The organism is Cognatiluteimonas weifangensis (assembly GCF_003416885.1).
GTDB classification, from domain to species: domain Bacteria; phylum Pseudomonadota; class Gammaproteobacteria; order Xanthomonadales; family Xanthomonadaceae; genus Cognatiluteimonas; species Cognatiluteimonas weifangensis.
The window spans coordinates 1-55,829 of the sequence record NZ_QVPD01000012.1; the positions used below are offsets into that span (position 1 = coordinate 1).

General features: G+C 71.0%; 49 protein-coding genes and 1 pseudogene. 27 read left to right on the plus strand and 23 right to left on the minus strand.

Annotated features, from left to right (window positions below; translation table 11 throughout):
• The first annotated feature begins 606 nt into the window (after window positions 1-606).
• The 9 genes from D0Y53_RS10535 (at window position 607) to D0Y53_RS10575 (ending at window position 13,006) form a co-directional block, all read left to right on the plus strand.
• On the plus strand, window positions 607-2,787 hold the full coding sequence (locus D0Y53_RS10535) for a S46 family peptidase (RefSeq protein WP_117203263.1): 2,181 nt from the start codon (window positions 607-609) through the stop codon (window positions 2,785-2,787).
• Complete coding sequence (locus tag D0Y53_RS10540) at window positions 2,780-4,957, plus strand: S46 family peptidase (protein ID WP_117203265.1); 2,178 nt, start codon at window positions 2,780-2,782, stop codon at window positions 4,955-4,957. The genes D0Y53_RS10535 and D0Y53_RS10540 overlap by 8 nt, the downstream gene beginning before the upstream one ends.
• Before the next feature lie 245 nt (window positions 4,958-5,202).
• Window positions 5,203-6,768, plus strand: coding sequence for a phosphoglycerate dehydrogenase (gene serA, locus D0Y53_RS10545; protein ID WP_158550642.1), 1,566 nt, complete (start codon window positions 5,203-5,205; stop codon window positions 6,766-6,768).
• Complete coding sequence (locus D0Y53_RS10550; protein WP_117203269.1) at window positions 6,768-7,412, plus strand: histidine phosphatase family protein; 645 nt, start codon at window positions 6,768-6,770, stop codon at window positions 7,410-7,412. Before serA ends, D0Y53_RS10550 begins: the two co-directional genes overlap by 1 nt.
• Before the next feature lie 97 nt (window positions 7,413-7,509).
• Window positions 7,510-8,793 (plus strand): bifunctional tetrahydrofolate synthase/dihydrofolate synthase, encoded by a 1,284-nt coding sequence (gene folC, locus D0Y53_RS10555; protein WP_117203270.1) that lies wholly within the window; start codon window positions 7,510-7,512, stop codon window positions 8,791-8,793.
• 305 nt (window positions 8,794-9,098) lie between these two features.
• The gene (locus tag D0Y53_RS10560) at window positions 9,099-10,097 is read left to right on the plus strand and encodes an SPOR domain-containing protein (RefSeq protein WP_117203272.1); all 999 of its coding nucleotides are present in this window, start codon (window positions 9,099-9,101) and stop codon (window positions 10,095-10,097) included.
• Window positions 10,098-10,125: 28 nt separating this feature from the next.
• Window positions 10,126-10,677: a CvpA family protein gene (locus tag D0Y53_RS10565; protein WP_117203274.1), complete on the plus strand. Its 552-nt coding sequence runs from the start codon at window positions 10,126-10,128 to the stop codon at window positions 10,675-10,677.
• A gap of 18 nt (window positions 10,678-10,695) precedes the next feature.
• Window positions 10,696-12,165, plus strand: coding sequence for an amidophosphoribosyltransferase (purF, locus tag D0Y53_RS10570; protein WP_117203276.1), 1,470 nt, complete (start codon window positions 10,696-10,698; stop codon window positions 12,163-12,165).
• A gap of 28 nt (window positions 12,166-12,193) precedes the next feature.
• The gene (locus tag D0Y53_RS10575) at window positions 12,194-13,006 is read left to right on the plus strand and encodes a ferritin-like domain-containing protein (RefSeq protein ID WP_117203279.1); all 813 of its coding nucleotides are present in this window, start codon (window positions 12,194-12,196) and stop codon (window positions 13,004-13,006) included.
• 119 nt (window positions 13,007-13,125) lie between these two features.
• On the opposite strand, the gene lpxH is transcribed toward D0Y53_RS10575, so the two are convergent.
• A complete protein-coding gene (gene lpxH, locus D0Y53_RS10580; protein WP_117203281.1) occupies window positions 13,126-13,845 on the minus strand; it encodes a UDP-2,3-diacylglucosamine diphosphatase in 720 nt (239 codons plus the stop codon).
• A gap of 187 nt (window positions 13,846-14,032) precedes the next feature.
• Between lpxH and gltX the strand changes: the two genes are divergently transcribed.
• Window positions 14,033-15,433 (plus strand): glutamate--tRNA ligase, encoded by a 1,401-nt coding sequence (gene gltX, locus D0Y53_RS10585; protein ID WP_117203283.1) that lies wholly within the window; start codon window positions 14,033-14,035, stop codon window positions 15,431-15,433.
• A gap of 31 nt (window positions 15,434-15,464) precedes the next feature.
• The gene (locus D0Y53_RS10590) at window positions 15,465-15,965 is read left to right on the plus strand and encodes a transcriptional repressor (RefSeq protein WP_117203285.1); all 501 of its coding nucleotides are present in this window, start codon (window positions 15,465-15,467) and stop codon (window positions 15,963-15,965) included.
• Between the two features lies 1 nt (window position 15,966).
• On the opposite strand, the gene D0Y53_RS10595 is transcribed toward D0Y53_RS10590, so the two are convergent.
• Window positions 15,967-18,066 carry a TonB-dependent receptor domain-containing protein gene (locus D0Y53_RS10595; RefSeq protein WP_117203287.1) on the minus strand — a complete coding sequence of 700 codons (2,100 nt, stop codon included), beginning with the start codon at window positions 18,064-18,066 and terminating at the stop codon, window positions 15,967-15,969.
• A 72-nt stretch (window positions 18,067-18,138) separates the two neighbouring features.
• Between D0Y53_RS10595 and D0Y53_RS10600 the strand changes: the two genes are divergently transcribed.
• Window positions 18,139-18,552 carry a MerC domain-containing protein gene (locus D0Y53_RS10600; RefSeq protein ID WP_117203289.1) on the plus strand — a complete coding sequence of 138 codons (414 nt, stop codon included), beginning with the start codon at window positions 18,139-18,141 and terminating at the stop codon, window positions 18,550-18,552.
• A gap of 881 nt (window positions 18,553-19,433) precedes the next feature.
• Window positions 19,434-19,622, plus strand: a complete 189-nt coding sequence (locus D0Y53_RS10605; protein ID WP_117203291.1) for a 30S ribosomal protein THX — start codon at window positions 19,434-19,436, stop codon at window positions 19,620-19,622.
• A gap of 82 nt (window positions 19,623-19,704) precedes the next feature.
• On the opposite strand, the gene hutI is transcribed toward D0Y53_RS10605, so the two are convergent.
• Window positions 19,705-20,934 carry an imidazolonepropionase gene (gene hutI / locus D0Y53_RS10610; RefSeq protein WP_117203293.1) on the minus strand — a complete coding sequence of 410 codons (1,230 nt, stop codon included), beginning with the start codon at window positions 20,932-20,934 and terminating at the stop codon, window positions 19,705-19,707.
• Window positions 20,935-21,012: 78 nt separating this feature from the next.
• Here hutI and D0Y53_RS10615 point away from each other — a divergent pair, with 78 nt between their 5' ends.
• Window positions 21,013-22,395: a formimidoylglutamate deiminase gene (locus D0Y53_RS10615; RefSeq protein ID WP_117203295.1), complete on the plus strand. Its 1,383-nt coding sequence runs from the start codon at window positions 21,013-21,015 to the stop codon at window positions 22,393-22,395.
• 182 nt (window positions 22,396-22,577) lie between these two features.
• On the opposite strand, the gene D0Y53_RS10620 is transcribed toward D0Y53_RS10615, so the two are convergent.
• The 3 genes from D0Y53_RS10620 to D0Y53_RS10630 form a co-directional block, all read right to left on the minus strand.
• Window positions 22,578-23,387, minus strand: a complete 810-nt coding sequence (locus tag D0Y53_RS10620; RefSeq protein WP_117203297.1) for an isocitrate lyase/PEP mutase family protein — start codon at window positions 23,385-23,387, stop codon at window positions 22,578-22,580.
• A gap of 62 nt (window positions 23,388-23,449) precedes the next feature.
• Window positions 23,450-23,953: a methylated-DNA--[protein]-cysteine S-methyltransferase gene (locus tag D0Y53_RS10625; protein WP_117203299.1), complete on the minus strand. Its 504-nt coding sequence runs from the start codon at window positions 23,951-23,953 to the stop codon at window positions 23,450-23,452.
• 31 nt (window positions 23,954-23,984) lie between these two features.
• Window positions 23,985-24,866 (minus strand): class I SAM-dependent methyltransferase, encoded by an 882-nt coding sequence (locus tag D0Y53_RS10630; protein WP_199492047.1) that lies wholly within the window; start codon window positions 24,864-24,866, stop codon window positions 23,985-23,987.
• 81 nt (window positions 24,867-24,947) lie between these two features.
• Here D0Y53_RS10630 and hutU point away from each other — a divergent pair, with 81 nt between their 5' ends.
• The 3 genes from hutU (at window position 24,948) to D0Y53_RS13135 (ending at window position 29,381) form a co-directional block, all read left to right on the plus strand.
• The gene (gene hutU / locus D0Y53_RS10635) at window positions 24,948-26,627 is read left to right on the plus strand and encodes a urocanate hydratase (protein WP_117203300.1); all 1,680 of its coding nucleotides are present in this window, start codon (window positions 24,948-24,950) and stop codon (window positions 26,625-26,627) included.
• Between the two features lie 22 nt (window positions 26,628-26,649).
• Window positions 26,650-28,587, plus strand: coding sequence for a tetratricopeptide repeat protein (locus D0Y53_RS12725; RefSeq protein WP_147319059.1), 1,938 nt, complete (start codon window positions 26,650-26,652; stop codon window positions 28,585-28,587).
• Window positions 28,588-28,775: 188 nt separating this feature from the next.
• A complete protein-coding gene (locus D0Y53_RS13135) occupies window positions 28,776-29,381 on the plus strand; it encodes a DUF1294 domain-containing protein (RefSeq protein WP_158550643.1) in 606 nt (201 codons plus the stop codon).
• Between the two features lie 65 nt (window positions 29,382-29,446).
• Here D0Y53_RS13135 and D0Y53_RS10645 read toward each other — a convergent pair whose 3' ends face one another.
• Both D0Y53_RS10645 and lipA read right to left on the minus strand, forming a co-directional pair.
• A complete protein-coding gene (locus D0Y53_RS10645; RefSeq protein WP_117203305.1) occupies window positions 29,447-30,103 on the minus strand; it encodes an NAD-dependent epimerase/dehydratase family protein in 657 nt (218 codons plus the stop codon).
• A 96-nt stretch (window positions 30,104-30,199) separates the two neighbouring features.
• Complete coding sequence (gene lipA, locus D0Y53_RS10650) at window positions 30,200-31,252, minus strand: lipoyl synthase (RefSeq protein WP_117203306.1); 1,053 nt, start codon at window positions 31,250-31,252, stop codon at window positions 30,200-30,202.
• Window positions 31,253-31,388: 136 nt separating this feature from the next.
• Between lipA and D0Y53_RS10655 the strand changes: the two genes are divergently transcribed.
• The 3 genes from D0Y53_RS10655 to D0Y53_RS10660 all read left to right on the plus strand — a co-directional run bounded on the left by D0Y53_RS10655 (window position 31,389) and on the right by D0Y53_RS10660 (window position 33,225).
• Window positions 31,389-32,063, plus strand: a complete 675-nt coding sequence (locus D0Y53_RS10655) for a glutathione S-transferase family protein (protein WP_117203308.1) — start codon at window positions 31,389-31,391, stop codon at window positions 32,061-32,063.
• A gap of 215 nt (window positions 32,064-32,278) precedes the next feature.
• Window positions 32,279-32,503 carry a hypothetical protein gene (locus tag D0Y53_RS12730; protein ID WP_147319060.1) on the plus strand — a complete coding sequence of 75 codons (225 nt, stop codon included), beginning with the start codon at window positions 32,279-32,281 and terminating at the stop codon, window positions 32,501-32,503.
• Window positions 32,504-32,730: 227 nt separating this feature from the next.
• Window positions 32,731-33,225 (plus strand): hypothetical protein, encoded by a 495-nt coding sequence (locus D0Y53_RS10660; RefSeq protein WP_199492048.1) that lies wholly within the window; start codon window positions 32,731-32,733, stop codon window positions 33,223-33,225.
• Window positions 33,226-33,337: 112 nt separating this feature from the next.
• Here the strand turns inward: D0Y53_RS10660 and D0Y53_RS10665 are convergent, their stop codons facing one another.
• Window positions 33,338-33,823: an NUDIX hydrolase gene (locus D0Y53_RS10665; protein WP_117203311.1), complete on the minus strand. Its 486-nt coding sequence runs from the start codon at window positions 33,821-33,823 to the stop codon at window positions 33,338-33,340.
• A gap of 343 nt (window positions 33,824-34,166) precedes the next feature.
• Here D0Y53_RS10665 and tyrA point away from each other — a divergent pair, with 343 nt between their 5' ends.
• Both tyrA and D0Y53_RS10675 read left to right on the plus strand, forming a co-directional pair.
• Entirely contained in the window at window positions 34,167-35,297 is a 1,131-nt protein-coding gene (gene tyrA / locus D0Y53_RS10670) for a bifunctional chorismate mutase/prephenate dehydrogenase (RefSeq protein WP_117203312.1), read from the plus strand.
• A 225-nt stretch (window positions 35,298-35,522) separates the two neighbouring features.
• On the plus strand, window positions 35,523-35,903 hold the full coding sequence (locus D0Y53_RS10675) for a SpoIIAA family protein (RefSeq protein WP_158550645.1): 381 nt from the start codon (window positions 35,523-35,525) through the stop codon (window positions 35,901-35,903).
• Window positions 35,904-36,079: 176 nt separating this feature from the next.
• Here the strand turns inward: D0Y53_RS10675 and D0Y53_RS10680 are convergent, their stop codons facing one another.
• Window positions 36,080-36,550 (minus strand): fasciclin domain-containing protein, encoded by a 471-nt coding sequence (locus tag D0Y53_RS10680; protein WP_233511756.1) that lies wholly within the window; start codon window positions 36,548-36,550, stop codon window positions 36,080-36,082.
• A gap of 367 nt (window positions 36,551-36,917) precedes the next feature.
• Between D0Y53_RS10680 and D0Y53_RS10685 the strand changes: the two genes are divergently transcribed.
• From D0Y53_RS10685 to D0Y53_RS10690, 3 genes and pseudogenes are all read left to right on the plus strand, one after another.
• Window positions 36,918-37,175 carry a hypothetical protein gene (locus D0Y53_RS10685; RefSeq protein WP_117203314.1) on the plus strand — a complete coding sequence of 86 codons (258 nt, stop codon included), beginning with the start codon at window positions 36,918-36,920 and terminating at the stop codon, window positions 37,173-37,175.
• Between the two features lie 156 nt (window positions 37,176-37,331).
• Complete coding sequence (locus D0Y53_RS13200) at window positions 37,332-37,463, plus strand: hypothetical protein (RefSeq protein WP_267896060.1); 132 nt, start codon at window positions 37,332-37,334, stop codon at window positions 37,461-37,463.
• A gap of 225 nt (window positions 37,464-37,688) precedes the next feature.
• Window positions 37,689-38,855, plus strand: a pseudogene (locus tag D0Y53_RS10690) (COG3904 family protein); the annotation flags it as partial.
• Here D0Y53_RS10690 and D0Y53_RS10695 read toward each other — a convergent pair.
• From D0Y53_RS10695 to D0Y53_RS10735, 9 genes are all read right to left on the minus strand, one after another.
• Window positions 38,796-40,532, minus strand: a complete 1,737-nt coding sequence (locus D0Y53_RS10695; protein ID WP_117203315.1) for a DUF2207 domain-containing protein — start codon at window positions 40,530-40,532, stop codon at window positions 38,796-38,798. The pseudogene D0Y53_RS10690 and the gene D0Y53_RS10695 sit on opposite strands and share 60 nt — an antisense overlap.
• On the minus strand, window positions 40,529-41,089 hold the full coding sequence (locus D0Y53_RS10700; protein ID WP_117203316.1) for a LemA family protein: 561 nt from the start codon (window positions 41,087-41,089) through the stop codon (window positions 40,529-40,531). The genes D0Y53_RS10695 and D0Y53_RS10700 overlap by 4 nt, the downstream gene beginning before the upstream one ends.
• 385 nt (window positions 41,090-41,474) lie before the next feature.
• Entirely contained in the window at window positions 41,475-41,693 is a 219-nt protein-coding gene (locus D0Y53_RS10705) for an RNA-binding S4 domain-containing protein (protein WP_117203317.1), read from the minus strand.
• 54 nt (window positions 41,694-41,747) lie between these two features.
• Window positions 41,748-42,422, minus strand: a complete 675-nt coding sequence (msrA, locus tag D0Y53_RS10710; RefSeq protein WP_117203318.1) for a peptide-methionine (S)-S-oxide reductase MsrA — start codon at window positions 42,420-42,422, stop codon at window positions 41,748-41,750.
• Window positions 42,419-43,036: a peptide-methionine (R)-S-oxide reductase MsrB gene (gene msrB / locus D0Y53_RS10715; protein ID WP_117203319.1), complete on the minus strand. Its 618-nt coding sequence runs from the start codon at window positions 43,034-43,036 to the stop codon at window positions 42,419-42,421. The genes msrA and msrB overlap by 4 nt, the downstream gene beginning before the upstream one ends.
• 191 nt (window positions 43,037-43,227) lie before the next feature.
• Window positions 43,228-43,623 (minus strand): DoxX family protein, encoded by a 396-nt coding sequence (locus D0Y53_RS10720; protein ID WP_117203320.1) that lies wholly within the window; start codon window positions 43,621-43,623, stop codon window positions 43,228-43,230.
• Window positions 43,624-43,785: 162 nt separating this feature from the next.
• On the minus strand, window positions 43,786-44,577 hold the full coding sequence (locus D0Y53_RS12735) for a general secretion pathway protein GspB (RefSeq protein WP_147319061.1): 792 nt from the start codon (window positions 44,575-44,577) through the stop codon (window positions 43,786-43,788).
• Between the two features lie 3 nt (window positions 44,578-44,580).
• Window positions 44,581-46,239: an ExeA family protein gene (locus D0Y53_RS10730; RefSeq protein WP_158550646.1), complete on the minus strand. Its 1,659-nt coding sequence runs from the start codon at window positions 46,237-46,239 to the stop codon at window positions 44,581-44,583.
• 55 nt (window positions 46,240-46,294) lie between these two features.
• Window positions 46,295-47,257 carry a DMT family transporter gene (locus D0Y53_RS10735; RefSeq protein WP_117203323.1) on the minus strand — a complete coding sequence of 321 codons (963 nt, stop codon included), beginning with the start codon at window positions 47,255-47,257 and terminating at the stop codon, window positions 46,295-46,297.
• A gap of 38 nt (window positions 47,258-47,295) precedes the next feature.
• On the opposite strand from D0Y53_RS10735, the gene D0Y53_RS10740 reads away from it, so the two are divergent.
• The gene (locus D0Y53_RS10740) at window positions 47,296-47,655 is read left to right on the plus strand and encodes a TfoX/Sxy family protein (RefSeq protein ID WP_117203324.1); all 360 of its coding nucleotides are present in this window, start codon (window positions 47,296-47,298) and stop codon (window positions 47,653-47,655) included.
• A 51-nt stretch (window positions 47,656-47,706) separates the two neighbouring features.
• Here the strand turns inward: D0Y53_RS10740 and D0Y53_RS10745 are convergent, their stop codons facing one another.
• The 4 genes from D0Y53_RS10745 to D0Y53_RS10760 all read right to left on the minus strand — a co-directional run bounded on the left by D0Y53_RS10745 (window position 47,707) and on the right by D0Y53_RS10760 (window position 54,810).
• Window positions 47,707-48,537, minus strand: a complete 831-nt coding sequence (locus D0Y53_RS10745) for a DUF72 domain-containing protein (RefSeq protein ID WP_117203325.1) — start codon at window positions 48,535-48,537, stop codon at window positions 47,707-47,709.
• 93 nt (window positions 48,538-48,630) lie between these two features.
• A complete protein-coding gene (locus D0Y53_RS10750; RefSeq protein ID WP_117203326.1) occupies window positions 48,631-51,531 on the minus strand; it encodes a bifunctional diguanylate cyclase/phosphodiesterase in 2,901 nt (966 codons plus the stop codon).
• A 163-nt stretch (window positions 51,532-51,694) separates the two neighbouring features.
• Window positions 51,695-52,624 carry a hypothetical protein gene (locus D0Y53_RS10755; protein WP_233511758.1) on the minus strand — a complete coding sequence of 310 codons (930 nt, stop codon included), beginning with the start codon at window positions 52,622-52,624 and terminating at the stop codon, window positions 51,695-51,697.
• A gap of 5 nt (window positions 52,625-52,629) precedes the next feature.
• A complete protein-coding gene (locus D0Y53_RS10760) occupies window positions 52,630-54,810 on the minus strand; it encodes a M1 family metallopeptidase (RefSeq protein ID WP_117203328.1) in 2,181 nt (726 codons plus the stop codon).
• A 131-nt stretch (window positions 54,811-54,941) separates the two neighbouring features.
• Between D0Y53_RS10760 and D0Y53_RS10765 the strand changes: the two genes are divergently transcribed.
• Complete coding sequence (locus D0Y53_RS10765; RefSeq protein WP_117203329.1) at window positions 54,942-55,292, plus strand: GFA family protein; 351 nt, start codon at window positions 54,942-54,944, stop codon at window positions 55,290-55,292.
• Window positions 55,293-55,829 lie beyond the last annotated feature (537 nt).

The following is a 55,829-nucleotide window of genomic DNA, read 5'->3' on the forward strand; positions in this document are numbered from 1 at the left end:
GGGGTGCGGAGAGTGGACCATGGAGGGTCCACGACCCGACTTAAAGACAGGAGGTCGTCAGGAGGGCGCAGCACCCCCAGTCCGCCGGGCGGCGACTCCGTCCGAAGCCGGTCTCACAAGAGCAGCCACGACTTGCGTCGGGCCAGACATGGCCCACGACCCGACTTAAAGACAGGAGGTCGTCAGGAGGGCGCCGCAGTACCCCCAGCCCGCCGGGCGGCGACTCCGTCCGAAGCCGATCTCACGAACGCAAGCCACCGATGGTCCACGACTCGACTTGAAAACAGGAGGTCGTCAGGAGGGCGCAGCACCCCCAGCCTGCCGGGCGGCGACTCCCTCCGAAGCCGATCTCCAGAGGCAGACCCTGACGGCCCGTCAGGGCATGCATGGCCTGCGGCCCGATTGGAGGACAGGACGTCGTAAGGAGAGCGCACCACCCTCAGCCCGCCGGGCGACGCCTGCGTACGAAGCCGGTCCCCGGAGGTCGGGACGAACTCTTGTGCAAGGAAGTTGCGGGAAAACCGCGCCCATGACCCTCGGCAGTTGCCCATGCGACCCGGCTGTGGCTACTGTGCATGGTTTGTTTCCAGCCTTCGGGGTAATGCCATGCGCATCCGTTTCCTGGCCGCGGCGATCGCTGCGACCGCGTTCGCCACTGCGGCCCACGCCGACGAGGGCATGTGGCAACCCAGCCAGATGCCGCAGCTGGCCGCGCAGCTCAAGGCGCGCGGGCTGCAGCTGGATCCGGCGTCGCTGTCCGACCTCGCCGGCAAGCCGCTGGACGCGGTGATCAGCCTCGGCGGCTGCACCGCCAGCTTCGTCTCCCCGCAGGGCCTGGTGGTCACCAACCACCACTGCGGCTACGGCGCCATCCAGTACAACTCCACGCCCGAGCGCGACCTGCTGGCCACCGGTTTCGTCGCCGGCAGCTTCGCCGAGGAACTCCCGGCCGACCCCAACGCGCGCGTCTACGTCACCCAGGACATTCGCGACGTCACCGCGCAGATCAACGCAGGCCTGACCGCCGACATGGACGGCAAGGCCCGCTTCGACGCGATCGATGCGCGCAGCAAGGCGCTGGTGGCCGAGTGCGAACAGCCCGGCGGCCTGCGCTGCAACGTCTACAACTTCCACGGCGGCCTGCAGTTCTCGCTGATCCGGCAGCTGGAGATCAAGGACGTGCGCCTGGTGTACGCGCCGCCGGAAGCGATCGGCAAGTTCGGCGGCGACGTCGACAACTTCGAATGGCCGCGCCACACCGGCGACTGGAGCTTCCTGCGCGCCTACGTCGGCAGGGACGGCAAGCCGGCCGCGTATTCGAAGGACAACGTCCCGTACCAGCCCAGGAGCTGGCTGACGGTGTCGCAGGAACCGCTCCACGCTGGCGACTACGTGATGGTCACCGGCTACCCGGGGTCCACCAGCCGCTACCGCCTGGCCGACGAAGTGCAGCAGGCGATCCAGTGGCGCTATCCGACCCTGGTGCAGTACTTCAAGGATTACCTCGCCACCATCGAGCGCACCACCGCCGGCGACAAGGCCGCCGAGCTCAAGTACGCCTCGACCGTGGCCGGCATCAACAACGCGCTCAAGCTCTACCAGGGCCAGCTCGACGGCTTCGCCAAGATGCAGGACCCGGTCGGCATGAAGCGTGCGCAGGAAGCCGCGCTCAAGGCCTGGCTTGGCGAGCGTGGCGCGCAGGGGGCGGCGCAGGCCCGCGCGCTCGCCGCGCTGGAGCAGGAACTGGCGGCCGACAACCGGACCCGCGAGCGCGAGCAGTGGTTCGGCGCCGCGGTCGGCGGCGGCCTGACCGGCACCGCGGTGCGCCTGTACCGCAACGCGATCGAACAGGCCAAGCCCGATGCCGAGCGCGAAGCCGGTTACCAGGACCGCGACGCGCCGCGCATCGAAGGCGGCCTGCGCGCGCTCGACAAGCGCTACGACGCCCGGGTCGACCAGGCGCTGATGGCATTGCGCCTGCAGCGCTACGCCAGCCAGGTGCCCGCCGACCAGCGGGTGCCGGAACTCGACGCCTGGCTCGGCATCGGCGCCGGCGACCAGGCGATTGCGGATCTCGACGCCAGGCTCGATGCACTGTATGCCGGTTCCCAGCTGGGCAACGTCGATGCGCGCCTGCAGTGGCTGAAGGCCGACCAGGCCGCGATCGAGGCTTCGACCGACCCGGCGCTGCAGTTCGCGGTGCAGGTGATGCCGGCGTTGCTGCGTTTCGAACAGGACGGCAAGGCGCGCAGCGGCCGCATTTCCGCGCTGCGTCCGCAGTACATGCAGGCGATGATCGATTTCAACCAGGCGCAGGGCAAGCCGGTGTACCCGGACGCCAACAGCTCGCTGCGCATCACCTTCGGCACCGTGCGCGGGTATTCGCCGCGCGACGGTGTGGAGATGACGCCGTTCACCACCCTGGCCGGGATCGTCGCCAAGACCACCGGCGAGGAACCGTTCGTGTCGCCCAAGGCCGAGCTCGACGCGATCGCGCAGGGCCAGGGCAGCCAGTACCGGATGCCGGAACTCGGCGACGTGCCGGTCAACTTCCTCAGCGACGTCGACACCACCGGCGGCAACTCCGGTTCGCCGACGCTGAACGCGAAGGGAGAACTCGTCGGGCTGCTGTTCGACGGCAACTACGAGAGCCTCAGCGCCGACTGGATCTTCAATCCCGCGCTGACCCGCTCGATCCACGTCGACACCCGCTACATGCGCTGGGTGATGGACGAAGTCGACCACGCCGAGCGCCTGCTCGCGGAAATGGGGCTGTCGCATGACTGAGCAGAAGGCATTGTCGAAATCCTTGCGCGTGGCCGTGCTCGCGGCCGCCGCCAGCACCGGGTTCGCGGCGCAGGCCGACGAGGGCATGTGGATGCCGTCGCAGTTGCCGGGCATCGCCGGGCAGCTCAGGCAGGCCGGTTTCCAGGGCGATCCGGCGAGCCTGGCCGACCTCACCCGGCCGCCGATGAGCGCGGTGGTGTCGCTGGGCGGCTGCACCGCGAGCTTCGTTTCGCCCCGGGGCCTGGTGGTGACCAACCACCACTGCGCGATGGGCGCGATCCAGCTCAATTCCACCCCGCAGAACAACCTGATCGCCAACGGCTTCAACGCCGCCACCCAGGCGCAGGAAGTCTCGGCCGGGCCGGCGGCGCGGGTGTTCGTCACCACCGCCTTCGAGCGCATCACCGACCGCATCCTCGCCGATGCGCGCGGCAAGACCGGGCGTGCCTACTACGACGTCGTGGACGCGGCCAGCAAGGCCGTGGTCGCCGAGTGCGAGCAGGAGGCCGGCTACCGCTGCAGCGTCGCCAACATGTACTACGGCACCGACTTCTACCTGGTCAGGCAGCTGGAGCTGAAGGACATCCGGCTGGTGTACGCGCCGCCGGAAGCGATCGGCAATTACGGCGACGAGATCGACAACTTCATGTGGCCGCGGCATAGCGGCGACTTCGCCTTCTACCGTGCCTACGTCGGCAAGGACGGCAAGCCGGCCGCGTTCTCGGCCGACAATGTGCCGTACCAGCCGCCGGCGTACCTGACGGTATCCACCGATCCGGTCGCCGAAGGCGATTTCGCCATGCTCGCCGGCTATCCGGGCACCACCTACCGGCACCGCATGGCGATGGAATTCGCCGACCAGGTGCAGGCGGGACTGCCGTGGCGGGTGGACGTGCTCGGCGCGCTGATCGGCACGATCGAGAGCGCCAGCGCCGCCAGCCAGGACGCGCAGGTGCGCTATGCCTCGCAGCTGGCGGGCCTGAAGAACGGGCTCAAGCGCGCCCAGGGCGAACTCGACGGCCTGCGTCGCAGCGAGGCGGTACGGGTGCGGCGCGAAGACGAGGCCGCGATGCTGGCGTGGCTGGCGCGGCAACCCGACGCCGCCGCGACGCGCGCGGACATCGAAGCCGCGCAGGCGCTGATCGCGCAGTCGCACGCCAGCCGCGAGCGCGACCAGCTGTTCGGCCTGATGCGCTCGCAGACGCAGCTGCTCAAGAGCGCCTACCAGCTGCAGCGACTGGCGGCCGAACGCGGCAAGCCGGATCCGCAGCGCGAGCGCGGTTACCAGCAGCGCGACGAGGCGCTGATCGAAGGCGCGCTCAAGCAGGTGCAGCGTCGCTACGACCCAATGGTGGAGAAGGCGCTGCTGGCGGAACTGCTGCGCCGCTACCGCGCCTTGCCGGCCAACCAGCGCATCGCCGAGGTCGATGCGGTCTTCGGTCGCGACGCTGCCGCCACGCAGGCCGCACTCGACACGCTGTACGCGCAGACCCGGCTGGGCGAGGAGGCCGAACGCCTGCGCCTGCTGGCCGCGGCGCCGGCCGATGTCGCGGCCGCCGCCGACCCGCTGCTGCGCGCCGCCGCGCAACTGCTGCCGGCGGTGCTGCGCGAGGAGGACGCCGACAAGGCCCGCGGCGGCGACCTGCTGCGCCTGCGGCCGGCCTACATGCGCGCGCTGATCGGCTACCGCCAGTCGCAGGGCAGGGCGGTGTATCCGGACGCCAATTCCACACTGCGCGTGAGCTACGGCAAGGTCAGCGCCCTGGAGCCGCGCGACGGCGTGCATTACGTGCCGCTGACCACGGTGGCGGGCATCCTCGAGAAGCACACCGGGCAGGCGCCGTTCGACGCGCCCGCGCCGCTGCGCGAGGCGATCGCCAAGGGCGATTTCGGCAGCACCGCCGACCCGGTGCTGAAGACGCAGACGGTCGACTTCATGACCAACCTGGACACCACCGGCGGCAACTCCGGCTCGCCGGTGCTGGATGCGAGGGGTCGGCTGATCGGCCTGAACTTCGACAGCAACTGGGAAGCGGTCAGTGCCAGCTGGATGTACGACCCGCGCTACAAGCGCGCGATCCATGTCGACGTGCGCTACCTGCGCTGGCTGCTGGCCAAGGTCTATCCGGCGCCGCACCTGCTGCGGGAGATGAACCTGCCGGCGGAGTGAGCCGCTGCGGCGCGCCGCCGGGGCCGCGGGCGCGGCCGGGCGGCGCGCACCGCCCCCGGCGGGCGGGCCGGCGCGCCGCCGCTTGCGCCGGGGCCGGCGTCTGCTAGGCTGTCGCGATCGCGGATTCCCATGCCTGCCGGCCCCGTCTCCCGATGCGTGTTCCCCGTGCCGCAGCCGTTGCGGCCCGGATTTCCCGTCCGCCGGCGGCTTGCGTGTCCGTGGTCCCCACACCACAGGAGCATGCGATGAAAGTGCTGGCTTGCGATGGCATCCACGAGGACGGTCTGGCGTTGTTCCGCGACGCCGGCTGGGAGGTCGTGGTTTCCGAACCGTTGAAGGACCCGGCCGCGTTGTCGCGGGCGCTGGCGGGCGTGGATGCGCTGCTGGTGCGCTCGGCCACGCCGGTCGGCGCGCAGGCGCTGGAACACACCGCCGCGCTGCGGGTGATCGGGCGCGCCGGCGCCGGGGTCGACACCATCGACGTGGAGACCGCCACCGCGCGCGGCATCGCGGTGATGAACGCGCCCGACGGCAACACCCTGGCCGCCGCCGAGCACGCGCTGTCGCTGCTGTTCGCGCTCGCCCGGCACGTGCCCAGCGCCGATGCCGGGATGAAGGCCGGGCAGTGGCCCAAGGCCGGGCTCACCGGCTTCGAGCTGGAAGGCAAGAAACTCGGCGTGATCGGCCTCGGCCGGATCGGCGGCACGGTCGCGCGCAAGGCGCTGGCGCTGGGCATGGACGTGGCCGCCTACGACCCGTTCCTGCCGCCGTCGGCGGCCGCGCATGGCAGCGTGCCGCTGAAGCCGCTGGAGGAACTGCTGGCCTGGGCCGACGTGGTCACCCTGCACGTGCCGCGCACCAAGGACACCACGCACCTGCTCAACGCCGACACCCTGGCGCGGATGAAGCATGGCGCGTACCTGATCAACGCCGCGCGCGGCGGCCTGGTCGACGAGGCCGCGCTGCTCGCGGCGCTGGATTCCGGGCAGATCGCCGGCGCCGCGCTCGACACCTTCGCCACCGAGCCGCTGCCGGTCGACTCGCCCCTGCGTACCCACGCCAATCTGGTGCTGACGCCGCACCTGGGCGCGTCCACCGGCGAGGCGCAGCAGGCGGTGAGCACCATCCTGGCGCGCCAGGTGCTGGATTATTTCGCCACCGGCGCGGTCGCCGGCTGCGTCAACCTGCCGCCGCTGACCGCCGAGGCCGCGCGCGAGGTCGGGCCGTGGATGCCGCTGATGTCGGCGCTGGGCAAGCTGGCCGCACGGCTGGTGCCGGCGCCGGCCCGGCTGCACATCACCTACGCCGGGCGCAGCGAGGCGCTGGATTCGCGGCCGCTGACCCGGCTGCTGGTGGCGGCGCTGCTGGGCGGCGTTTCCACCCGCGTCACCCCGGTCAACGCGCTGCAGGAAGCCGCGGCGCGCGGCCTGGTGGTGGCCGAGACCGTCGGCGGCAACGGCAACGGCTTCGACCGCCTGCTGAAGCTGCGGATCGAGGACGAACACGGCGAGGCGCGCGAACTGGAAGCGACCCTGCACCGCGGCCCGCGGGTGGTGCGCCTGGACGGGGTGGAGATCGAGTTCGACCCGCAGGCGCATCTGCTGCTGATGCGCAACGTCGACCGCCCCGGGATCATCGGCCTGGTCGGTTCGCACCTGGGCGCGGCCGGGGTCAACATCGTCAACTTCTCGCTCGGCGCCAAGGGCGACGGCGAGGCGCTGGCCGCGATCACCGTCGACCGCCCGGTGCCCGAGGCGCAACTGGTCGCGCTGCGCGGCATCGCCGGGATGCTGTCGCTGGAGGCGCTGTGATGCGCATCCTGCTCGCCCGCCACGGCGAAACCGCCTGGAACGCCGAGGGCCGCTACCAGGGCCAGGAGGACATCCCGCTGTCGCCGGTCGGCGAGGCGCAGGCGCGGGCGCTGGGTGCGCGCCTGCGCGAAGTGCGCATCGACCGCGCCATCGCCTCGCCGCTGGGGCGCGCGCTGCGCACCGCGGAACTGGCGCTGGGCGAGGCGCGCGCGGCGATGCTGGCCACCGATCACGGCTTCATGGAAATCGCCCACGGCGACTGGGAAGGCCTGCTCGCCGGCGAGATCCACGCGCGCGACCCGGAGCGCGCGCGCGCCTGGCGCGAGGCGCCGCACGAGGTGCTGATGCCGCAGGGCGAATCGCTGCAGCACGTGCTCGACCGCGCCTGGCCGGCACTGCAGCGCGCCTGCGACGGCCTGGGCGACGACGACACCCTGCTGGTGGTCGCCCACGATGCGGTCAACCGCGTGCTGCTGTGCCGCGTGCTCGGCCTGCCGCTGGCGCACCTGTGGCGCTTCCGCCAGGCGCCGACCACGCTGAACCTGCTCGAGGGACCCGCGGTCGACCGCCTCGAGGTCGTCCGCCTCAACGACTGCAGCCACCACACCGCGCTGTTCGGCGAAGCCGTCCATCGCGCGCTGTGACCGACCTGCGGCTCGGCGCCGCGGGGCGTCGCCCGCGGTCCCGTCGTGTCGCCCGCAATCGCGCGAGGCGGGCGCCGACCCGCCCTACAATTGGCGCATGACGCGATCGCTCGCCCAATGGCTCGACTACATCGAGCGCCAGCATCCGCAATCGATCGCGCTCGGCCTGGAGCGCGTGCGCGCGGTCGCGCAGCGGATGGGCCTGCAGCATCCGGCGCGCCGGACGATCACCGTCGCCGGCACCAACGGCAAGGGCTCCACCGTCGCCTTCATCGAGGCGATCGCGCGCGCCGCCGGCTGGCGCGTGGGCGCCTACACCTCGCCGCACCTGCTCGCCTACAACGAGCGCGTGCGCATCGACGGTACGGTCGCCAGCGACGCCGAGCTGGTCGCCGGCTTCGACGCGGTGGAGGCGGCGCGCGTCCTTCGACAGGCTCAGGATGATCGGGATGTGCCGCTGACCTATTTCGAATACGGCACCCTGGCCGCGCTGTGGCTGTTCCAGCGCGCGCGGCTGGATCTGGCGGTGCTGGAGGTCGGCCTCGGCGGGCGCCTGGACGCGGTCAACCTGATCGATGCCGACGTCGCCGTGGTAACCACGGTGGACATCGACCACGTCGACTGGCTCGGCGCCGACCGCGAGGCGATCGGCAGGGAGAAGGTCGGCATCGCGCGGGCCTGGAAGCCGCTGGTGCTGGGCGAGGACGATCCGCCGTCGAGCGTGCTCGGCCATGCCTACGCGATCGGCGCGGCGACGATCCGCGCCAACTGCGATTTCTTCTTCGAGCCGGTCGATGCCGGGCACTGGCGCTGGCGCGATGTCGGCCGGTGCGACCTGCTGCCGCTGCCGCGGTTGGCGGGGCCGGCGCAGCTGCGCAACGCCGCCACCGCGATCGCGGCGCTGCGCGCGCTCGGCAAGCCACTGTCGCGCGCGGCCGTGGCCCGCGGTGTCGCCGAGGTGCAGCTGCCCGGGCGGCTGCAGCGCTTCGAGCGCGACGGCGTCGCCGTCGTGGTCGACGTCGGCCACAACCCGCAGGCCGCGCGCGAGCTGGCCGCCTGGCTGCGGCAGGCGCCGGCCGCGGGGCGCACGCATGCGGTGTATGCGGCGCTGGGCGACAAGGATGCCGCCGGTGTGGTCGCCGCGCTGGCCGACCGGATCGACCGCTGGTATCTGGCCGGGCTGGTCGAGGCCGGGCCGCGCGGGTTGGCGGTCGATGCGTTCGCGCAGCGCCTGGCCGGCACCGCGGCGGCGGCCGGCGAACGCCATGCCGACGTGGCCGCGGCGCTGCAGGCCGCGCTGGCGCAGGCGCGGGCGGGCGATCGCATCCTGGTGTTCGGGTCGTTCCACACCGTGACCGCGGCGCTGACGGCGCTGGGGTGAACCCGAACGAACTTCCCCTCGCGTCCCGAGTGTCGCGGGGCGAAGGAATGCCGCTTGACGGTCTGCGAAGTGGAGACTGGCGCCTGCAACCCGCAGGCGCAGCGCGGGCCGAATGTCTCGGGAATGATCACTCCCTGCGCAGTGCCTGAGAGCCCGTGTGCGCAGGGATTCGCGCGTGCGGCGTGCACGCGCGTTCAGCTGGCGCATGGCGACGCGTTGTCCAGCGTCGCGGGCGGGCTCGGTCCCGGCGCGGCCTGTCCCTGCACGGCTATAATCCGCGTGCCTCCCGCAGCCTGCGAGCGCCGATGGACCCCGGACTGAAACAGCGCCTCGTCGGCGCCGCCGTACTGGTCGCGCTGGCGGTGATCTTCCTGCCGATGCTGGTGCAGGGGCCGGCCCCGGACAGCGGCGTCGCCGACGTGCCGTTGTCCATGCCCGAGGCGCCGCCGGACCAGTACGAGACCCGCGACCTGCCGCTGGTGACACCGGCCGCCGCACCCGGCGACAGTGCGCTGGGCGTGCCGTCCGACCCGACCGCGGCCGATGCGGCCAGCACGACGGCACCGCTGCCCGAGACCGCGCCGGCCCCCGCCGTCCAGGCCCCGCCGCCGGCCGACGCGGCCCCCGCGACGACGGCGCCCGCGGTCGTCAACGGCGAGATGTTCCCCGCGCCCACCGCCGGCGGCGACTACGCGGTGAGCTTCGGCAGTTTCACCACCGCCACCGCGGCCGATGCCGTGGTCGCCTCGCTGCGCGCCTCGCAACTGCCCGGCTATCGCGAGCCGGCGCAGGTCGACGGCAAGCCGGTGCAGCGGGTGCGCATCGGCCCGTACGCGACCCGCGCGCAGGCCGAGGCCGCGCGCCTGCGCGCCGCACATGTGCGCGACGACGTCGATGCGCGCGTGGTCGCGCTGGATGCCGAGCGCGCGGCCGGCAAGGCCGCCGCCGCGCCGGCCGCGCCCAGGCCGGCGGCCACGGCAGCGAAGCCGGCGGCCCCGAAGCCGGCGATCCCGAAGCCGGCGATCCCGAAGCCGGCGATCCCGAAGCCGGCGATCCCGGCCGCGGCCGACACCGGCTTTGCGGTGCAACTGGCCGCTTTCAGCAAATCTGCCGATGCCGTCGCCCTGCGCGACCGCGCCCGCGCCGCCGGCTTCAGCGCCTTCACCGAAACCGTCGCCACCGACAGGGGCGCCTTGACCCGGGTGCGGATCGGCCCGGTCGCCAGCCGCGCCGACGCCGAGCGCTTGCAGGCCCAGGTCCAGGCCAAACTCGGCGTCGCCGGCATCGTCCGTCCGCACCCGTGAGCGCTCGCCACGCCCGCACCGGCCCGCCATGACCGCCACCGACCTGCTGCTGCTCGCGGTGATCGGCGCCTCCACGCTGCTGGGGCTGCTGCGCGGCTTCGTCGGCGTGCTCGCCTCGCTGCTGGCCTGGGTGCTCGCGGGCTGGGCGGCGTTCCGCTTCGGCGCACGGGTGGCGCTGGCCCTGGCCGGCGGCGCGGAACCCGGCGCCGGGCAGTTGCTGGCGGGCTACGGACTGAGCTTCCTCGGCGTGCTGCTGTTCGTCGGCGCGGTCGGCTGGGCGCTGCGCAAGCTGCTGCATTCGGTCGGCCTGTCGGGCATGGACCGCGCGCTCGGCTTCGCCCTGGGGCTGGTGCGCGGCGGCTTCGTCGCCTGCGTGCTGGTGCTGCTGATGGGTTTCACCACGTTGCCGCGCGAGCCCGGCTGGCACGCCTCGCAGGTGGTCCCGGTGCTGCTGCCCGGCGCGCAATGGCTGCGCGGCTGGTTGCCGGCGTGGGCCGCGCAACGGATCGATTTCGGCGGCACCCGGCCGCCTTCCCTCGACACCGGCGACGCTCCCGCGTTGCCGCAACCCGGCGTCTGACGCCCCGGAGAGCCTGACATGTGCGGCATCATCGGTATCGTGGCGACGCAGGACGTCGCGGCCCAGCTGTACGACGGCCTGACCGTGCTGCAGCACCGCGGCCAGGACGCGGCCGGGATCGCCACCGCCGACGGCACCCACCTGCGCGTGCACAAGGGCAACGGCCTGGTGCGCGACGTGTTCGACGCCGGGTCCATGCGCCAACTCGAGGGCCGCGTCGGCATCGCCCACTGCCGCTATCCGACCGCCGGCAGCGAAGGCCTGGACGAGGCGCAGCCGTTCTACGTCAACTCGCCCTACGGCATTGCCCTGGCGCACAACGGCAACCTGATCAACACCGACGCGCTGCGCCGCGAGGTGTTCGAGCAGGATCGCCGCAACGTCAACACCGAGTCCGACTCGGAAGTGCTGCTCAACGTGTTCGCGCACGAGCTGGACCTGCAGAAGGCGCTGACCCCGGAGGCGGTGTTCCGCGCGCTGGAGGGCGTCAACCGGCGCGCGAAAGGCGGTTACGCGGTGGTGACCGCGGTGCTGGGGCTGGGCCTGGTCGCGTTCCGCGACCCGCACGGCATCCGCCCGCTGGTGCTGGGCAAGCGCAGCACCGCTGGCGGCGACGAATACGCGGTGGCGTCGGAGTCGGTGGCGCTGGACATCCTCGGCTTCGAGCGCCTGCGCGACGTCGCCCCCGGCGAGGCGCTGGTAGTGACCGCGCGCGGCGAGCTGTTCACCCGCCAGTGCGCGCCGCCGCAGCAACACGCGCCGTGCATCTTCGAGTTCGTGTATTTCGCGCGCCCGGACTCGATGATGGACGAGGTCTCGGTGCACAAGGCGCGCATGCGCATGGGGGTCAAGCTGGGCGAGAAGATCCTGCGCCTGCGCCCGGACCACGATATCGACGTGGTGATCCCGATCCCGGACACCTCGCGCGACGCCGCACTGGAGATCGCCAACGTGCTCGGGGTGAAGTACCGCGAGGGCTTCATCAAGAACCGCTACGTCGGCCGCACCTTCATCATGCCGGGGCAGGGCCAGCGCGCGCAGTCGGTGAAGCGCAAGCTCAATCCGATCCCGCTGGAATTCCGCAACCGCGTGGTGCTGCTGGTCGACGACTCGATCGTGCGCGGCACCACCTCCAGGCAGATCGTGCAGATGGCGCGCGAGGCCGGTGCGCGCAAGGTGTACCTGGCCTCGGCGGCGCCGCCGGTGCGCCACCCCAACATCTACGGCATCGACATGCCCTCGGCCGACGAGCTGATCGCGCACGGCCGCAGCGAGGAGGAAATCCAGCAGCTGCTGGGTTGCGACTGGCTGCTGTACCAGGACCTGGCGGACCTGGAGGAGGCGGTGTCCGGGCCCAAGCAGCTGATCGCGCACTTCGACTCGTCCTGCTTCAACGGCGAGTACGTGACCGGGATCGAGCCGGGCTATTTCGAGCGCATCCGCCAGCTGCGCTCGGACGAAGCCAAGAAATCCCGTCGCGTCTCGTGACGCCCGTGCGGCAGCGGCCGCCGGCGCCATGACGCAGTCGCTGTTCGACGCCGCCCGCGCCTGTCTCGACGCCGCCACGCCCGAGGCCAAGCTCGCCGCGACCCGGGACGCGGCGGCGGCGTTCGCGCGCGGCGCGCTGGCGCTCCCGGCCGACGCGTCGCCACCGCAGCCGATCCGCATGCCCGGGCGGCCGCCGCGGCCGCGCCTGGTGCATCCGCGCGAACTGCCGCGGCGCGGCTTCGGCAGCGACGCGGGCCGGGCGGCGTTCCTGCACGCGGTCGCGCACATCGAGTTCAACGCCATCGACCTGGCCTGGGACGCGGTGTACCGCTTCCGCGGCCTGCCCGCGGCGTACTACGCCGACTGGGTCGGCGTCGCCGCCGACGAAGCGCGCCACTTCGGCCTGCTGCGCGCGCGGCTGCGCGCGTTCGGCCACGACTACGGCGATTTCGACGCCCACAACGGCCTGTGGGAAATGGCGGAAAAGACCGCCGCCGACGGCCTGGCGCGGATGGCGCTGGTGCCGCGGGTGCTGGAGGCGCGCGGGCTCGACGTGACCCCGGGGATGATCGCCAAGCTGCGCCAGCTCGGCGACGACGCCAGCGCCGACATCCTCGCGCTGATCCTGCGCGAGGAAGTCGCGCACGTCGCCGCCGGCTCGCGCTGGTATCGCTGGCATTGCGCGCGTGCCGGCGTCGAGCCGGTGCCGCGCTTCCGCGAACTGCTGCGCGAATTCGCCGGTGGCGTGCTGCACGGGCCGTTCAACCACGCGGCGCGGACCGCGGCGGGTTTCGATGCCGCCGAGCTGGCCGCGCTGGAGCAGCTGCAGCCGCCGTCCTGATGCCGGAGCGTTCCGCGGGCGCGGCGCCGGCCGCGATGACCTGTCCCCGTGCCTGCGCCGCCGCCTCCGTACCGTGCGCCAGCGCGGCCGACGCCCGTCCTGGACTCCCGGGGACGACGCTACAGGGTTGCCAATCGCGCGCCGTCGGCATCCACCCGCAGCACCGAGCCTTGCGTGTACCAGTCGCCGAGCACGATGCGGGTGCCGCCGGCGTCCGCGTGCACGGCCGGGCGGTGGGTGTGGCCGTGGATCATGCGGTCGATGCCGTAGCGGGCGAAGGTCGAGGCGACCGTGGCCGCGGCCACGTCGGTGATCGTCTCCATCGTGCCGGCCGCGCGCAGGCCGGACTGGTGGGCGCGACTGGCCGCGCGCGCCTGCTGCGCATAGGCCAGGCGCGCGGCCAGCGGCTGCGCCAGGAACTGCGCCTGCCACGCCGGGTCGCGGGTCTGCGCGCGGAACTGCTGGTAGGCGACGTCGTCGGTGCACAGCAGGTCGCCGTGCAGCAGCAGCGTCGGCCGGCCGTCGAGCACGATCACCGCGGGGTCGGGCAGGATCGTCATCCCCGCGCGGCGCGCGTAGTCCTGGCCGAGCAGGAAGTCGCGGTTGCCGCGGATGAAGTACACCGGCACCCCGGCCGCGCGCAGGTCGCGCAGTTTGTCGGCGACGAAGGCGCCGATGGCGGAGGGATCGTCGTCGCCGACCCAGGCTTCGAACAGGTCGCCGAGGATGTACAGCGCATCCGCCTCGCGCGCCTGGGTGTCGATGAAGCGACCGAACAGCTCGGCGATCGCCGGGCGTTCGGCGTCCAGGTGCAGGTCGGAAATGAACAACGTCGTCATCGCGCCATTGTAGGGCCGGCCCGCGCCGCGCCGGGGTGCGTGCGGTGCAGCGCAGCCGTCGCGGGTGTCGGGCCCGTGCGCGGCGGGGGCGCCTGGTGCCGTGCGCCGCACCGGCACGGGTGCCGCGGACGGCCCGGGGCCGGGCAGGTCCGGTAAAATCACCGGTTCCCCGCTTCCGGTCCCGCGCATGTCCTGCCGCACCCGCTTCGCCCCCAGTCCCACCGGCTACCTGCACATCGGCGGCGCGCGCACCGCGCTGTATGCCTGGCTGGAGGCGCGCCGGCGCGGCGGCCAGTTCATCCTGCGGATCGAGGACACCGACCGCGAACGCAGCACCCAGGCCGCGATCGACGCGATCCTGGAGGCGATGGACTGGCTCGGCCTGGACTACGACGAAGGCCCGATCTACCAGACCCAGCGCCTGGACCGCTACAAGGAAGTCGCCGAGCAGCTGGTCGCCGCCGGCCACGCCTACTACGCCTACGAGACCCGCGAGGAGCTGGAGGCGATGCGCGCCGCGGCGATGGCCGCGCAGGAAAAACCGCGCTACCACGGCGCCTACCGCGATGCCAACGCCGGCTGGCGCGACGACCCCAACCGCGTGATCCGCTTCAGGAACCCGCTGGACGGCGTGGTCGCCTGGGACGACAAGGTCAAGGGCCGCATCGAGATCGCCAACGCCGAGCTGGACGACCTGGTCATCTTCCGCAGCGACGGCTACGCCACCTACAACTTCGCGGTGGTGGTGGACGACATCGACATGGCCATCACCGACGTGGTCCGCGGCGACGACCACGTCAACAACACCCCGCGCCAGATCAACATCTACCGCGCGCTGGGCGCCGACGTTCCGGCGTTCGCGCACCTGCCGATGATCCTGGACGAGCACGGCGCCAAGCTGAGCAAGCGCACCGGCGCCGCCGACGTGATGCAGTACCGCGACATGGGTTACCTGCCGCACGCGCTGCTCAACTACCTGGTGCGGCTGGGCTGGTCGCACGGCGACCAGGAAGTGTTCTCCATCGCGGAAATGCAGTCGCTGTTCGCCCTGGCCGACGTCAACGCCAAGGCGGCGCGGCTGGACATCGCCAAGCTCGGCTGGCTCAACCAGCAGTACCTCAAGCACGACGCGCCGGAGGCGGTCGGCGAGCACCTGGCGTGGCACCTGCGCCAGGCCGGTTACGACCTCGCCCGGGGGCCGGCGCCGGCCGCGGTCGTCGTCGCCCTGCGCGAGCGCGTGCAGACGCTGCGGGACATGGCCGAGCGCGCCGCGGTCTGGTACCAGCCGCTGACCGTTTACGACGAGAAGGCGGTGGCCAAACATTTCACCGCGGCCGCGCGCGCGCCGCTGGCCGAAGCCCGGCGCCGGCTGGCGGCGCTGGCCGACTGGAGCGCCGAGGCGATCGACGCCGAACTGCAGGCGATCGCGCAGGCGCTGGAACTGGGCATGGGCAAGGTCGCGCAGCCGCTGCGGGTGGCGATCACCGGCACCCAGGTCAGCCCGGACATCGGCCACACGGTGGCGCTGGCGGGGCGCGAGCAGGCGCTGGCGCGGATCGACGCGGCGCTGGCGCGGCTGCCGGCTTGAGTCGCGCGCGCCGCGGCACCATCATCGGGGCATGCCCCGGCATGCCTGCATCGACCCCCAGCACCACGTCCACGACGCCGAGGCGTTCGTGGCCGCGGTCGAGGCCGCCTGCCGCGAGCGCGGCCTGCGCCTGACCCCGATCCGCGCCCGCGTGCTCGGCCTGATCGCGCAGGACGGCAAGCCGGTGAAAGCCTACGACCTGCTCGACCGGATCCGCGCGGGCAACCGCGACGACGACGCCGGCGCCGGCGCCGCGGCCCCGCCTACCGTCTATCGCGCGCTGGATTTCCTGCTCGCCAACGGTTTCATCCACAAGCTCGAATCGGTCAACGCCTTCGTCGCCTGCCACCATCCCAGCACCGCGCAGCATTCGGTGCCGTTCCTGATCTGCGATCGCTGCCACGCCGCGGTGGAGCTGGAGGACAAGCAGGTGGTCGCCGCGCTCGACGAGCGCGCGCGTGCGCTCGGCTTCGTGCCGCAGGCGCAGACCCTGGAAGTGCACGGCCTCTGCGCCAGGTGCAGCAACCTGTAGATCAGAAGAACATCCGCACCCCGGCCTCGATGCCGCGGCCGGGCAGTGGCGCCAGGTCCTTCAGGAACGAGGTGTGCGGGCGCGCTTCCTCGTCGAGCAGGTTGCGGCCATCCACGAACAGCTCCCAGGCGTTGCCGCCCCTGGTGTCGGAATGCCAAGCGAAGTGCGCATCCACCAGGGTGTAACCCGGGGTGACGGTCTCGAACTCCGCCACGCGGTCCTGTTCCATGTAGCGGGTCGCACCGAGCGATGCGCGCAGCGCGTCGCGCTCCCAGCGCAACTCGCCGCCCAGGCGCGCCGGCGCGATCCGCGGCAGGTTGCCGCCGTCGACCAGTTTCGCGCGGACCGCGTCGCCGAACAGGCGCAGATCCCAGCGCCCGCTGGTGTTGTCGGCCAGCGCCCACTCGAGTTCGGCCTCGCCGCCGGTGAAGCGCGCGTCGGCCTGGCGCCACTGCTGCACCGGCAGGTCCTCCTCGACGAGGCCGGTGCGCGCGAGGTAGATGAAGTCGTCGTAGGCGACGCGGTACACCGCGGCGCGCAGGGTCAGCGGGCCCAGGTGCCAGTGCGCGCCGAGTTCGGCACGGTTGGCGGTCTCCGGATCGAGCGCGGGATCGCCCTGCTCGACGCTGCCGGTGGCCACGTGCAGGCCGTTCGAATACAGCTCCTCGGCGGTGGGCGAGCGCTGCGCGCGGTCGAGGCCGAGCGCCACGTGCAGGTCCTCGCCGAGTTCCCATTCCAGCGATGCCGAGGCGCTGGTGGTATCGAACTCGCGGTCGGGGCCGATCGCCAGCGCGTCGTCCACGTCGATGCGGTTGCGGTCGTGGCGCACGCCGAGTTGCAGGCCGAGCGGGCCGAAGTCGCGGTTGCCGATCCAGAATGCGCCGATGTCGCGCGATTCCGAACCGGGCACGAACGCCTCCGCGCCCACGGCGGCGAAGTCGCGCTGCGACCACTGCAGGCCCAGTGCGCCTTCGAATCCGGCCAGCGGCCGGTGCACCAGTTCCACCCGGCCCTCGGTGCTGTCGTTGTCGAACACGGTGCCGACCGCGCCGTCCTCCAGCTCGGTGTGGGTGTAGGCGGTGCGCGCCAGCTTCACGCGCAGGGTCTGGAACGGGCCGAGCGCGTCGAGGCCGCCGCGCACTTCGCTGCGGCGCTGGTCCATGACCACGCGCACGCCTTCGGCCGCGCCGCGCTCGTCGTGCCCCTCTTCCGCGTGCTCGTCGTGCTCCTCGCCATGCGCATGGCCGGGGATGCCGTAGCGGGTCGAGTACAGGCTGTAGCCGGCGCCGAGGAAGCCGCGGCTGCCGATCCACGACATGCCGAGCGCGGCGCCGTCGGTGCGCAGGCCGCTGCCGGGCAGCACGCCGGCCTCGTCGGGGTCCGGCGTTTCGCCTTCTTCGGCGAGCAGGCGCGCGCTCTCGGCGAACCCGGGGATCTCGTAGTCGCCGGTCTCGCGGTGCAGCGCGTCGAAGTGGAATGCGAAATCGCCGGCGCCGCCGTCCAGCCGCAGCATCCCGCTGCGCGCATCGTTGACGGTACCGGCGCGCAGCTCGGCGCGGCCCTGCAGCGGCTGGACCGGCTGCGCCTCCGGAATGCGGCCGTCGACCACGTTGACCGCGCCGCCGATGGCGCCGCTGCCGTAAAGCAGGGTGGCCGGACCCTTGAGCACTTCGATCTGGTCGGCCAGGAACGGCTCGATCGTCACCGCGTGGTCGGCGCTGACGGTGGAGACGTCGCCAGAACCGAGGCCGCCGCTGAGCACCTGCACCCGCGCGCCGTCCATGCCGCGCACGATCGGGCGGCCGACGCCGGGGCCGAAATACGACGACTGCACGCCGGGCAGCCGGCCCACGGTCTCGCCCAGCGAGCTGGCCTTGGCCGCGTCCAGGCGTTGCCCGGCGAGCACCTCGACCGGCTGCGCCAGGCTCTCGGCGGTGTCGGGCAGCGGGGTGGCGGTGACCTCGACCGTGTCCAGGGTCTTGGGTTCGGCATGCCGGGGGTCGGTCTGCGCGGGCGGGTCGGCGGCCCAGGCCAGGGGTGCGGCCAGGGCCAGGACGAGGGCGAGGGCCAGGGGGGCGGGGCGCAGGGGACGGGACGGCATCGGCGGGTGGACGTGACGGGCGGGATTCGAATGTTATATTATTACCTCATGAGCGTTGCTCCCCCGGAAGTCATGCGTCGATCCCGTCGCGCGTTCGGCAGCGCCGACCGCTTCGGTTTCCTCGCGTCGTTCCTGTGCGCGATCCACTGCGCGCTGCTGCCGTTGCTGATCGCGGCGCTGCCCTCGCTCGGCGTCGCGGTCTGGCTGGGCGAAGGCTTCGAGGAAGGTTTCGTGGCGTTCGCGACCCTGTTCGGCCTGTTCACCCTGGTCTGGGGTTATCGCCGCCACCATCGGGTGCGGGCGTTGTGGCTGCTGCTGCCGGGGCTGCTGGCGCTGTGGCTGGGGGTGCTGTACGCGCCGCTGCACCATGCGTTGCTGGCGCACGCGGTGGTGATGACCGTCGGCGGCACCCTGGTCGGCCTCGCGCACCTGGCCAATCTGCGGCTGCACCACTGCCACGTCCACGGCGCCGGCTGCGCGCATTGATTCCATGCGGCGCACGGGATCGGTCCCGGTAGGAGTCGTCGTCGTCCCCGCGAAGGCGGGGATCCAGCGCCTTTACGTCGGGCGCGTCCATCCGTGACCTGACCTCGGGAGATCGGCTTCGGACAGAGTCGCCGTCCGGTGGGCTGGGGGTGCTGCGCCCTCCTGACGACCTCCTGTCTTTAAGTCGGGTCGTGGGCCATCCATGGCCCACTCTCCGCACCCCCAGCCCGCCGGGCGGCGACTTGGCGAGATTGGAGGTCATCGCTTCGTGGGGCTTTTCTACAAGCGCCAACTCACTGCCCGGAAGCCGGTGGCCCGGCCTGTGCGGGACCGTCGGCGGCATGGATGCCGCCGAGGAGCCTACAGGGACGTATTCACGGCGTGTCCCGCACAGGCCGGGCCACCGGCTTCCCCCCACGGAAGCTTCCGCGCTTGAAGGAAGATCTACACGGCGTGTCCCGCACAGGCCGGGCCGCCGGCTTCCCCCACGGAAGCTTCCGCGCTTGAAGGGAAATCTACACGGCGAGTCCCGCACAGGCCGGGCTACCGGCTTCCTCCGCAGAAGCTTCCGCGCTTGATGGAGATGTTTTCGCGCCGTGTCCCGTCCCGCATAGGCCGGGCCGCCGGCTACCCGCAGAGGTCCCGCGCTTGGGAGACGAAGGAATGCTGCCGCCGAGCTTCCAGGGGGCGGATTCATGACGTGTCCCGCAATGTCACCGCGTGTCCCGCACAGGCCGGGCCACTGGCTTCCCCCAGAGGTCCCCGCGCCGGGGGCTTGAGGGCGCAGGCCGGGCGCAGGCGGCGCCGGAGCGCGTGCTAGAATTCCGACCCTCGCGCGCGTCGCGATCCCCAATCGAACACGAGAATCTCAGGAGCACGACATGGGCAAGGGCGACATCAAGACCGCCAAGGGCAAGCGCAGCAAGTCCAGCTACGGCAACGTGCGCCCTCATGCCGCAGCCAAGGCCGCCGGCGCGGTCAAGGCGCCGGTGGTGAAGAAGGCTGCGACCCGCACCGTGGCCAAGGCCCCGGCGAAGAAGGTCGTGGCCAAGAAGACCGTCGCCAAGTAATCGCCGCCGGCGCGGCTCCGCGCAGGCTGCAACGAAGCCCCGCACTGCGGGGCTTCGTCGTTTGCGGGGCTGGCGAGCGCGCTCAGGCCACGCGCCGGCCGCCGGCGAAAACCGCCGCCGCGAGCTCGCCCCCCAGCCAGTAGCCCAGTTCCGCCGGCTGGCCGATGCGCCAGTGCACGAAGTCCGCGCGCAGGCCCGCGCGCAGCACGCCGCGGTCGTCGCAGCCCAGTGCGCGCGCGCCGTGCAGGGTGGCGCCGCGCAGCGCTTCCTCCGGCGTCAGCCGGAAATGCGTGCACGCCAGCTGCATCGCCTGGCGCAGCGACAGCAGCGGCGAGGTGCCGGGATTGCAGTCGGTGGCCACCGCCATCGGCACGCCGTGCGCGCGCAGCTGCTGCAGCGGCGGCAGCGTGGTTTCGCGCAGCACGTGGAACGCGCCGGGCAGCAGCACCGCGACCGTGCCGGCCGCCGCCAGCGCGCGCACGCCGGCGTCCGAGGTGTGCTCGATGTGATCGGCCGACAGGCCGCCGAATTCCGCCACCAGCGCCGCGCCGCCGAGGTCGCTGAGCTGATCGGCGTGCAGCTTGACCGGCAGCCCCAGCGCACGCGCGGCTTCGAACACGCGCCGCGTCTGCGCCGGCGAAAAGCCGATGCCCTCGCAGAACGCGTCCACCGCGTCCACCAGCCCCTCGGCGTGCAGCCGCGGCAGCCAGTCGAGCACCGCGGCGATGTAGCCGTCGCCGTCGCCGGCGTATTCCGGCGGCAGCGCGTGCGCGCCGAGGAAGGTCGCGCGCACCTCGATGCCCAACTCGGTGCCGATGCGGCGCGCCACCCGCAGCAGCTTGCGCTCGTTGTCGTAGTCCAGGCCGTAGCCGGACTTGATCTCCAGCGTGGTGACGCCGTCGCGCAGCAACGCGTGTGCGCGCGGCAGCGATTGCGCCAGCAGCGCGTCCTCGCTGGCGGCGCGCACCGCGCGCACGGTCGAGAGGATGCCGCCGCCGGCGCGGGCGATGGCGGCGTAGTCGGCGCCCTGCAGGCGCTGCTCGAATTCGCCGGCGCGGTCGCCGGCGAACACGACGTGGGTATGGCAGTCCACCAGTCCGGGGGTGATCCAGCCGCCGTCGAACGCGAGCACCTCGCGGGCCAGCGTCGCTGGATCGCCCGGCAGGCCGGCGCGCGGGCCGACGTACGTCAGCCGGCCGTCGCGCCAGCCCAGCGCCGCGTCCGCGATCGCGCCGTAGCCGCTCGCGGCGTCCAGCGTCGCCAGCGCCATGCCCGTCGCCAGCCCGTCCCACTGCTGCCTGCCTGTCGTCATGGCGGCGATTCTACAGAGGCCGGTTGCGGCGGCCGCGGGGCAGTCGCATTGCCCCGGGCGGCGGGAGACAATGGCCGCATGCAGACCATCGACGCCGCGATGTTGTGGACGCCTGCGGGCTGGCGCAGCGATGCCGGGTTCGACTGCGACGGCGACGGCCGCATCCAGGCGCTGGACCGCGCCGAGCCGACCGCCGGCGCCGGCTGGATCGTGCCCGGCATCCCCAACCTGCATTCGCACGCTTTCCAGCGCGCGATGGCGGGGCTGGCCGAGCGCCGCACGCTGGACGGCCCCGCGGGCGCGGCGCCGCGCGATGCGCACGACTCGTTCTGGACTTGGCGCGAAACCATGTACCGCATGGCCGCGCGCTTCGATCCCGACACGCTGCACGCGGTCGCCGCGCAGCTGTACGTCGAGATGCTGGAAGCCGGCTACACCAGCGTCTGCGAATTCCATTACCTGCACCACGCCCCGGATGGCAAGCCGTACGCCGACCCGGCGGCGATGTCGCGCGCGCTGATCGCCGCCGCGCGCGAGGCCGGCATCCGCCTGACATTGCTGCCGGTGCTGTACATGAGCGGCGGTTTCGACGGCCGCGCGCTGGGCGAGCGGCAGCGCCGCTTCGGCCACGATGTCGATGCCTTTCTCGCCCTGCTCGAGACCCTGCGTAGCGCCGAGGACGCCAGCCTGCGCATCGGCTGCGCGCTGCACAGCCTGCGTGCGGTTCCGGCCGACGCCATGCGCGCGCTGCTGGCGGCGTTGCCGCGCGCGCTGCCGCGGCACATCCACATCGCCGAACAGGTCGGCGAGGTCCAGGACTGCCTCGCGCTGCGCGGCGCGCGCCCGGTGGAATGGCTGCTCGCCAACGCCGAGGTCGACGCGCGCTGGACCCTGGTGCACGCCACCCACCTGGACGAGGCGGAAGTGCAGGGCATCGCCCGCAGCGGCGCCACCGTGGCGCTGTGCCCGACCACCGAGGCCAACCTCGGCGACGGCCTGTTCCCGCTGCGCGACTACCTGGACGCCGGCGGCGCGTTCGGCATCGGCTCGGACTCGCAGATCTCGGTGTCGCCGGTGGAGGAACTGCGCTGGCTCGAGTACGGCCAGCGCCTGGCCACGCGCCACCGCAACATCGCCGTGGACGGCGTCTCCCCCAGCGTCGGCGAGACGCTGCTGCGCGGCGTGCTGGCCAGCGGCGGCCATGCCAGCGGGCAACCCGTCGGCAGGCTCGAGCCCGGCGCCTGCGCGGACTGGCTCGTGCTCGACACCGACGCGCCGCAATTCGCCGGCGTGCAGGCGGCCGATGCGGTGGACCGCTGGCTCTTCAGCGGCAACCGCAACCTGGTGCGCGAGGTGCACGTCGGCGGCCGCCGCGTGGTCGCCGAGGGCCGGCACCTGGCGCGCGAGGCGATCGCAGCGCGCTACCGCGAAACGCTGCGGACGCTGCTCGCGGCGGCGTAGGCGCGGCGTCGGCTGCGAATGCGGCGGTTACCGGTGGCGCGCGAAGCGCCATCTCCGCCACGGTGAACACCCTACCGGCCTGGCAGGTCCGAATATTGTCGTCATCCCCGCGAAAGCGGGGATCCAGCGGCTTGAAGCGGGGTGACTTCAAGCGCGCGGCAGCAACGCCGGCCGACGCACACCTACCGCGGCGTCGGCACGGCGAACAGACGGTTCATTGTGCCGTAGTCCAGGGGCGCGGCGTACAGCGACGCGAAGTCGCCGCCCAGGCACGCCATCGCCGCCTGCTGGCCGGCAGCGTAGGCCACCTTGAACAGGCCCGGGCCGGTGCTGACGCGGCACACGCCGGCGGCCTGCAGTTCGGCCAGCGGCGCCAGCCCCGGCACCGTCATCAGGTTCAGCGCCAGCGGCACCGCCGCGGCGATCCGCGCGGCGTCCGCGGCCGCGGTCAAGCCCGGCACGAAGCCGCCGTCGGCGCCCGCGTCGCGGTACATCGTCAGGCGCTGGATCGTCGCCGCCACCGCGGCCTCGCCGCTGGCCAGGCCGCGCAGGTAGACGTCGGTGCGCGCGTTGATGAACGCCGGGGTCGGCCCCAGCGCGGCACGGATCGCGCGGATCTTGGCCGTCAGCAGCTCCGGCGCGCCGCCGCCGTCCTCCAGGTTGAAACCGACCACGCCCAGGCCGACGACCTCGGCCGCGAGCGCGGCGACCGCCGCGGGATCCTCGCTGTACCCGTCCTCCAGGTCGACCGTGACCGGCACCGAGCACACCCGCACCAGGTCCGCGCAGGAGTCCAGCAGCACCGTGCGCGGCAACGCGCCGCCGTCGGCGTAGCCGCGCGACCAGGCCACGGCCGCGCTGCTGGTGGCGACCGCGGGCGCGCCAAGTTCCTGCCACAGCCGCGCGCTGGCGGCGTCCCAGGCGTTGACCAGCAACAGCGGCGTCGCGGCGCGATGCAGGGCGACGAAGCGGGCGTGGGCGGTAGCGGTCATCTTCGATCCTCGTGAGTGTGGCCAGGCCGATTCCCGGCACTGCGTGGGCGCGATGGCTGCACCTACGTCGCAAACAAATCCTCGCGCGCCAGCGCGCCCTCCAGCCGCAGCAGGAAACGCTTGATCGGCAGCCCGCCGCCATAGCCGGTCAGGCTGCCGTCGGCGCCGATCACGCGGTGGCAGGGCAGCAGGATCGACAGCGGATTGCGGCCGTTGGCGGCGCCGACCGCGCGGGTCGCGCTGGGCTTGCCGATGCGCGTGGCCAGTTGCGCGTAGCTGATGGTGTGGCCGTAGGGGATGTTGGCCAGCTCCCACCACACCTTGCGCTGGAATGCCGTGCCCTGCGGCGCCAGCGGCAGCTCGAACTCGCGGCGGGCGCCGGCGAAATACTCGTCCAGCTGCGCGCGGGTGGCGACCAGCACCGGGTCGCGCGCGTCCTGGCGCCAGTCCGCCCCGAGCGTCAGCGGGGCGAGCGGCGGGTCGAATTCCAGCAGCCGCAGGCCGTCGTCGCCGGCGGCCAGCAGCAGCCGGCCGACCGGGCTGTCGGTGTGCAGGTAGCGGATCATGCGAGGGGCGTGCGCGCCGCGTGGCCGCGGCTCAGTCCTCCTGCGGCGTCGGCACCGTCGGCGCGTCAGGCGCGGCAGGCGTCACCGGCGCGCCGTGCTCCATGTTCTTCATGTCCTTGACGTCGGGGGTGTCGCCGGCGTGGTGCGCGTGCGCGTCGTCGGGCGCGGCCTGCGCCGCGGCCGGCTTGCGGAACTTGTAGACGAACTGGTCGGTGCGGCCGCGGATCGCGTCGTCGAACACCTTCAGCGTGTGGTCGTCGGCCGGGCTGCGCAGCACGGCGCTCTCGCCGACGTACTCGAAGCCGGCCGCCTCGACCTGCTGCCGCACCAGCGCCGGGTCGATCCGGTGCAGGGTCTCGGTGTCGCGCAGGCCGGAGCCGGCCTCGGCGACGTGGTCGATCACGAGGTAGGTGCCGCCCGGCTTGAGCGCGGCGAACACCGCCCGGTTGAGGATCGCCGGATCGGTCGGCCCCATGAACTTGTCCGGATAGTCGTGGTAGTTCTGCGCGGTGAACGCCACGTCCACCGGCGTCGGCACCGCCAGCGCGGCCGCCGGCTGCACCAGTACCCGGATGTTGGGATGGCTGTCGGGCAGCGTCATGGTTTCTTCCGAGTATTTCTGCATCGGCTCGGGCACGGCCGCGTACAAGGTGCCTTCCGGGCCGATGATCTTGCTGAAGACCCGGCTCCAGTAGCCGCTGCCGGGCACCAGCTCCAGCACGCTGTCGCCGGGTTTCACCCCGGAGAAGGCGACGATCTCGGCGATGTGGCGGCGGCTGTCGTCCTTGGCGTCGTCGGCGCGCGCCGGATCGGCCACGGCCGCGGTCACGTAGTCGGGCAGGGCGGGGGCGTCCTGCGCGGCAACCGGCGCGGACAGGACCATGCCGATGGCGAGGGGAAGGATCCACTTCATGGCGGTGCTCCTTGGAGGCGGGGCGCCTACTTTACCCCCGGTGCCATAATCGCCCGGTTACCGCTTTCCAAAGGTTCCCGGATGCCCTCCCGCAACGATTCCTCCCGCTTCGACGCCAGCCGCCGCATCCGCGCCCCGCGCGGCGCCACGCTCACCTGCAAGTCGTGGCTGACCGAAGCGCCGTTCCGCATGCTGCAGAACAACCTGGACGCCGAAGTCGCGGAAAACCCGGCCGCGCTGGTGGTCTACGGCGGCATCGGCCGCGCCGCGCGCGACTGGGCGTGCTACGACGCGATCATCGAATCGCTCAAGACCCTGGGCGACGACGAAACCCTGCTGGTGCAGTCCGGCAAGCCGGTCGGCATCTTCCCCACCCACGCTGACGCCCCGCGCGTGCTGATCGCCAACTCCAACCTGGTGCCGCACTGGGCCACCTGGGAGCACTTCAACGAGCTGGATAAGAAGGGCCTGATGATGTACGGGCAGATGACCGCCGGCAGCTGGATCTACATCGGCAGCCAGGGCATCGTCCAGGGCACCTACGAAACCTTCGTCGAGATGGGCCGCCAGCATTACGGCGGCGACCTGACCGGCAAGTGGATCCTCACCGCGGGCCTGGGCGGCATGGGCGGCGCGCAGCCGCTGGCCGCCTCGCTGGCCGGCGCCTGCAGCCTGACCGTCGAATGCCAGCAGTCGCGCATCGACATGCGCCTGCGCACCCGCTACGTCGACGAGCAGGCCACCGACCTGGACGACGCGCTCGCCCGCATCGCCAAGTACACGGCCGCCGGCGCAGCCAAATCCATCGCCCTGCTGGGCAACGCCGCCGAAGTACTGCCGGAACTGGTGCGCCGCGGCGTGCGCCCGGACGCCGTCACCGACCAGACCAGCGCCCACGACCCCGTGCACGGCTACCTGCCGCTGGGCTGGACGGTGGAGCAATGGCTGGCCCTGCAGCAGACCGACCCCGACAAGGTGCGCGACGCCGCCAAGCAGTCCATGCGCGTGCACGTCGAGGCGATGCTCGCGTTCCAGCAGCAGGGCATCCCCACCTTCGACTACGGCAACAACATCCGCCAGATGGCCTTCGACGAAGGCTGCACCAATGCGTTCGACTTCCCCGGCTTTGTCCCCGCCTACGTGCGCCCGCTGTTCTGCAAGGGCATCGGCCCGTTCCGCTGGGTGGCCCTGTCCGGCGACCCCGAGGACATCTACAAGACCGACGCCAAGGTCAAGGAACTGATCCCCGACGACAAGCACCTGCACCGCTGGCTGGACATGGCGCGCGAGCGCATCCACTTCCAGGGCCTGCCCGCGCGCATCTGCTGGGTCGGCCTGGGCCAGCGCGACAAGCTCGGCCTGGCCTTCAACGAGATGGTGCGCAACGGCGAACTCAAGGCCCCGATCGTGATCGGCCGCGACCACCTCGACAGCGGCAGCGTCGCCAGCCCCAACCGCGAAACCGAAGCGATGCAGGACGGCTCGGATGCCGTCAGCGACTGGCCGCTGCTCAACGCCATGCTCAACGTTGCCGGCGGTGCGACCTGGGTGTCGCTACATCACGGCGGCGGCGTGGGCATGGGCTACTCCCAGCACAGCGGCCTGGTGATCGTGTGCGACGGCAGCGAAGCCGCGGACAAGCGCATCGCGCGGGTGCTGTGGAACGATCCTGGGACCGGGGTGATGCGGCATGCGGATGCGGGGTATGAGGTTGCGAAGCAGTGTGCGCGGGAACAGGGGTTGAAGTTACCAATGATGTAATTGCAGTTGATAGGGGAAGGAAATGGCTCAAGTTTCAGCGTTTGTCGCGCACAGTTTTAGTGCGCAAGACGAAGAGCATGTGAACAAATTCCTTGGCTTTCTATCGCACTTGTCGGAGATTAATTCGGGATTTTCGTGGGCGCACGCACTAGTGGCTAAGCCACAAGATTTGCGTGAAAAAGTCTTAGAGGCGATCAACGACAAAAACCTCCTGATAGCTATTTGCTCACGCCATAGCTACTCAATAAGCCCATCCGACGTGCGATCCGGATGGATAGGTTCAAACGTGAAGTTCTCGAAAGATGATCTCGTTTGGACCGCTTCCGAATGGATAATTCAAGAAATTGGGCTTGCATTTGGGCGGGGTATGAACTTGGTTCTTCTCGTCGAGGAAGGAGTCCGAAAGCCTGGTGGACTGCAGGGAAACATTGAGTACATCGACTTCGTTCGTAAAGCCCCTGAGCGATCTTTCGTGCGGCTTATGGAGATGATCAATGCGCTGATTTCGGCGTCTCCCGATCAGGGCGTCGTGGGCGACGCAAATACTCCGGAAGAAGACTCGCAGAAGCCGCCTCAAGTATTGGGTAGTGAGGGTCCGCCACCAAGTTCCTCGCTGTCCCTAAACGAATTGGAGCATGGTTGGTTCATGGCGCTACTGCATGGTGATGAAGCTGGGCAAGTGCAATTTAAAGATGCATTTCTGACTTCGAGTCATGGTGCATCAAGCGTTCAAAGGGCCCGATGGGATTCTCGCGAAAATTGGCTTAAGCAACTTGTTAACGGTAACGGCAGCATAGATGAGGTAAGACGCCTACGAGAGGAGTGGCCTAATGATTCAGAAATAGCTATGAATGAAGCTCGTTTATTCGAGCAAATGGAAGAATATTCGGTCGCATCTCGTTCGTTCCTGATCGCTGCAGAGAACGAATTAGACCCCAAGACCAAGGTCAAGTATTTAACTTCTGCTGCGGCTGCGTTGACTCGCTCAGACAGATTCGATCAAGCGCAGAAGACATTGCAGTCGGCAAGAGAGGTCGTTTCGTCCTCGAATGATCATGCGCTAATGATCGAATTCATGCGAGCTTTTCCCAGTATCTATGAAGCACAGGAAAAGCTAACAAAAGTGGCCGCGCTGGAGGTGCTCCTTGAAGGCGATCCAGGAGATCACGCGATTCGTTTTGACCTTGCTTACCTATACGGCGAACTGGAAATGCAAGAGATGGCGTTCTTTCACTATGGTCGCATTCCTCGTGCGGCCAGATCCTCTGGGGCATGGAATAATTTTGGTGTTGCTGCCGGAGCACTGAAGCTTTCAGGCGTTTCCATCAACGCCTATACGCAAGCAGGAAATGCTGGAAATACATTGGCAATTAGTAACAAGGCAAGGCGACAGCGTGATGTGGGCCTTTATGACGAGGCTGAGGCTGCATGTCGGGCGGCGTTGATGATTGCGGATTGCGATAGCCAAGTTGCGGAAACACTTAGTTCGATCGCAACATTAAAAGAGAAGGAGCAAAAAATTGTTTCAGAAATACGAACACGGTCAGCTCCAATTTCAGAATTTATGCGCTCACTGGGACGCGCATGTGCGACCTCGCCTATTCCCATAAGTGGCTCGTTCGACTTGCCGGAATGTAGCTGCGTGATCTCGGTGCGTGGCGAAGATTTTGAGCTGCTGGGCAGCTATAAACGCCAGGGGGGATTAGCCAGTTTGATTGGGCGGGGTCAGTCGGAAAATACACTGACGCTTAAATTTCTCGGGAAGAGATATGGAAATGCAGTGATGGGGAAAGTTACTCGTACACCGGCAGGAGTCACAAAGCCGACGATACTTGGAGATGTGATCGATGAATCAAGGTTCTGTCTGTATTTTGACGGGCGGAGCGACACGCTGCAGATTATCGAGCTCGGATCTTCCGCATCGAAGAGCAAGCGATATACCGCCACTCGTTCAAGTTGAGGTTGGAGTGAAACACGGGTCGGAACCCAAATTTTAGTAGTGCACTGAGCAAGCCAGTGTCGTCGGAAGAACAGGGGTGGGCGGAAAACGGGGGGTCAGAGTATATTTTTGAAAGTGGATAAATCCTGATGGTTGCGATTTCCATCTCATTCCCTGCAAAAGTTCCGTGCACCTCAAGACGATTCGCGATGAGACTCGTTGGCCGCATTTCCGGGTGGAATGACGACAAGGGCTATGGCTTCGTGGTGCCGAACGGCGGCGGGGATCGTGCCTTCGTGCACGTCAAGGCCTTCCAGTTCGGCTCGCGCCGGCCAGTTGGCGGCGACCTGATCTCTTACGCAGCGGGGCGCGATGCGCGCGGCCGCACCAATGCGACCGAAGTCCGGTTCGCCGGTCAAAGGATCGAGAAGAGGAAGCCCCCGCTGCCGATCCCGCGCGTGCTGCTGGGCGGCCTCGCCCTGCTGGGGATCGGGCTTGGTGCCGCATTCGGCGTCGTGCCGCTGCTGCTGGCGGCTGCCTTTGGCCTGCTCAGCCTGCTGTCCTACCTGATGTACTCGCTGGACAAGGCGGCGGCCCGAGCCGATGCGCAGCGGATTCCCGAGAACACGCTGCACCTCGTCGACCTGCTGGGTGGCTGGCCCGGCGCACTCATCGCGCAGCAACGGCTGCGGCACAAGACCATCAAGGCATCGTTCCAGTGGGTGTTCTGGTGCAGCGTGCTGGGCAACCTTGCGATCGCGACCTGGCTGGTTCGCAGCGGCATCGCGCGTGCGGTGGAGGATGCGGTGCTGTGAACGCAGGAACAGGGGTCAGAGTGCAATTTTTTGCGGGGCATTAAGAACGTCTCGATTCCCCGCGCTCAGCCGCCCAGCCGGTTGATCTCCGCGTTTTCCACCACCGCGGGCGGATCGTCCTGGCGCAGCAGCGCCAGCATCGCGCGGCCGATGCGCGCGGTGGTGGTCATGGCCCGCGGCAGCAGCCGCACGCCCAGGCCCATGAACGGTCCGGTGAGGGCGTACATCCGCGCCAGCCCGGGGTGCGGGGAGCGCACGCCATCGACGGGCTGGATCGCGCCGGGGCGCAGCATCACCGTGCGGATCGGCAACGCCGCCAGGGCGCGCTCGGCTTCGCCTTTCACCCGCAGCGGCATCAGGCGGCTGTCGGGGTTGGAGGCGGCGCCCGAGATGTAGACGAAGGTCAGGGCCGGATTGCGTCGCGCCAGGGTGCGCGCCACGTTGAGCGTCAGGTCCACGGTGACGTGGCGGAAGTCGGCCTCGGTCGTGCCCAGCGGCAGCGCGCCGGCGCAGTACAGGCAGGCGTCGAACGGATGCAGGCGGTCCTCGACCGCGCGCAGGTCGGCGAAGTCCGGCACCACGATGTCTTCGAACTTCGGGTCCGGCTGGCCGCTGGGATGCCGGCCCAGCGCCGCGACGTGGGTGACGTCGGCGGCGCGCAGGCATTCGCGCAGCACGCCCTGGCCAACCAGTCCGGTGGCGCCGGTAAGGAGGATGCGCATGGCGATCTCCGGTAGCGCGACGTGCGCAGCCTACAACCACGGTGGTGAAGACGGCGGGTGTCGGAGCCGACCTTCTGGCCGGGCGAGGGGCCGCCCTCAGCAGCGCAGCGACTGCATGGTCGTCGCCGACTCGCGGATGGCGTCCAGGACTTTCTGCTTGCCCTCGTCCAGGCCGACGTTGTCCTGTTCCAGCACGCGCTCGGCGCGGTAGCTGGAGCGGACCAGTGGGCCGGACACGGCTTCCAGGAAGCCCTTGGACAGGGCAAGTTCGCGGTATTCGCGGAATTGCTCGGGGCTGACGAAGCGTTCCACCGGCAGGTGGTTCCTGGTCGGCCGCATGTACTGGCCCATCGTCACCACGTCGACATCGGCCGCGCGCATGTCGTCCAGGGCCTGCGCGATCTCGTCGTCGGTTTCGCCCAGGCCCAGCATCAGGCTGGTCTTGGTGATGACCTTGGGGTCGTGCTGCTTGGCGAACTTCAGCACGTCCAGCGTCTGTTCGTAGCCGGCGCGCGGGTCGCGCACCGGGTGGGTCAGGCGCTTCACGGTCTCGAGGTTCTGGGCGAAGGTGGCGAGGCCGGCGTCCAGCACCTGGGCGACGAGGGCGTGCTTGCCCTGGAAGTCGGGCGTGAGCGCTTCCACCGCGGTGTCCGGCATGGTCAGGTGGATGGCGCGGATGCAGGCGGCGTAGTGGCCGGCGCCGAGGTCGGGCAGGTCGTCGCGGTCCACCGAGGTCAGCACCACGTACTTCAGGCCCATCAGGCGCACGGCGTCGGCGACGTGGGCCGGCTCCAGCGGATCCAGCCAGCCGTTGGGGTTGCCGGTGTTGACCGAGCAGAACTTGCAGGCGCGGGTACAGACCGAGCCCATCAGCATCAAGGTCGCGGTGCCGCGCTCCCAGCATTCGGCGATGTTGGGGCACTTGGATTCCGCGCACACGGTGGACAGCTTGTGCGAGGTCACGATGTCCATGACCTCGCGGTACTTCGCGCCGTTGGGCAGGCGCACGCGCAGCCACGGCGGCTTGGGGCCGACGTCGGGGATCTGGCTCAGCGCATTGGGCTTGATGCCGTCCAGCACGGCAGGCGTGCCTTGCGGGCTGACGATCTTGCTGCCGGAGGCGGGACGGGAAGTGGAGCTGTTGCTCATGGGGGCCGTGCGCGGACGATGGGGCCCGACCATTGTACCGGAGCGGGTTTTTCGCACCCCGTGCTTGCCGGCCGATCGCGGCCGGAGGACCATCCTTTCCAGCCGATCCGCCACGAACCCCGAGGAACAGATATCCATGAAGCTCTACTACCACCCGGCCTCGTCCGCCAGCCGCATCGTAATGCTGTTCGCCGCACAGGAAGGCATTGCGCTGGATTACGTGCTGGTCGACCTGATGGCCGGGGCGCACCGCCAGCCGGAGTACAAGGCGGTGAATCCCAGCGCGCTGGTGCCGGTGCTGGACGACGACGGCTTCGTGCTGACCGAGAGCGGGGCGATCCTGCGCTACCTGGCCGGCAAGACCGGCTCGCGCGCCTATCCGGCGGAGCTCAAGGCGCGGGCGCGGGTGGACGAGGCGATGGCCTGGTTCTACGGCAACTACTACAAGGACTTCGGCTACGGCCTGGTCTATCCGCAGCTGTTCCCGCACCACAAGCGCCCCACCGAGGAGGCGCATGCCGCCACCATCGAGTGGGGCCGCAAGCAGTCGCTGCGCTGGCTGGATGTGCTCGATTCGCACTTCCTCGGCCATGGCAACGCTTTCCTCTGCGGCGACGCCCCGACCCTGGCCGATTACGCCGGCATCGAGATGGTGACCGTGGGCGAGCTGGTGGGCTGCACCCTGCAGGATTACCCCAACGTCTGCGGCTGGATCGCCCGGATGAAGGCGCTGCCGCACTGGGCCGAGGTCCACGCCGCGCACGAGGGCTTCAAGGCCTCGCTGGCGGGCAAGGCGTTCGTGGCAATCTGACGGGCCGGCGCGCGAAGGCAAGCCGCCACTACGGGGCTGGCGATCGCAGACCCGGATGTCCCATCCCTACGACATCCGTGACGCGGCTTGCCTCCAGATTCGTTCAGTTTGGCTTGGCCCACGCCTGTTCAGGCAGCCGCGCGGTTGTTACAATATGGCCCGTAAATTGCTGTAAATATTGAACTTTATGGAGGCCGATCATCAAGAATCCGTTGTTGTTCCTGTTCCGCCGCAAGCTCCGGGCCGAGCGCCCGCGGCCGGCAGCGCTGCCGCTGCCTCCGGACTTCCATCCCGGACTTTCCGATGCCGCTCCCGCCCCGGCTTCGGCTGCACCACGCCGTCGCCGTCAGCGTCACGTGGGCTATACCACGGCCACCTACGCGACTCGGCCGCGCCGCCCCGGCTCCGGCGTGCGGCAGACGATGTTCCGCATCGTCTGAGGCCCGACTTCTTCCCCGCTTCACCTTGGCGCCATGGTGTGTTCACCCGCGCGCTGCAGGCTGGCGTTGCCTCGGGATAGACGCGGCCCACAACCGGGCCGGTCGCCGCGGCCCGCGTACCCTTCACCCACGGAGGCCAGGCCATGGCAGCACACACGCAAGACGATGGCGGCGCGCGCCGCGGCAACCGCTGGCGGCCGCTGATCTGGGGCGCGGCGGGAGTCGCGTTGCTGTTGCCGCTGGCGGCGATGCGATGGTTCCCGGCCAGCGGGGTGGAGTGGACGCGGTCGGATTTCGCGGTGATGGGGGCGCTGCTGTTCGCCGCCTGTGCGGCCTATGAACTGGCAGCGTGGCTGTCGGCCAGTCGCGCGTACCGGGCCGCGGCCGGCATCGCGATCGCGACCGGATTCCTCACCGTCTGGGTCAACCTGGCCGTCGGCATGATCGGCGACGAGGGCAACCCTTGGAACCTGCTGTTTGTCGGCGTACTGGGTGTCGGCCTGGTCGGCGCGTTGGTCGCGCGCCTGCGCGCCGGCGGCATGGCGCGCGCCATGCTCGCCGTCGCGCTCGCGCAGGCTGCGGTCGCCGTGCTCGCGCTGGTCGCCGGGGCGGATCCGCGGGGTGCGATGTTCGCGCTGGGCTTTGCCGTGCCGTGGTTGCTGTCGGCGGTGCTGTTCGGCAAGGCGACGCGGGCCGCTGTGCGTGCCGACGCCAGGTCCTAGCGGGCCGCACAATTGTCGCAGGGCGTTGCGGGCGGAACTGCATTCGAAGGCTGGTGATGCAGCCGGCGCCTCGCGACCGGGCTACTGCCGGCGCGGGCCCGCCACCGGCGGGTCACGGCGCCGCGTCGCGTGCGTCCGTGGCGATGCGCAACTGCGGCAGCGGCGGCCGCGCGATGAATTCGCGCCGCACGTGCGCGAACAGTTCGCGCTGGCCGCCGAAGGGCAGCAGTTCGATCGCTTCGTCGAAGCCGACCCAGCGGAATGCGTCGTGCTCGCCGTTCAGCCGCACCGCGGCGTCGACGGCGACGAAGGCGACGAACGCGGGCACCACCTGGATGGCGTTCTCGCGCACGTCGTAGAACTGCTCGCAGCGGTCGGCCGAGTAGAGCGCGGTGGGCGCCAGCCCGGTTTCCTCGGCCAGCTCGCGCAGCGCGCAGCGCCACGCGCGTTCGCCGGGCTCGACGTGCCCGGCGACGTAACTCCAGACGCCGTGCAGATAGGCGCCGGCGCGATGCAGCAGCAACACCTGCGCATCGGCCCCGGCACCGCGCAGCGCCAGCAGCGACACCATCGTGCAGCGGATCGGGATTTCGGACATGGCGGGGTTCCTCGCGACCTTGCCGCGCTGGCGACTCGCCGGCGTGCGACGCGCCCGCGCGACGCCCGGATCGTGCAGTTCCCGCGCGGCATGGCACTCGTCGGCCTGGCGAGCCTGGATGATAGGTCGGTTGCCCCGGGGTGCGGAGCGCCGGCCTGCCGCGCGGGGCGGCGCGCCGACCGGAATTGCGGCGCCGGGCCGAGCGCAGGCGCTGGCACGGATGGCTGCGAACGGCGGACCGGCTTGCGGATCGCGACCGGCTGCCCGGTCGCGGCGCTGATTGCCATCGATCCCCGGCGTCCCCAGAATGCGCTGACATTTCAGCGCATCGGCGGCGACCTGCGTGTCCAGCGACCTTTCCCGATTGCGTGCGCAGATCGATCGCATCGACGACGAACTGATCCAGCTGCTGGCGCAGCGCGCGCGCCTGACCGCCGCGGTGGGCGAGCACAAGAGCGTCCATGGCCTGCCGCTGTACGTGCCGGAACGCGAAGCGGAACTGCTGGCGGCGCGGCGGCAGGCGGCCGCTGCCGCGCAGGTCAATCCCGATCTGGTCGAGGACGTGCTGCGCCGGGTGATGCGCGAGTCGTATGCGACCCAGGACGCGCGGTTTCCGGCGACCGGCGACCTGTCGCGGCCGGTGGTGATCGTCGGCGGCGCCGGCGCGCTGGGGCGCCGCCTGGCCACGTTCTTCGCGCGCTCGGGTTACCCCCTGCGCACGCTGGAACAGGACGACTGGCCCCGCGCCCGCGACCTGCTGGCCGATGCCGCCCTGGTGCTGGTGGCGGTGCCGATCGACCGGACCTGTGCCGTGATCCGCGCGCTGCCGGACCTGCCCGCCGATTGCGTGCTGGCCGACGTCACCAGCATCAAGGCGGCACCGCTGGCAGCGATGCTCGAGCGCCACGCGGGCCCGGTGGTCGGGCTGCACCCGATGTTCGGCCCGGATGTGAGCAGTCTGGCCAAGCAGGTGATCGTGGTCTGCCACGGCCGCGGTCAGGCGCATTACCGCTGGCTGCTCGAGCAGATGGGGCTCTGGGGCGCGGTGCTGCGGGAGGAATCGCCCGCGCAGCATGACCGCGCGATGGTGCTGATCCAGGCCATGCGCCACTTCACCAGCATGGCCTACGGCGTGTTCCTGCAGCGCCAGAACGCCGACCTGCAGGCGCTGATGCGGCTGAGCTCGCCGATCTACCGCCTGGAGCTGGCCATGGTCGGCCGCTTGTTCGCGCAAAGCCCGGCGCTGTATGCCGACATCATCATGGCCGCGGCCTGCCTGCCCGAACTGCTGGGCGACTACCGGCAAGCGCTCGACGAGCTGCTGCAACTGGTGCGCGAGGGCCAGCGCGAGGCGCTGATCGAGCGCTTCCACCGCACCCAGGGGTATTTCGGCGAGTTGGCCCCGGCCTTGCTGCGCGAAAGCAGCGAGCTGTTGCGCAAGGCGCACGACAGCCGCGATCCCGCCCGCGGCTGATCCGGCCTGCGCTCGCGCGTCAGCGCTGTCCGGCGGCGGGTTGCGGGCAGCCGGCGCACGGCAGCGCTTGCAGGCCGGCGGCAAGCGCTTGATCGCGTCTTCGGCGCGGCTGGCGGCGGCGCGTTCGGGATGTGCGAACCGGGCGCGTGCCGCGACGATCGACGGGCCGTGACATCGCCTTACGCGGGGGCGCGTGAGCATGCCGCGTCCTCCCGGAGCGCGAAGATGATCGAGGTCCTGCCGGCGCCGGCGCACGTGGCGGCATTCCGCGTCACCGGCACGCTGACGGTGGGCGACTGCGACCGCTGCATCACCGAGGTCGAGGCGCGGCTGGAGGCGCACGCGCGCATTGCGCTGTTCTGCGATCTCGCCGGGATGCGCCGGATCGCGCCCGCGGCGCTGACCAGGGACCTGCGCTTCGCACTGGAGCTGTGCGGCCAGTCGCGGCGCTTCACACGCAGCGCGCTGGTCACCGAACGTGCCTGGCTGGCCCGGCTGACGCGATTCGCGGCGCGGTTCTTTGCGCGCACCGAGGTCCGCGTCTTCGCCCCCGCGGAACGCGCCATCGCGCTGGCGTGGGCGAGCGTGGCGTTGCCGGGGAACTGAGCGGGTCCGCCGTGGCCTGCGGAGCTTCGCGTGGCGGATTCCGCCGATGGAAAGGCCCGGGCGCAGATGCGCAAGCGAGGCCCTGTCGGCGGCCGTGGCCGGAAGGAGCGCTTGCGGACACCAAAATGGCGGGGCTTGCGCCCCGCCATGGTCTTGCTTCCCTGCAAGGGTTTGGTTCAGTGCCTGGTCGGGATGTTGACCTTGTCGATTCCGTGCAGGACGCCGTTGCTGGAGGCGATGTCCGGTGTGGTGAGTTCGGCATCGCCGATCCGCACCCTGGAACCGCTCATCACGATCGGCGCGGACTGGCCATTGATGGTTTTCACCGCCGTCAGCTTGCCGATCTCGGCTGCGCTGGAGCGGCCCGCCAATACGTGGTAGTTCATCACCGCCGCGAGCTCGTCCTTGTTTTCCGGCTTCAGCCAGGTGTCGAGCTGGCCGGGCGGCAATTTGCCGAAGGCCGCGTCGGTCGGTGCCAGTACGGTGAACGGACCATTGCCCTTGAGGGTGTTGGCCAGGCCGGATTGACGCAATGCGTTGCTGAAGATCTTGAACGACCCGTTGGCCGCCGCCGTGTCGACGATGTTCCTTGTGGCGGAGGACGGGGCGCTGGTGCTGGTGCTGGATGTGCTGTGCATGCTGCTCATGGGAGTTGCCCTTGGTAATGACGCGTCGGAAGCCGGCGCGAAGCGGCCGAAGCCGTGCTTCCTGCAGGGCAGGAAGAAGATGCTCAGGGCGGGGATGGGGCGGAAGCGGCTGAGTTGCCGTTACGACATTTCATCGTAGTGCCCGCGCACTATGCGCCTTGCATTGTTATCCGGGTGTCACGAGCCGGTTGCGGGATCACGCCTGTGGCAGGGCTTGGGTGCTAGCGTTGCGGACCGATGCATTGCATCGATCCGGTGGCGAGCGCCATGCAGAACGCCAAGCTTCATCGCTATGTGAGCACGAACGGACCTTCCTCCACCTTTGCCGAATGCCCGTCGCGTGCCCTGGCGGTGGCCGAGGACGGGGGTGGGCCACTACCGCTGGCAGCTGGGCGCGCGCGTCGCGACGATGGCGACGCTTGTGATAGCCACGATCGTGGTCGTGACGATCGTGATCGCGGCGATCGCGCGGGAGACGCTGCCCGCGGCAGCCAGCGCCCGCGCCTTCCGCGCAATTGATGCGGGCGGGATCGCCTGTCCGCATGCGCCACCCGTCGGCGCGACAAAACCCGTCGAGCGCCGACGGGGGCACGCACTTGCACCGTTCGCCATCGCCCCTGCGTGAGCTGGCCTGCGGGTGCCATTGGCCGCGCAGGCGTGCGGTGCTTCATCGACGACCGCGCCAGCCCCGGTAGCAGCGCCTGCGGGCTTGGGGGTGTGACCGGGGTCGCAGACGCGTGCGGCGGGCTGGCGTTAGATCGCGGTAACGGGAGGGGTCGCCATGAACGCAGGAGTGCCTGACCGGCCGGACCGGTTCGAACAGATCGCCCGGGGCATGCTGGTGCTCGCCCTGGTCGCCGGCATCGTCTGGGCGTTGGCCCAGGGCGGCGCGCTGCCGCTGCCGGGGGCATAGCGGCGCCGCCGGCCTGCCTCCGCACGCAACCGTGCGGACTCACCTCGCGGCAGGGGGTTGCCGTGCGCATGCACAGGCGGCAGTGGCAGGGGCGGGCGAGCGGGAGACCGCAGGATTCATCACCGGTTGGGCTCGTCGCCGGCGCCAGCGCCTAGACTAGGCATCGACCGTCCCGCACGCCGCTCCGGCGCACGCGGCCGGCATCTGCGTTCATCGATGCGAAGCATGCCCCAAGCCTGGTCAATCGCCGCCCTGTGCCTGCTGCTGGCAGCCTGCAACGGGCCGGCGCCGCCGGTTGCCCCCGCGCCGACGCAGAACTCCGCGACCAGCGCCGACAACGGCGGCGCGATCAGCACGCCCGTGGTCGTCACCCCGCCGCTGACCGCCGACGTGCTCAAGGGCACCAAGTGGCCGCCGGCGGCGTTGACCTCCGGCGAGGCCTCGATCAGCTGCGACACCGACTACGCCACCGCCGGCGACGGCATGCCGCTGGTCAACCTGGAATTCTTCGCCGTGCTCGACGCGATGTCCGGCTGCCGCGAAAGCGGCGTGGTACGCCTGCGCTACCGCGGCAAGATCGCGGCCGACTTCACCGACCTGGTGCAGCGCGTGGTGGCGATGGCCGACCGCATGGACCTGGACAAGCGCATCCTCGACATCGATTCCACCGGCGGCCAGGTGGAGGACGGCATCCGCGCCGGCGATACCATCGCCGATTCGCACTGGACCATCTGGGTGCGCGAAGGCGACACCTGCCACAGCGCCTGCGTGTTCATCCTCGCCGCGGGCGACAACCGGCTGATCTCCGGGCAGGTCGGCATCCACCGCATCATCCGCCTGCATTCGGACGCGACCACGCGCGCGCAGCTGGACCAGGAACTGCGCGCGGTGCACGACCAGATCAAGGACTACCTCGGCCGCAACGGCGTCGACGTGGCGATCGCCGACATGATGATGACCGTGCCCAGCCGCGACCTGCGCCTGCTGAGCGCGGACGAGCTGCAGCAATACGGCCTGTCCGGCGGCAACCCGGCGCAGGCCGACCTCGACCGGATCGGTCTGGCGCGCAAGTGCGGCGCCGACTTCGTGCATCGCAAGGAAGCCTTCGTGCGCGCGTTCGAGCGCAAGTGCGCCGCGCCCGGCGACGAGGTGCAGACGATGAGCGATTGCGGCGTGGAGTTGCGCCAGCGCTACGGCTTCCCCGACCGCCGTTGCCCCGGCGAGAGCCCGCTGTCGGAATACGACTGAGCCGGCGCGCCCGCGCGCGTGTCACGACGACGCAGTGTCGGCTCGCACGCTGCGTGCGACACGCGCGCTCCCGCACCCGCCGCGTCAACGCCCGCCGCCACCCCCGCCGCCGCCGCCACCGCCGGAGGAGCCGCCGCTGCCGGAGGAACTGCCCGGCGGACTCGACGAGGCGGCGATCTGCGAGCTCAGGCTGCTGCCGATGGCGCTGGCGAAACTGCCGAGGTCGCCGCCGCGGCCGCCGCTGTACCAGGTCATCGCCGCCGTGCTCGCCGCCGCCGCGGCCGCGCCGACGGCGAGCGTGAACTGCCGCGTCCACGCCTCCTCGACTTCCAGCGCGACGGCGTAGGGCAGCAGCCGCTGGTAGCGCTCGGCGTCCAGCGGCGGCGCCGCCTCGGGGCCGGGCAGGCGCGCGAGTTCGTCGCGTTCGGCCACGCCCAGGTAGAGCTTCAGGCCTTCGATCTGGTCCAGCAGTGCGCGCCCGGCCGGCGTCGGCGCCTTCACCAGCCGCGCGAACGCGATCACGACCGCGGTCATCAGCAGCGTGCAGGCAAGGATCGCCGGCAGCCCGGCGCCGCCGCTGGCCAGCAGCGCCAGCGCGGTGGCGACCGCGTCGATCGCCGCCGCGGCGACGACGCTGCGGCCGTTGCTGCGGAACAGCGACGGCTGGTACTGCGCCTTCAGGGCCGCGGTGTGCGCCGCTTGCGCCGCCTGCAGGGTCGTGGCGTTGCGGCTGGCCAGCGCGAGCTCGTCGCCGCCGCCGCGGAACAGCCTGTCCAGCAGTGCGCGTTGCGGGCCGGTCGCGTGCGCCGTGGCGGGCGCCTGGCGTTGCAGCGTCCAGGCGTCCTTGAGCAGCTTGTCCTGGCGCTGGATGCGCACCTCGCCGGCCACGGCCAGGGCGAGCAGGTCGGAGGAGAAGCAGCGCGTGTCGTAGCCCATGCGCCGCAGGTAGCGCAGGCCGGCCGGCGAATGTCCCGCCGGCGGCTCGTAGCGGGCGATGATGATGCCGGGACGCGGGTCGCGCCCGAGCTGGCGCCAGCGCCGCAGGCAATAGCCCGACAGGACCAGCAGGCCGAGCAATGCCAGCAGCGCGCCGCGGTTGTCGCGGAAGAACCACCGCACGCGCTGCGTCCGCGTGGGCGCGGGCACCAGGCCCTTGGGGAACGACAGCACGATGGTGAAGCCCTCGCCGGGCGCCAGCGGCTGCGTGAGCTGCCAGCGCGCGCTGCCCGGTGCCGGCAAGCTGGCCATGAACGCTTGCCCGGTGGCGCCCTGGGCGCCGGTGAACCCGCCGGCGCGCAGGGCGGCGATCGGTACCGGTTGCGGCAGGCGCAGCTGCACGGTGCCGCGCTCGATCGGGAATGCCCAGCCGGTACCGATCGCGTTCCAGTACAGCTCGTCGTGGTCGGCGAAGAAGCCGAGCTGGCGCGTGGTGCGGTAGCGCAGGGTGTAGGTGTAGTCGGCCGGCACCGGCAGCAGCGCGTCGTTGCCGGTGTTGATGCGCACGCCGTTGGCCTTGCGCTCGGTGAACCAGGGCTCCGGGCGGCCGTCGCGGGCGACATCGAGCATTTCGAAGTCGACCACCACGCGGTTGCCGTAGCGGTCGCGGTAGCGGGTCGGGAAATCGCGGTAGATGCCGCGGCGGATCCGGTCGCCCTCGGCGCGCACGGTGATGCGCTCGGTGACCTCGAGGCTGCCGTCGGCCTGCACCGCGATTGCGCTGTCGTAGGCGAGGATGCGCTCCTGCGCGTGGATCGCTACCGGCAGCAGCAGTGCCAGCGGCCACAGCAGCGCCAGCAGCGACTTCATCGACAGGGATTTCATCGCGACAGCTCCACCTTCACGGGCCTGCGTTCGCCCGCGCCGGCCTGGAAGAATTCCGCGCCGGCGAAACCGCAGCCGCGCGCGATCAGGGCGTCGGGGAAACGCTGGGTGGCGTCGTTGTAGTCGCGCACCGCGCCGTTGTAGAAGCGGCGCGCGTATTGCAGCTGTTCTTCCACCGCGACCAGGTCGCGCTGCAGCTGCAGGAAGTTGTCGCTGGCCTTGAGCGCGGGATAGGCCTCCTGCAGCGCGAACAGGCGGCCGAGTCCCAGTTGCAGCGCGTTCTCCAGTTCCCCCAGTTGCGCCGGCGCGGCCTGGGTCAGCGCCTGCGCGCGCAGTGCGGTCACCGCTTCCAGCAGCGCGGACTCGTGGCCGGCGTAGGCGCGGACGGCGGCGACCAGTTGCGGCACCAGGTCGTGGCGGCGTTGCAGCTGCACGTCGATGTCGGCCCAGGCGGTGCGCACCTGGTTGCGCAGCCGCACCAGCGTGTTGAACACCAGCAGCGCCCAGGTGCCCAGGGCCAGCGCCACCAGCAGCAAGGTCGTGGTCAGCAGCGTCATCCGTGGTCCCCCCTCGGACCCGCGCATGTCCGCGCGGATCCTGACGTGTCGGCATTATTGCGCGAAAGGTCGGATGGCCTAACCGCCGCACCCCTCACCCTGCTGCGCGCCGCGCAGCGGTCCCTCTCCCCGCAAGCGGGGCGAGGGGGGCGGCAGCGCGCTCGGCGCAGCGGCTCTTCCTCGTCGAAGAGGGGAATGGTCGCAGCGCGCCCGGCGCAGCGGCCCTCTCGCGTCGAAGAGGGGATGGTCGCAGTGGCGCTCGGCGCAGCGGCCCTCTCTCGTCGAAGAGGGGGATGGTCGCAGCGGCGCTCGGCGCAGCGGCCCTCTCCCCGCTTGCGGGGAGAGGGTGTCCGCAGGACGGGTGAGGGGTGCGGCTGTTGCTGCGCTAGGGCGCCGCAACGCGGATTTCGGTATCGCCCAGGCGCACCACCTGGCCGGCGCGCAGCTTGCAGGTCTTGCGCAGCTCCACCGCTCCGTCCACGCGCACCGCGCCGCTGGCGACCAGCGCCTTGCCGGCGCCGCCGCTGTCGGCCAGGCCGACGAGTTTCAGCAACTGGTTGAGCTCGACATGATCGCGGTCGAGCACGAAGTCGATGCGGCGCATGCGCGGTTCCCGACGGCGCTCCCGACCGCGGCGACGATCGCCCGGCGCTGCGCCTCAATCGCCACGATACAGCGCCGGCAGCAGCTGCTGCAGGTGCACGAGCTTGGGCGCGTCGTAGCGGACGATGTAGGGCGCGTCGGGGTGCCGGCGCAGATAGTCCTGGTGGTGGGCCTCGGCCGGGTAGAACCGGGTCAGCGGCTCGACCCGGGTGGCGATCGGCTGCGCGAACGCCCGCGCCGCGGTCAGCTGCGCGATGTAGGCCTCGGCGACCCGGCGCTGCTCCGCGCTGGTGGTGAAGATCTGCGAGCGGTATTGCGGGCCGACGTCGGGCGTCTGGCGGTCGCGCTGGGTGGGATCGTGCGCGACCGAGAAGAACACCTGCAGCAGCTGGCCGTAGCTGATCTGGCCCGGGTCGTACACCACCCGGACCGCTTCGGCATGGCCGGTGCGGCCGGTGGCGACCGTGCGGTAATGCGCGCTGGCCGCGTCGCCGCCGGCATAGCCGGAGACCACGTCGCGGACGCCGCGGACGTGCTCGAACACCGCTTCCACGCCCCAGAAACAACCGCCGGCGAACACCGCGACCTGCGGGCCCGCGGCCGCCTCGCGCGGCAGGTCGCGCGCGGGGGCGGGCAGCGCCACTGGCGGGTTGCCGGCGCCGGCGAAGTCGCAGCCGGCGAGCGCGACGAGCGCGACGAGCGCGGACAGACGCTGGCGCAGGGCGTTCATGCGGCGGCTCCCGGGCGGGCCGCACGCGCGGGCGCAGGCGCGAACCGCAACGCCACGGAATTGATGCAGTAACGCAGGCCCGTCGGCGGCGGCCCGTCGTCGAACACATGGCCCAGATGCGCGTCGCAGCGCGCGCAGGACACCGCGGTACGCAGCATGCCCAGGCTGCGGTCGCGCGTCTGCACCACGTTCTCGCGCGCGATCGGTTGCCGGAAGCTCGGCCAGCCGGTGCCGGACTCGTACTTGCTCGCCGCGTCGAACAGCGCGGTATCGCAGCCGATGCAGCGGAACACGCCGGGGCGGTGCTCGGCCAGCAGCGCACCGCTGAAGGCGCGTTCGGTGCCGTGGTCGCGGGTGACGCGGTAGGCCAGCGTCGAGAGCTGCGCACGCCAAGCCGCGTCGCTCCGCACCAGCCTGGGCACGGTCCGCGTCCGCAGGCGTTCGCCGGCGTCGGAGAACTCGATGATCGTGACCGGTCCCGGCGCGACGTCGCTACCGGCGGCGGCGCGGCGGCCGCAACCCAAGGCCAGCCCGGCCGCGGCCCATACCGAGGCCACCAGGAAGCTGCGGCGCGAGGACCGCGACACGGCAACGAGCGAACGACGACCATTCATGGCGGCCACGCTGGGGGAAACAGTCCCCGGCAACCTGTCGTGCCATGAGACCGCGGGCACGGGCGCGAGGTTCCAGCGCGTGCCGGGGCAACCCGCGGCGTCCGGCCTGAATGGGGGCAGGCCCAGTGCCTGCCGCTTGGTTGCGCGCGGTGCGACGCAGCAGGCTGCTGCGTCGCACCGCCGATGTCGCCTCAGCGGCCGTTGATGCCGTAGCGGCCCGGGCCGAGCAGGGCGAGCGCCAGTGCGGTGCCCAGGAACATGCCCTGCAATTCCAGCGCCCAGCCGCCCTGTTCGTTGAGCAGGCCCAGCTGACCCATGTGCGCCAGCGCCAGCGCGAACAGCATGTTGACCGCGATCAGCAGCGCGCCGACGCGGGCATAGAAACCGGCGATCAGCAGCAGCGGCGCCAGCACCTCGCCGACCAGCACGCCGTAGGCGAGGACCGACGGCAGGCCGTAGGCGGCGACCATGCCTTCGATCCCCGACACGCCGCCCTTCAGCTTGGCGATGCCGTGCAGCAGCACCAGTGCGCCCAGGGTCAGGCGCAGGATCAGCTTGCCGAGATCGGATTGCGTGTTCTGGTTCATCGAGTCTGTCTCCCCATAGAGTCGGATGCGACCGTTCGCAGCGGTCGCCGGCAGCATAGTGCGACGGGCGCGGGCTGTAATGTGCGGGTGCGGCATCGCGGTGCTGGCCCGCGCAGGACGGCGCGCTGTCCCGGGTGGAAAAGCCGGCACGCGCCTTGGCGCTCAGGGCAGCGGCAGGCGCAAGCGGCGGCCGTTCCAGTCCAGCAGCACGCCGTCGCGGGCGATCGCGACGACGACTGCGTCGCCGATGCGGTCGCCTTCGCCCGCGCGCTGGCCGTCGAGGATCACGAAGCGTCGTGCCGGATCCGGATTCCACAGGTGCATGCTGAGTTTCAGCGGCGGCAACGCCCGGCGCTCTTCCACCGACAGGGCGGACAACGACAGCGGGGCGTCGATGGCCGCGGCCGGGGCCGGCTGCGCAGGCGGCAATGCGGGCGGCGATGCGGGCACGGGTGACAGGGCCGTGGGCGCCGGCGCACTGGGCAGGTCTGCGGTCGTCGCGACTGCGGGTGTGGGTGTGGGCGTGGGCGTGGGCGTGGATGTGGATGTGGATGTGGATGTGGATGTGGATGTGGATGTGGACGGGGCGACGCCAGCGACTACGGCCGCCGCCGGCACCGCTGAGGTGGGCGACGTGCCGGACATGGCCGCTGCCGGCGGCGGGATTGCCGCAGCAACCGTGGCGCGCGCGGACGGGGGCACATCGCGGGTCGGCGCCGGAACCGTCGCCGACAGGGGCGCAGGCGCTGCGGGGTGCGACGGTGCCGGCCACCAGCCGCGCGCGAACCACGCGGCCGCCAGCAGCAGTGCCAGCACCGCCGCGGTCCGCCGCCAGGCCGGTGCAGGCGTCGCCGGTGTGGCCGGCGCCGGCGGCAACTCGACGCGCAGATCCGGCGCCTGGCCGCGACGGCGCTCGGCTTCGGATTTGCGCAGCGCTTCCAGGATCAGCGACATGGCTCAGTCCAGCGCCGGCTGCAGGTGCGGGCCGGGTGCGGCCGCGGTCAGCGCGAACAGGGTTTGCGGGCCGATCACGCCATCGGCGGCGAGGCCGTGCGCGGCCTGGAAGCGGCGTACCGCGACATCGAGACCGGCAGCGGTTGCGTCGGCGGGCGCGGCGGCCGGATCGGCGAGCCGATGGCGCAGCCAGGCCGTGGCCGCGGCGTCGTCGGATGCGAGCGGCACGGGCAGGTCCGGTGGCGCGCGCCACAGCGCGGCATAGTCCCCGGTCCAGGCCCGTTGCAAGGCGACCCGCGGGACGTCGACCTGCACCTGGCCCAGCTGCAGCCGCACGCGCAGCGCGTCGCCGCCGAGCAGCAATCCCCACGCCGGCCCCGCGCGCGTGGGCAGGCGCAGCAGCACCGGGCGGCCGATGGCGACCAGCGCATCCAGGTCGGCGCGTGCGCGCAGGCAGTGCACGCCCGGCGCCAGCTGCGGGGCGCAGCGCGCGGCGCGGGCGGCGTCGGCAGCCCCGGCCGGCAATTGCCACAGCGCCAGCAGCGCCTGCCACGGGGCCAGCGGCGTCGCCGCGGCGCGGGTCGCATGCTGCGCGAAAGCCTCGGCATCGGCGACCGTGGCGACGGGTGCGCGGGCGGTTGCGGTCGCCGAGACCGGCGTCGCCGCGATGGCCGGGGCCGGCGGCGTCGCGGCCCGCGCCGGAGCCGGTGGCATTGCGATCTGTGTAGTGGTTGGTGGCGAGCGGCCCAGGCCGAACGCGGCGAACAGCAGCGCGACCACCGCGACCGCCAGCAGCGCGTGGACCGCGACGGCCACACGATGGCGACGGCGCCGCGGCGGCAGCACCTCCGCGGCGGCGAGGTCGACCAGGCGCGCGCCGGGATGGCGTTCGTCGCGGGCGTAGCCGGCCAGCAGGCTGCGCTCGGCGATCGCGTTGAGCAGCCGCGGCACGCCGCCGGAGTGCGCATGCAGGCGCGCGATCGCGGCCTTGTCGAACGGCAGCGTCCCGCCGCCGGCGACGCCGTAACGGTGGCGCAGGTAGCGTTCGCTCTCGGCTGCGTCCAGCGGCGTGAGGTGGTAGCGCGCGGTGATGCGTTGCGCCAGCTGGCGCAGTTCCGGGCGCGCCAGCAGCGTGCGCAGCTCGGGCTGGCCGAGCAGGACGACCTGCAGCAGCTTCTGGGTGGCGGTCTCCAGGTTGGTCAGCAGCCGCACCTGCTCCAGCGCCGCAATCGACAGGTCCTGCGCCTCGTCGATGATCAGCACCACGCGCAGGCCCTGCGCATAGGCCTCGAGCAGATAGGCGTTGAGCGTATCGACCAGGGCCTTGATGCTGCCGCGCGGATCGCGGCCGTCGCCGCCGCGCAGTTCCAGATGCAGTTCTTCGCAGACGGTTTGCAGCAGCTCGACAGGAGTCTGCCGCGGATTCAGCACCAGCGCGACGCGGGTGTTTTCCGGCAACTGTTCCAGCAGCAGCCGGCACAGCGTGGTCTTGCCGGTGCCGACCTCGCCGGTCAGCTGCACGAAGCCGCCGCCGCCGCCGGTGTCGATGCCGAACAGCAGGTGCGCCAGCGCCTCCCGGTGGCGCTCGCTGAGGAACACGAAGCGCGGATCCGGGGTGATCGAGAACGGCGGCTCGGCGAGGCCGTAGTGCCGGAGATACATGCGCGGGCCGGTGGCGGCGGGGGATCTAGCCTGCCACGAAACGCCGCGCGGGGAGCTACTCGGCCGTGCCCTTGGCCTCGGCGGTGCCGAGCATCTCCGGGTGCTGCAGCCGTCGCGGCGGCGCCAGCAGCGGATGCGCCAGCACCGCGCCGAGGATGATGGCCACGCCGACATAGAACTGCGGCGTCAGCTCGCGCTGCTCGCCCAGCAGCAGGATCGCCAGCACGATCGCGTACACCGGCTCCAGGTTGACCGCCAGCTGCGCGGCGAACGCGCTCATGTGCCGCAACGCCACCAGCGACAGCACGAACGGCAGCAGCGTGCAGGCCAGCGCCAGGGCCAGCAGGTACAGCGCGTCGCGCGCGCCGGGCAGCACCAGCAGCTCGCCGGCGAAGGCCTCCGCCGCCAGCGGCGCCAGCAGCAGCGGCAGCAGCGGCGCCAGCAGGGTCAGTGCCGCGGTGCCGGCGCCCAGTTCCAGCGCGGTCATGGTCAGCGGATCGGCATGCTCGACCAGGCGCTTGTTGAGCGAGCCGAACACGGCGACGAACAGCGCCGACACGGTACCCACCGCGATCCCCAGGCGCATGCCGTGCGGCACCCCGCCGACCACCAGCGCCACGCCCGGCAGCACCGCCAGGCCGAGCGCGAGTTCGCGCCTGGAAAACCGGCGGCCGGCGATTTTGGGTTCCAGCAGCGCGGTGAACACCGTCGCCAGCGCCATGCAGGTGGCGCCGACCGAGGCGTTGGCCAGCTTGATCGCGCCGTAGAAGGTCAGCCAGTGCAGCGCCACCAGCACGCCGATGCCGGCGTAGGCCCAGCGCAGCCGCGGCGACAGCGCCCGCAGCCCGCGCCACACCCGCGGCACGCAGGCCAGCGCGGCGACCACCAGCAGCATCCGCCACCACACCAGCGGCAGCGCCGGCAGCGTGATCAGCTTGCCGAAGATCGCGGTGAAGCCCCACAGCAGCACGCAGACGTGGATCTGCCAGAACGCCTTGCGGGTGTCGGTCATCGGCATCGCGACATTGTAGAGTGGGCCGGCGACCGCGGTGGGCCATGGGCGACGATTTCCTCGACTATCTGCACGAGTTGTTCTCGGCGTTCGCGCCGGTCCGCGCGCGGGCGATGTTCGGCGGCCACGGCATCTACGCCGCGGTCGGCGGCGAGGAGCGGATCGTCGGCATCGTCATCGACGGCGCGCTGTACCTGAAGGCCGATGCCCTGAGCGCGCCGCGCTTCGCGGCCGCCGGCGGCGCGCCGTTCGTCTACCGCGGACACGGGCGGCCGGTCGCCATGAGCTACTGGTCGCTGCCCGATGCGGCGCTGGACTCGCCGCTGGCGCTGCGGCCGTGGGCGCAGCTGGCGTGGGAGGCGGCGCTGCGCAAGCCGCCGGGGCGCAAGCGGCAGCGCCGATGAGGGGCGCGGCCGCCGCCGGCACTTTCGCCGGGAGGGCGGCCTCGGGCCGCTTCAGCGCTCTCCCAGCAACCCCAGCAATGCCATCGCCGCGGCCGGGTTGCGCTCCTTGGCGGCGCTGATGAAGTAGACGAACACGCTGCGTGGCCCGGCGGCCACCGCGCTGGCCGGCTCGATCCGCGGCAGGTCGGCCGGCTCCTCGCCGACGGCCCACAGCCGCGCGCGTTGCGCCCAGCGCTGCAGTTCCGGCGGCGGGTAGCCGCTGGCGATGCCGGCGCGCGTGCGCATCAGCCGCGCGTAGACGAAATCCGTGGTGACATCGGCGAAGGACGGGTACTCCGGGGAATCGGTGAAGACCGTCGCCATGCCGTATCGGCGGGCGAGGGCGAGGTAGGCGGCGTCGACGAACTGCCGGTCGCGCACGTCGAGCACGTGGCGCAACGCGTACCCGCCGACGCTGCCCGGCAGCAATGCCAGGAATGCGGCGAAATCGTCGCGGTCGATGCGCTGGCCGGCGTCGAACTGCCACACCAGCGGCCCCAGCTTGGGGCCGAGTTCGACGATGCCGCCGAGGAAATCCTCGATCTGCGGACCGGCCCTGGCGAGCACCCGCGACTGCATGATCCGTCGCGGCGCCTTGGCCGAGAACACGAAACCCTCCGGCGTTTCGTCGCGCCATCGGGCGTAGGTCGCCGGTTTCTGCGTGCCGTACCAGGTGCCGTTGATCTCGATCGCGCTGACGTGGCGGCTGGCGTATTCCAGCTCGCGCCGCTGCACCAGGCCCTTGGGATAGAAGTTGTCGCGCCACGGCGCATAGGTCCAGCCGCCGATGCCGACGCGGATGTCGTCGCCCGCGGCCGCCGGCCGCGCGACCGGATCGCTCATGGCCGGCTACGTGCGTCGCGGGGCGCGCGACAGTGGCGGTGGCCGATGGTGTCGTGGGTGCCGGCGGTCGCGGCCATGGCGATCCCTCCGCGCTCAGGCGCGCACGGTCCAGTGCGCCAGCGGTTGCGCATGGTCGTACAGGAAGCCCTGGCCGTAGTGGCAACCCATCGCCAGCAGGGCGTCGTGTTGGGCCTGGGTCTCGATGCCTTCGGCCAGCACCTCGATGTCCAGCGAGCGGGCAAGGGCGATCATCGCTCCGACCACGGCGTGCCCGCGCGCGGCCGCGTCGCCGAGCGCGGCGATGTAGGAGCGGTCGATCTTGATCATCCGCAACGGCAGGCTGTGCAGGGACGCGAGCGAGGCGTGGCTGGTGCCGAAATCGTCCAGCGCCGATTCCACGCAGGCCGCGCGCAGCCGCTGCAGGACCCGCACGGCGGCCTCCGGGTCGCCGATCAGCGTGCTCTCGGTGATCTCGATGCGCAGCCGCTCGGGCGCCAGCCCGGCCGCCGCGGCCACGCGCAGCAGCCGGCTGTCGAAATCCTCGCGCCGGATCAGCCCGGGCGAAACGTTGAGGGTGACGAACTGGCCGTCGTCCAGCAGCGTCCGCCCCGCTTCGCAGGCGAGCTGGAAGATGCGCCAGTCGATCGCCTCGAGCTGGCCGCTGTCCTCGGCCACCTGCAGGAAATCGGCGGGTGCCAGCACGCCCCGTTGCGGGTGCTGCCAGCGCAGCAGCGCCTCGTAGCCGACCACGGCGGCATCCTGCAGCCGCACCAGCGGCTGGAACCACGGCATGAACTGGTCGTGGCGCAGGCCTTCGCGCAGTTCCCGCTCCAGCGCCAGCACGTGCATGGTGGCGTGGTGCAGCTGCTCGTCGAACATCACGAAGCAGTTGCGTCCCTGTTCCTTGGCGCGATACAGGGCGATGTCGGCGTCGCGCAGCACCTCGTCGGTGGACACGTAATTGCCGTCGCAGACGGTGACGCCGATGCTGGCGCTGGTCTCCACCTCCTGTCCGGCCACCTCCATCGGCCGCTGCAGCGCGGCGATGACCCGCTGGGCGACCCTGGAGGCGGTTTTTGGCAGGTCCACGCGCTCGAGCAGGATCGCGAACTCGTCGCCGGACAGCCGCGCGACCACGTCCGGCTCGCGCACGGCGTGCCCGAGCCGGTGCGCGACTTCCTTCAGCACGTCGTCGCCCACCAGATGGCCGAGGCTGTCGTTGATCTGCTTGAAGCGGTCGACGTCGATGTACAGCAGCGCGAAGCTGCGGCCCGGCTCGCGCCGCAACTGCGACAGCGCGCGTTCGATGCGGTCGCGCAGGTAGACGCGGTTGGGCAGTCCGGTCAGCGGATCGTGCATCACCTGGTGCTTGAGCTGGGCTTCGGCCAGTTCGCGCTGGGCGATCTGCTCGCGCAGCTCGCGGGTGCGCTGCTGCACGCGCTCCTCCAGTTGCAGGTTGGCCTGCTGCAGCGCCTCGGCGGCGCGGCGCCGCTGCAGGGTGCTGGCGATCTGGTGGGAGACGAAGGTCAGCAGCTCGGCGTCGTGCGTATCGTAATCGGCGTTGTCCTCGTAGGCGCGCACCGCGACCACGCCGATCGCCTTGCCGTCGACCAGCAGCGGCGCGCCCAGCCACGATTTGGTCGGCGAGGCGACATAGCCGGGATCCACGTGCCCCTGTTCCACCAGCGCGTCGACCTGGGCGCGATCGACGATCAGCGGCTGCCGCGTGCGCAGCACGTATTCGGTGAGTCCGCGACCGAACGGCCGGCTGCTCCAGTCCTGCTGGTAACGGTCGGCCGCGTAGGCGAATTCGATCGTCGCGCCGTCGTCGGACAGCAGCGCGATGTAGATGTTCTGTGCATCGATCAGCTCGCCGACGATGGCGTGGACGCGGGCGTAGAAGTCGTCGCTGCTTTCCGCGCTGCCGGCGAGCGCGGCGATCTGGTAGAGCGCGGCCTGCAGGCGCTCGCCGCGCTCGCGTTCGGCCACCTCGCGGCTGAGTTCGCGGTTGGCCTGCGCCAGCTGGCAGGTGCGCTCCTCGACCCGGCGCTCCAGCTCCTCGCGCGCGCCGCGGCGTTCCAGCGCGGTGAGCACGTGTTCGGCCACGAACGCCAGCAGGCTCATGTCGGCATGCGTGTACTTGCTGCCTTCCAGGTAGCTTTGCACTACCAGCACGCCGTACACGCGGCCGTCGCGCTGCATCGGCACGCCCAGCCAGTCGCTGCTGTCGGTGCCCAGCACCGTCAGCGGGCCGGAGACCTGCTCGCGCAATTGCGCGGTGGTGCCCATCAGCGGCTGGCCGTCGCGGATCAGGTACCAGGTCAGGCAGCGTTCGAGTTGCGCCAGCGGAACGCTCTGGTCCGGATCCGGCCCGGTCTGGTCGACGGTGTCGGCGTAATAGGCGAACCGCAGGCTGTCGCCGGCGGGGTCGTACAGCGCGATGTAGAAGTTCTCCGCATACATCAGCCCGGACACGATCCGGTGCAGCCCGCGCAGCATCTCCGGCATGTCCAGGTCGGAGGCGGCCAGGTCGCCGATCGCGAACAGCGCCCGTTGCAGGTGTTCGGCGTTTTCCAGTTGCGCGATCGTGGAATGCAGGCGCTCGCGGGTCAGCACCTCCGCCATGCGCGCGCCGGCCGCCGCGCACAGCCGCCGCAGCTGCGGCGCCGTGGTCCATGGCGATTCCAGATGCAGCAGGGCGACGCCGCCGTCGGGGTCGTCGCACAGCAGCGAGTAGCGGGGATCCGGATGCGCGCCGGCGCGCCGCGCCGAGACCTCGCGCACCGCGCGCGCGATCTCGGGACCGGAAACTCCCGGGGGATCGCTGCAGATCGATTGCGGCCAACTCGACGACCACAGCGCCTGCGCCTGCGGTGCGTCGGGCAGCGCCCGCGCCAGTGCCTGGAGGATCGCCAGCGGGGTCCTGGCGGCAAGCAACTCGGCCAGGAAGACTTCGCTTTGGGCCTGCGATCCCGGGTTGAATTTCGTCTGCATGCGGGGCCCCCCGTTCGACGCCAGAATAGCGCGACAAAGGGACTGTATCGTGAACCCGGTCACAGGCGCTGCCGCGGCGCAGGCGGCACGCCGCAGGAGCCCGGGGGGCCGCCAGCGTGCCGGCGGCGCCGACCGCACCGCCTGCCAGCCGCGTTGCGCGCGCTCAGACCGGCAGCGGTGCGTGCGCGGGCGAGGCGTCCGGCTTCGCTGCCGGCAGCGGCTGCGCCATCCGTTCCGCCGCCAGCCCGGCCATGCCGTACAGGCGCGCGATCCGGCCCCAGGCCAGCATCGCCACGATCGCCTGCGCAAGCAGGAACGACAGCGCGAACGCGCCCGGGCCGACGCCGTCCGCGCGCACCCGCAGCCACGCGAACAAGAGCGCCAGGCCGTAGCCGACGAGGCTGGCGACCAGGTACACCAGCAGCGTGGCCAGCGGCCGCTGCAGCAGCAGTTTCACCCCGTGCCACCAGGCCACCACCGCCGAATGCCGGTTGCGGTCGGCGCCGAGCCAGCCGCGCCCGGCTTCCACGGTGGCGTGCGCGAGCACGAACACGAGCGCCGCGACGGCCAGGCCGATGCGCGAGGCGCGGTCGGCGTCCGAGGCCAGGATCGCCTGTTCGGCGCTCTTGCCCAGCGCGCCGATCGCGCCGCCGCCGATCGCCGCCGCGATCCCGAGCGGAATCACGGACCACAGCAGCATCCGCAGCAGCCGCCCGTATTCGCTCAGCCCGCCGTGGACGAGTTCGCCCAGACCCAGCCGGCGTCCGGCGCGCAGCGAGGCCACCACCATCCCGCTCAGCCACGGCGACAGCAGCAGCGTCAGTACCGTGGCCGCGCCCAGGCCGGCGCCGAGCCAGCCCAGGTGTTCGCCGACCTGCATCAGGCCCTGGATCAGCAGCGGCAGGTTGCGGCCGGCGGCGATGGCTGCCGCGTCCGGCGCGTGGCCGAACTGCGCCTGCAGCGTGACCCACAGCGGCGTGGCCACCAGCAGGGTCGGCAACAGCGTGGCGAGGAGCCACAACAGCAGCAGCCGCCACTGCAGCGCGGCCTTCAAGGCGGCGAGGGCGACGGTCATGCCGCCGCGACGAGGCATGCGGTTCATAGGCTCACCAGGAAGGAGAAGAGGGTCTGCAGCGCGGAAGCGAACTGGCCGGTCAGGCGCTGCGCGACGGAGCCGTCGTTTTCGAGCGTGCGGGCGTCGTCGAACTTGCTGGCGTCCAGGTACACCTTGTGCTGCGGATCCAGCTGCACCGAGACCGCCTTGCCGTGCTTGGTCCAGGTGAAGCGCTGCCATGGCCGCGTGCCGGAAAAATGCGCGGTCGCGCGGCTGCCGTCGGCGAAGGTCACGGTCACGGTCTGCGGCACGTCGGCGCCGGCGCGGCGCACCAGCACGCTGGTGCGGTACGGGAACGGCCCCTCGCCGGGCTTGGCTTCGGGGTGCGCCTTTTTCCACGCCGCGCGCTTGTCGGCGATGGCCTTGTCGATCGCGGCCGAGGTCAGTTCGATGCGCCGGCCCCGGTATTGCACGTAACCCGGCTGCGGCAGCACCTCGTTGCTGCTGAAGGCGGCAATGCGGTCGTCGACCGGCTGCACGCCGTAGACCTGCTGCGCGAAGATCCGCTCCACCGTCGCGCGCTGGCCGGTGCCCTCGATCAGCGCCTGGCGCAGGTCGGCGATGCTGGGGTGGCGGAACTTCCAGCGCGCGTAGTACAGCTTGAACGCGCGCTCCAGCGCCGGCGTGCCGACCGCGGCTTCCAGGTCGCGCATCGCGGTGGCGGTGCGCGAGTACACGGTGCCGTAGCTGCCGCCGGACATCCGTTTCCAGGAGTTCTGGCCAAGCGGGTCGGCCGGGTGCTCGGTCATCGCGCCGAGCCGTTCGTAGTCGAACACCGGCAGCCGCAGGTCGATCCCGAGCGTCTTCATCAACGGCGTGCCGAGGTGGATGTCGCGTCCGGCGGCGCGCAGCATGCGCTGGTCCCAGTACTCGTTCAGACCCTCGTCGAGCATCGGCTCCTCGAATTCGTTGGAGGCGAGGATGCCGTAGAAATAGCCGTGGCCGAACTCGTGGATGGTGACGAAGTCGAGCAGGTCGCGGGTCAGGGTGCCCGGGTCGACCTTGGCGAAGCTGGAGGCGGTGAAGAAGGTCGGGTATTCCATGCCGCCGGCTTCGCCCGCGTTGTGCGGCGGAATCACCACGGTCACGGTGCGGTACGGATACGGGCCGAGCGTGCGCGAGAAGAACTCCAGCGATTGCAGCGTCGCATCCAGCGCCGGTTGGGCGTTGTGCGCGTACTCGGGCGTGTACAGCACGCGCACCGTCACCTGCGGGCTGCCGGCGCCGTTGTAGTGGCCCACCAGCGGCCTGGCATAGCGCTTGTCGGCGGTCCAGGCGAAGTCGTGCACGTCGCCCTGGACGAAGCGGTGGGTGACCTTGCCGTCCTTTTCGACCGGGGCGCCGGTCTGTTCGCCGGTGGCGCCGACGGTGTAGCCCTTGGGCACGGTGATGCGCACGTCGTATTCGCCGAAGTCGGCGTAGAACTCGCTGTGCGCATGGAACTCGTGCGCGTTCCAGCGCGGTGCGGTAGCGCCGCGCTCGCCAGGCAGTTCGAGCACGCCGACCTTCGGGAACCATTGCGCGACCAGGTGGAAGCTGCCGAAGTAACCGGTGCGCGCGATCACCCGCGGCAGCTGGTCGAAGAAGTCGATGTCCAGGGTGGTGCTGGCGCCGGGTGCGACCGGCTGCGGCAGGTCCAGCCGCACCACGGTGCGGTCGGTCTTCGGGCCGCCGTCGGGTTGCACGAAACGCCACTGCACCGGCGCGCCGCCCTGCGCCACCTTGCGCAACTGCATGTAGCCCCAGTCGCCGTCCTTGACGTCCACGCCGCTGCGGAACTTGTCATTGCCCTCGCGCAGCTCGGTCATGAAGGTGCTGCCCGGGCCCTCGAACGCATTGAGGTACAGGTGCAGGTAGACGCTGCAGACCGGCTGCGCGCTGCGGTTGCGCCAGGTCAGCTGCTGCTTGCCGGTCACGGTGTGCTTGACCGGGTCCAGGGTGGCGTCGATCGAGTAGCGGACCACGCGGTCGGACAGCGTGGCCTCGTTGCCGCGGCGCGGCCCGCCCCAGGCATCGGCTGCGCTGGGGGTGGCGACGGCGGCGGCATTGCCACCGGCCAACGGGATCGGCGCGCAAGCGGCAGGCGCGGCCGGCGCGGCGGCCAGCGCAGCCAGCGGCGACCCGGCGGTCAGCGCCCAGGCCAGAAGGATTCGCAGGTGCAACATCGGCCATTCCCCGGAGACACGAAGCTTGCAGCGTGCAACGCCCCTGCCGCGGCGGCAATCCCACTCCCGGCGGATGCGCGGCGTGCCGCGACGGGTTAAGGTTCCCGGTCCCATCGGCCCGGAGCCGCGCCATGACCCACGCCGGCAGCTGCCATTGCGGCAGGATCGCCTTCACCCTGGAAGGCGAGATCCACGAGGCGATCGACTGCAACTGTTCGCTGTGCCGGCGCCGTGGCGCGCTGCTGGCGTTCTTTCCGCGCGCGGCGCTGACGCTGACCTCGCAGGAAGGCGACTGCGGCACCTATCGCTTCAATACCGAAAGGATCGCGCACCATTTCTGCCCGACCTGCGGCATCGCGCCGTTCAGCGAAGCGGTCCACCCCAAGACCGGCGCGCCGATGGTCGCGGTCAACGTGCGCTGCCTGCCGGACGTGGACCTGGCGACGCTGCAGGTAAAGCAGGTCGACGGCGCCAGCCTGTAGCCGCGCGCCCGGGTGCCGAGCGCATGGCGCGCGGCGAGTTGTGGTCTCTCGTGATCATCCGGAATGATCCCGGGAAGGCCGTGCAGGTGCAGAGCCCCGGATGGGCCAGCGCGGAACCCTCTGCAGGGAAGCCGGCGGCCTGGGCTGTGCGGGGTGCGCCGTGAAAACATACTTTCAAGCGCGGAAATTCTGCGGAAGAAGCCGGTGGCCCGGCCTGTGCGGGACACGCCGTGAATACGTCCCTGTAGGCTCCTCGGCGGCATCCATGCCGCCGACGGTCCCGCACAGGCCGGGCCACCGGCTTCCGGGCAAGTGAGTCGGCGTGCGTGGGAACAACCAGCCGAAGCCGATTTCCCGAGTCCAGGCCATGACTCGACGTCAGGCCAGGTATCACCCGCGCCCAGACTAAAAGACAGGAGGTCGTCAGGAGGGCGCAGCACCCCCGGCCCGCCGGGCGGCGACTCCGTCCGAAGCCGATTTTCCAAGCGCAAGCCATCGATGGCTTGCGCCCCAACTTGAAGACAGGATGTCGTCAAG

Coding starts and splice junctions, on each gene's coding strand:
- msrA (WP_117203318.1), bottom strand. CDS start 42,422: ATGAACGCCCTGCGCCAGCGTCTGTCCGCGCTCGTCGCGCTCGTCGCG.
- D0Y53_RS10655 (WP_117203308.1), top strand. CDS start 31,389: ATGAAGCTCTACTACCACCCGGCCTCGTCCGCCAGCCGCATCGTAATG.
- D0Y53_RS10630 (WP_199492047.1), bottom strand. CDS start 24,866: ATGAAGTGGATCCTTCCCCTCGCCATCGGCATGGTCCTGTCCGCGCCG.
- D0Y53_RS13135 (WP_158550643.1), top strand. CDS start 28,776: ATGAGACTCGTTGGCCGCATTTCCGGGTGGAATGACGACAAGGGCTAT.
- D0Y53_RS10575 (WP_117203279.1), top strand. CDS start 12,194: ATGACGCAGTCGCTGTTCGACGCCGCCCGCGCCTGTCTCGACGCCGCC.
- D0Y53_RS10765 (WP_117203329.1), top strand. CDS start 54,942: ATGACCCACGCCGGCAGCTGCCATTGCGGCAGGATCGCCTTCACCCTG.
- msrB (WP_117203319.1), bottom strand. CDS start 43,036: ATGAATGGTCGTCGTTCGCTCGTTGCCGTGTCGCGGTCCTCGCGCCGC.
- serA (WP_158550642.1), top strand. CDS start 5,203: ATGAAAGTGCTGGCTTGCGATGGCATCCACGAGGACGGTCTGGCGTTG.
- hutU (WP_117203300.1), top strand. CDS start 24,948: ATGCCCTCCCGCAACGATTCCTCCCGCTTCGACGCCAGCCGCCGCATC.
- D0Y53_RS10565 (WP_117203274.1), top strand. CDS start 10,126: ATGACCGCCACCGACCTGCTGCTGCTCGCGGTGATCGGCGCCTCCACG.
- D0Y53_RS10540 (WP_117203265.1), top strand. CDS start 2,780: ATGACTGAGCAGAAGGCATTGTCGAAATCCTTGCGCGTGGCCGTGCTC.
- D0Y53_RS10750 (WP_117203326.1), bottom strand. CDS start 51,531: ATGCAGACGAAATTCAACCCGGGATCGCAGGCCCAAAGCGAAGTCTTC.
- D0Y53_RS10680 (WP_233511756.1), bottom strand. CDS start 36,550: ATGAGCAGCATGCACAGCACATCCAGCACCAGCACCAGCGCCCCGTCC.
- D0Y53_RS10550 (WP_117203269.1), top strand. CDS start 6,768: ATGCGCATCCTGCTCGCCCGCCACGGCGAAACCGCCTGGAACGCCGAG.
- D0Y53_RS10625 (WP_117203299.1), bottom strand. CDS start 23,953: ATGATCCGCTACCTGCACACCGACAGCCCGGTCGGCCGGCTGCTGCTG.
- D0Y53_RS10645 (WP_117203305.1), bottom strand. CDS start 30,103: ATGCGCATCCTCCTTACCGGCGCCACCGGACTGGTTGGCCAGGGCGTG.
- D0Y53_RS10620 (WP_117203297.1), bottom strand. CDS start 23,387: ATGACCGCTACCGCCCACGCCCGCTTCGTCGCCCTGCATCGCGCCGCG.
- D0Y53_RS10615 (WP_117203295.1), top strand. CDS start 21,013: ATGCAGACCATCGACGCCGCGATGTTGTGGACGCCTGCGGGCTGGCGC.
- D0Y53_RS10730 (WP_158550646.1), bottom strand. CDS start 46,239: ATGTATCTCCGGCACTACGGCCTCGCCGAGCCGCCGTTCTCGATCACC.
- lipA (WP_117203306.1), bottom strand. CDS start 31,252: ATGAGCAACAGCTCCACTTCCCGTCCCGCCTCCGGCAGCAAGATCGTC.
- D0Y53_RS10695 (WP_117203315.1), bottom strand. CDS start 40,532: ATGAAATCCCTGTCGATGAAGTCGCTGCTGGCGCTGCTGTGGCCGCTG.
- D0Y53_RS10600 (WP_117203289.1), top strand. CDS start 18,139: ATGCGTCGATCCCGTCGCGCGTTCGGCAGCGCCGACCGCTTCGGTTTC.
- gltX (WP_117203283.1), top strand. CDS start 14,033: ATGTCCTGCCGCACCCGCTTCGCCCCCAGTCCCACCGGCTACCTGCAC.
- D0Y53_RS10755 (WP_233511758.1), bottom strand. CDS start 52,624: ATGCCTCGTCGCGGCGGCATGACCGTCGCCCTCGCCGCCTTGAAGGCC.
- D0Y53_RS10745 (WP_117203325.1), bottom strand. CDS start 48,537: ATGAGCGATCCGGTCGCGCGGCCGGCGGCCGCGGGCGACGACATCCGC.
- D0Y53_RS10535 (WP_117203263.1), top strand. CDS start 607: ATGCGCATCCGTTTCCTGGCCGCGGCGATCGCTGCGACCGCGTTCGCC.
- hutI (WP_117203293.1), bottom strand. CDS start 20,934: ATGACGACAGGCAGGCAGCAGTGGGACGGGCTGGCGACGGGCATGGCG.
- D0Y53_RS12735 (WP_147319061.1), bottom strand. CDS start 44,577: ATGTCGCTGATCCTGGAAGCGCTGCGCAAATCCGAAGCCGAGCGCCGT.
- D0Y53_RS10605 (WP_117203291.1), top strand. CDS start 19,434: ATGGGCAAGGGCGACATCAAGACCGCCAAGGGCAAGCGCAGCAAGTCC.
- D0Y53_RS12725 (WP_147319059.1), top strand. CDS start 26,650: ATGGCTCAAGTTTCAGCGTTTGTCGCGCACAGTTTTAGTGCGCAAGAC.
- folC (WP_117203270.1), top strand. CDS start 7,510: ATGACGCGATCGCTCGCCCAATGGCTCGACTACATCGAGCGCCAGCAT.
- D0Y53_RS10705 (WP_117203317.1), bottom strand. CDS start 41,693: ATGCGCCGCATCGACTTCGTGCTCGACCGCGATCATGTCGAGCTCAAC.
- D0Y53_RS10740 (WP_117203324.1), top strand. CDS start 47,296: ATGGGCGACGATTTCCTCGACTATCTGCACGAGTTGTTCTCGGCGTTC.
- D0Y53_RS10560 (WP_117203272.1), top strand. CDS start 9,099: ATGGACCCCGGACTGAAACAGCGCCTCGTCGGCGCCGCCGTACTGGTC.
- D0Y53_RS10665 (WP_117203311.1), bottom strand. CDS start 33,823: ATGTCCGAAATCCCGATCCGCTGCACGATGGTGTCGCTGCTGGCGCTG.
- D0Y53_RS10720 (WP_117203320.1), bottom strand. CDS start 43,623: ATGAACCAGAACACGCAATCCGATCTCGGCAAGCTGATCCTGCGCCTG.
- D0Y53_RS10735 (WP_117203323.1), bottom strand. CDS start 47,257: ATGCCGATGACCGACACCCGCAAGGCGTTCTGGCAGATCCACGTCTGC.
- D0Y53_RS10760 (WP_117203328.1), bottom strand. CDS start 54,810: ATGTTGCACCTGCGAATCCTTCTGGCCTGGGCGCTGACCGCCGGGTCG.
- D0Y53_RS10675 (WP_158550645.1), top strand. CDS start 35,523: ATGATCGAGGTCCTGCCGGCGCCGGCGCACGTGGCGGCATTCCGCGTC.
- D0Y53_RS10590 (WP_117203285.1), top strand. CDS start 15,465: ATGCCCCGGCATGCCTGCATCGACCCCCAGCACCACGTCCACGACGCC.
- lpxH (WP_117203281.1), bottom strand. CDS start 13,845: ATGACGACGTTGTTCATTTCCGACCTGCACCTGGACGCCGAACGCCCG.
- D0Y53_RS13200 (WP_267896060.1), top strand. CDS start 37,332: ATGAACGCAGGAGTGCCTGACCGGCCGGACCGGTTCGAACAGATCGCC.
- D0Y53_RS10595 (WP_117203287.1), bottom strand. CDS start 18,066: ATGCCGTCCCGTCCCCTGCGCCCCGCCCCCCTGGCCCTCGCCCTCGTC.
- D0Y53_RS10700 (WP_117203316.1), bottom strand. CDS start 41,089: ATGACGCTGCTGACCACGACCTTGCTGCTGGTGGCGCTGGCCCTGGGC.
- purF (WP_117203276.1), top strand. CDS start 10,696: ATGTGCGGCATCATCGGTATCGTGGCGACGCAGGACGTCGCGGCCCAG.